The organism is Halorubellus litoreus, from assembly GCF_055378595.1.
This window is the reverse complement of sequence record NZ_AP043836.1, coordinates 1,231,285-1,287,254: the sequence shown is the minus strand read 5'-3', so window position 1 is coordinate 1,287,254 and position 55,970 is coordinate 1,231,285. Positions and strand designations below refer to the sequence as shown.

At 69.0% G+C, this 55,970-nt stretch carries 55 protein-coding genes and 2 tRNA genes (2 of these 57 only partly in view); 37 read left to right on the top strand and 20 right to left on the bottom strand.

Features of this window, described 5'->3' with window-relative positions:
• The 3 genes from ACZ48X_RS10630 to ACZ48X_RS10620 form a co-directional block, all read left to right on the top strand.
• Positions 1–19 carry the final stretch of a DoxX family protein gene (locus ACZ48X_RS10630; protein WP_336351013.1) on the top strand. It extends 425 nt beyond the left edge of the window, so 19 of the gene's 444 nt are visible here — the last part of the coding sequence; its start codon lies beyond the left edge, outside the window; the stop codon is at positions 17–19.
• Between the two features lie 77 nt (positions 20–96).
• Positions 97–1,056 (top strand): NAD(P)-dependent oxidoreductase, encoded by a 960-nt coding sequence (locus tag ACZ48X_RS10625; RefSeq protein ID WP_336351012.1) that lies wholly within the window; start codon positions 97–99, stop codon positions 1,054–1,056.
• Between the two features lie 65 nt (positions 1,057–1,121).
• Positions 1,122–1,514, top strand: coding sequence for a methylglyoxal synthase (locus tag ACZ48X_RS10620; protein ID WP_336351011.1), 393 nt, complete (start codon positions 1,122–1,124; stop codon positions 1,512–1,514).
• A 28-nt stretch (positions 1,515–1,542) separates the two neighbouring features.
• On the opposite strand, the gene ACZ48X_RS10615 is transcribed toward ACZ48X_RS10620, so the two are convergent.
• Together ACZ48X_RS10615 and ACZ48X_RS10610 are read right to left on the bottom strand one after the other, a co-directional pair.
• Positions 1,543–2,454: a DUF5995 family protein gene (locus tag ACZ48X_RS10615; RefSeq protein ID WP_336351010.1), complete on the bottom strand. Its 912-nt coding sequence runs from the start codon at positions 2,452–2,454 to the stop codon at positions 1,543–1,545.
• A 104-nt stretch (positions 2,455–2,558) separates the two neighbouring features.
• Complete coding sequence (locus ACZ48X_RS10610; RefSeq protein WP_336351009.1) at positions 2,559–6,266, bottom strand: efflux RND transporter permease subunit; 3,708 nt, start codon at positions 6,264–6,266, stop codon at positions 2,559–2,561.
• A gap of 135 nt (positions 6,267–6,401) precedes the next feature.
• Here ACZ48X_RS10610 and ACZ48X_RS10605 point away from each other — a divergent pair, with 135 nt between their 5' ends.
• The 3 genes from ACZ48X_RS10605 to ACZ48X_RS10595 all read left to right on the top strand — a co-directional run bounded on the left by ACZ48X_RS10605 (position 6,402) and on the right by ACZ48X_RS10595 (position 8,234).
• Entirely contained in the window at positions 6,402–7,025 is a 624-nt protein-coding gene (locus tag ACZ48X_RS10605; protein ID WP_336351008.1) for a TetR/AcrR family transcriptional regulator, read from the top strand.
• A gap of 99 nt (positions 7,026–7,124) precedes the next feature.
• Positions 7,125–7,913, top strand: a complete 789-nt coding sequence (locus tag ACZ48X_RS10600) for a hypothetical protein (protein ID WP_336351007.1) — start codon at positions 7,125–7,127, stop codon at positions 7,911–7,913.
• 75 nt (positions 7,914–7,988) lie between these two features.
• A complete protein-coding gene (locus ACZ48X_RS10595; RefSeq protein WP_336351006.1) occupies positions 7,989–8,234 on the top strand; it encodes a hypothetical protein in 246 nt (81 codons plus the stop codon).
• Positions 8,235–8,285: 51 nt separating this feature from the next.
• On the opposite strand, the gene ACZ48X_RS10590 is transcribed toward ACZ48X_RS10595, so the two are convergent.
• The 4 genes from ACZ48X_RS10590 to ACZ48X_RS10575 all read right to left on the bottom strand — a co-directional run bounded on the left by ACZ48X_RS10590 (position 8,286) and on the right by ACZ48X_RS10575 (position 11,125).
• Positions 8,286–8,798, bottom strand: a complete 513-nt coding sequence (locus ACZ48X_RS10590) for a hypothetical protein (RefSeq protein ID WP_336351005.1) — start codon at positions 8,796–8,798, stop codon at positions 8,286–8,288.
• 1 nt (position 8,799) lies between these two features.
• Positions 8,800–9,162 (bottom strand): hypothetical protein, encoded by a 363-nt coding sequence (locus ACZ48X_RS10585; protein ID WP_336351004.1) that lies wholly within the window; start codon positions 9,160–9,162, stop codon positions 8,800–8,802.
• 108 nt (positions 9,163–9,270) lie between these two features.
• Positions 9,271–10,470, bottom strand: a complete 1,200-nt coding sequence (locus ACZ48X_RS10580) for a glycosyltransferase family 2 protein (protein WP_336351003.1) — start codon at positions 10,468–10,470, stop codon at positions 9,271–9,273.
• A gap of 334 nt (positions 10,471–10,804) precedes the next feature.
• Positions 10,805–11,125 carry a hypothetical protein gene (locus tag ACZ48X_RS10575; RefSeq protein WP_336351002.1) on the bottom strand — a complete coding sequence of 107 codons (321 nt, stop codon included), beginning with the start codon at positions 11,123–11,125 and terminating at the stop codon, positions 10,805–10,807.
• 574 nt (positions 11,126–11,699) lie between these two features.
• Here ACZ48X_RS10575 and ACZ48X_RS10570 point away from each other — a divergent pair.
• From ACZ48X_RS10570 to ACZ48X_RS10560, 3 genes are all read left to right on the top strand, one after another.
• Positions 11,700–11,933 carry a TrmB family transcriptional regulator gene (locus ACZ48X_RS10570; protein WP_336351001.1) on the top strand — a complete coding sequence of 78 codons (234 nt, stop codon included), beginning with the start codon at positions 11,700–11,702 and terminating at the stop codon, positions 11,931–11,933.
• A 270-nt stretch (positions 11,934–12,203) separates the two neighbouring features.
• Positions 12,204–12,734 (top strand): 50S ribosomal protein L16, encoded by a 531-nt coding sequence (locus tag ACZ48X_RS10565; RefSeq protein ID WP_336351000.1) that lies wholly within the window; start codon positions 12,204–12,206, stop codon positions 12,732–12,734.
• A 181-nt stretch (positions 12,735–12,915) separates the two neighbouring features.
• Complete coding sequence (locus ACZ48X_RS10560) at positions 12,916–13,812, top strand: ATP-grasp domain-containing protein (protein ID WP_336350999.1); 897 nt, start codon at positions 12,916–12,918, stop codon at positions 13,810–13,812.
• A 111-nt stretch (positions 13,813–13,923) separates the two neighbouring features.
• Here ACZ48X_RS10560 and ACZ48X_RS10555 read toward each other — a convergent pair whose 3' ends face one another.
• Positions 13,924–14,313: an Hsp20/alpha crystallin family protein gene (locus ACZ48X_RS10555; RefSeq protein ID WP_336350998.1), complete on the bottom strand. Its 390-nt coding sequence runs from the start codon at positions 14,311–14,313 to the stop codon at positions 13,924–13,926.
• A gap of 194 nt (positions 14,314–14,507) precedes the next feature.
• Between ACZ48X_RS10555 and ACZ48X_RS10550 the strand changes: the two genes are divergently transcribed.
• Entirely contained in the window at positions 14,508–15,302 is a 795-nt protein-coding gene (locus ACZ48X_RS10550) for a helix-turn-helix transcriptional regulator (RefSeq protein ID WP_336350997.1), read from the top strand.
• A 189-nt stretch (positions 15,303–15,491) separates the two neighbouring features.
• Positions 15,492–18,449 carry a PKD domain-containing protein gene (locus ACZ48X_RS10545; protein WP_336350996.1) on the top strand — a complete coding sequence of 986 codons (2,958 nt, stop codon included), beginning with the start codon at positions 15,492–15,494 and terminating at the stop codon, positions 18,447–18,449.
• Between the two features lie 163 nt (positions 18,450–18,612).
• Here the strand turns inward: ACZ48X_RS10545 and ACZ48X_RS10540 are convergent, their stop codons facing one another.
• Positions 18,613–19,626 (bottom strand): type II glyceraldehyde-3-phosphate dehydrogenase, encoded by a 1,014-nt coding sequence (locus ACZ48X_RS10540; RefSeq protein WP_336350995.1) that lies wholly within the window; start codon positions 19,624–19,626, stop codon positions 18,613–18,615.
• 199 nt (positions 19,627–19,825) lie between these two features.
• Here ACZ48X_RS10540 and ACZ48X_RS10535 point away from each other — a divergent pair, with 199 nt between their 5' ends.
• The 6 genes from ACZ48X_RS10535 (at position 19,826) to ACZ48X_RS10510 (ending at position 23,547) form a co-directional block, all read left to right on the top strand.
• Positions 19,826–20,032, top strand: a complete 207-nt coding sequence (locus ACZ48X_RS10535; protein ID WP_336350994.1) for a hypothetical protein — start codon at positions 19,826–19,828, stop codon at positions 20,030–20,032.
• A gap of 2 nt (positions 20,033–20,034) precedes the next feature.
• On the top strand, positions 20,035–20,271 hold the full coding sequence (locus ACZ48X_RS10530) for a hypothetical protein (RefSeq protein WP_336350993.1): 237 nt from the start codon (positions 20,035–20,037) through the stop codon (positions 20,269–20,271).
• A 78-nt stretch (positions 20,272–20,349) separates the two neighbouring features.
• Positions 20,350–21,297 (top strand): aminopeptidase, encoded by a 948-nt coding sequence (locus ACZ48X_RS10525; RefSeq protein ID WP_336350992.1) that lies wholly within the window; start codon positions 20,350–20,352, stop codon positions 21,295–21,297.
• Between the two features lie 183 nt (positions 21,298–21,480).
• Positions 21,481–22,542, top strand: a complete 1,062-nt coding sequence (locus tag ACZ48X_RS10520) for an extracellular catalytic domain type 1 short-chain-length polyhydroxyalkanoate depolymerase (RefSeq protein ID WP_464379850.1) — start codon at positions 21,481–21,483, stop codon at positions 22,540–22,542.
• A gap of 91 nt (positions 22,543–22,633) precedes the next feature.
• Positions 22,634–23,002 (top strand): universal stress protein, encoded by a 369-nt coding sequence (locus ACZ48X_RS10515; RefSeq protein ID WP_336350990.1) that lies wholly within the window; start codon positions 22,634–22,636, stop codon positions 23,000–23,002.
• Positions 22,999–23,547, top strand: coding sequence for a GNAT family N-acetyltransferase (locus ACZ48X_RS10510; RefSeq protein ID WP_336350989.1), 549 nt, complete (start codon positions 22,999–23,001; stop codon positions 23,545–23,547). Before ACZ48X_RS10515 ends, ACZ48X_RS10510 begins: the two co-directional genes overlap by 4 nt.
• Positions 23,548–23,714: 167 nt before the next feature.
• Here ACZ48X_RS10510 and ACZ48X_RS10505 read toward each other — a convergent pair whose 3' ends face one another.
• On the bottom strand, positions 23,715–24,179 hold the full coding sequence (locus tag ACZ48X_RS10505) for a universal stress protein (RefSeq protein ID WP_336350988.1): 465 nt from the start codon (positions 24,177–24,179) through the stop codon (positions 23,715–23,717).
• Positions 24,180–24,293: 114 nt separating this feature from the next.
• Between ACZ48X_RS10505 and ACZ48X_RS10500 the strand changes: the two genes are divergently transcribed.
• The 3 genes from ACZ48X_RS10500 (at position 24,294) to ACZ48X_RS10490 (ending at position 26,386) form a co-directional block, all read left to right on the top strand.
• Positions 24,294–24,722 carry a universal stress protein gene (locus ACZ48X_RS10500; protein WP_336350987.1) on the top strand — a complete coding sequence of 143 codons (429 nt, stop codon included), beginning with the start codon at positions 24,294–24,296 and terminating at the stop codon, positions 24,720–24,722.
• Between the two features lie 4 nt (positions 24,723–24,726).
• Complete coding sequence (locus ACZ48X_RS10495; protein ID WP_336350986.1) at positions 24,727–25,158, top strand: hypothetical protein; 432 nt, start codon at positions 24,727–24,729, stop codon at positions 25,156–25,158.
• Between the two features lie 61 nt (positions 25,159–25,219).
• Positions 25,220–26,386, top strand: coding sequence for a DHH family phosphoesterase (locus ACZ48X_RS10490; protein ID WP_336350985.1), 1,167 nt, complete (start codon positions 25,220–25,222; stop codon positions 26,384–26,386).
• A gap of 39 nt (positions 26,387–26,425) precedes the next feature.
• On the opposite strand, the gene ACZ48X_RS10485 is transcribed toward ACZ48X_RS10490, so the two are convergent.
• On the bottom strand, positions 26,426–27,346 hold the full coding sequence (locus ACZ48X_RS10485; protein WP_336350984.1) for a DUF8155 domain-containing protein: 921 nt from the start codon (positions 27,344–27,346) through the stop codon (positions 26,426–26,428).
• 54 nt (positions 27,347–27,400) lie between these two features.
• Between ACZ48X_RS10485 and ACZ48X_RS10480 the strand changes: the two genes are divergently transcribed.
• On the top strand, positions 27,401–28,111 hold the full coding sequence (locus ACZ48X_RS10480) for a lipoate--protein ligase family protein (protein WP_336350983.1): 711 nt from the start codon (positions 27,401–27,403) through the stop codon (positions 28,109–28,111).
• Between the two features lie 45 nt (positions 28,112–28,156).
• Positions 28,157–29,527 (top strand): dihydroorotase, encoded by a 1,371-nt coding sequence (locus tag ACZ48X_RS10475; protein ID WP_336350982.1) that lies wholly within the window; start codon positions 28,157–28,159, stop codon positions 29,525–29,527.
• Between the two features lie 18 nt (positions 29,528–29,545).
• Here ACZ48X_RS10475 and ACZ48X_RS10470 read toward each other — a convergent pair whose 3' ends face one another.
• The 5 genes from ACZ48X_RS10470 to ACZ48X_RS10450 all read right to left on the bottom strand — a co-directional run bounded on the left by ACZ48X_RS10470 (position 29,546) and on the right by ACZ48X_RS10450 (position 36,528).
• Complete coding sequence (locus ACZ48X_RS10470; protein WP_336350981.1) at positions 29,546–29,926, bottom strand: DUF7268 family protein; 381 nt, start codon at positions 29,924–29,926, stop codon at positions 29,546–29,548.
• 5 nt (positions 29,927–29,931) lie between these two features.
• A complete protein-coding gene (locus ACZ48X_RS10465) occupies positions 29,932–30,879 on the bottom strand; it encodes an ABC transporter permease (RefSeq protein WP_336350980.1) in 948 nt (315 codons plus the stop codon).
• A 1-nt stretch (position 30,880) separates the two neighbouring features.
• Positions 30,881–31,924: an ABC transporter permease gene (locus tag ACZ48X_RS10460; protein ID WP_336350979.1), complete on the bottom strand. Its 1,044-nt coding sequence runs from the start codon at positions 31,922–31,924 to the stop codon at positions 30,881–30,883.
• Between the two features lie 205 nt (positions 31,925–32,129).
• A complete protein-coding gene (locus ACZ48X_RS10455; protein WP_336350978.1) occupies positions 32,130–33,812 on the bottom strand; it encodes an ABC transporter substrate-binding protein in 1,683 nt (560 codons plus the stop codon).
• 151 nt (positions 33,813–33,963) lie between these two features.
• Positions 33,964–36,528 carry an ABC transporter ATP-binding protein gene (locus tag ACZ48X_RS10450; protein WP_336350977.1) on the bottom strand — a complete coding sequence of 855 codons (2,565 nt, stop codon included), beginning with the start codon at positions 36,526–36,528 and terminating at the stop codon, positions 33,964–33,966.
• Between the two features lie 163 nt (positions 36,529–36,691).
• Between ACZ48X_RS10450 and ACZ48X_RS10445 the strand changes: the two genes are divergently transcribed.
• Positions 36,692–37,216: a DUF7529 family protein gene (locus tag ACZ48X_RS10445; protein ID WP_336350976.1), complete on the top strand. Its 525-nt coding sequence runs from the start codon at positions 36,692–36,694 to the stop codon at positions 37,214–37,216.
• A 592-nt stretch (positions 37,217–37,808) separates the two neighbouring features.
• Here the strand turns inward: ACZ48X_RS10445 and ACZ48X_RS10440 are convergent.
• On the bottom strand, positions 37,809–38,555 hold the full coding sequence (locus tag ACZ48X_RS10440) for a DUF5806 family protein (protein ID WP_336350975.1): 747 nt from the start codon (positions 38,553–38,555) through the stop codon (positions 37,809–37,811).
• 113 nt (positions 38,556–38,668) lie between these two features.
• On the opposite strand from ACZ48X_RS10440, the gene ACZ48X_RS10435 reads away from it, so the two are divergent.
• From ACZ48X_RS10435 to ACZ48X_RS10420, 4 genes are all read left to right on the top strand, one after another.
• Complete coding sequence (locus ACZ48X_RS10435) at positions 38,669–39,322, top strand: HVO_0476 family zinc finger protein (protein WP_336350974.1); 654 nt, start codon at positions 38,669–38,671, stop codon at positions 39,320–39,322.
• A 163-nt stretch (positions 39,323–39,485) separates the two neighbouring features.
• Entirely contained in the window at positions 39,486–40,118 is a 633-nt protein-coding gene (pcm, locus tag ACZ48X_RS10430; protein WP_336350973.1) for a protein-L-isoaspartate O-methyltransferase, read from the top strand.
• Positions 40,119–40,187: 69 nt separating this feature from the next.
• Positions 40,188–41,183 (top strand): methyltransferase domain-containing protein, encoded by a 996-nt coding sequence (locus ACZ48X_RS10425; RefSeq protein WP_336350972.1) that lies wholly within the window; start codon positions 40,188–40,190, stop codon positions 41,181–41,183.
• A gap of 24 nt (positions 41,184–41,207) precedes the next feature.
• Positions 41,208–41,942 carry a protein-L-isoaspartate O-methyltransferase family protein gene (locus ACZ48X_RS10420; RefSeq protein WP_336350971.1) on the top strand — a complete coding sequence of 245 codons (735 nt, stop codon included), beginning with the start codon at positions 41,208–41,210 and terminating at the stop codon, positions 41,940–41,942.
• Positions 41,943–42,045: 103 nt separating this feature from the next.
• On the opposite strand, the gene ACZ48X_RS10415 is transcribed toward ACZ48X_RS10420, so the two are convergent.
• From ACZ48X_RS10415 to ACZ48X_RS10400, 4 genes are all read right to left on the bottom strand, one after another.
• Positions 42,046–42,495, bottom strand: a complete 450-nt coding sequence (locus ACZ48X_RS10415) for an Ig-like domain-containing protein (RefSeq protein WP_336350970.1) — start codon at positions 42,493–42,495, stop codon at positions 42,046–42,048.
• Between the two features lie 542 nt (positions 42,496–43,037).
• Positions 43,038–43,110, bottom strand: a tRNA-Asp gene (locus ACZ48X_RS10410).
• Between the two features lie 101 nt (positions 43,111–43,211).
• Entirely contained in the window at positions 43,212–43,625 is a 414-nt protein-coding gene (locus ACZ48X_RS10405; RefSeq protein WP_336350969.1) for a group I intron-associated PD-(D/E)XK endonuclease, read from the bottom strand.
• Positions 43,626–43,890: 265 nt separating this feature from the next.
• Positions 43,891–43,963 (bottom strand) — tRNA-Asp (locus ACZ48X_RS10400).
• A 264-nt stretch (positions 43,964–44,227) separates the two neighbouring features.
• On the opposite strand from ACZ48X_RS10400, the gene ACZ48X_RS10395 reads away from it, so the two are divergent.
• The 10 genes from ACZ48X_RS10395 to ACZ48X_RS10350 all read left to right on the top strand — a co-directional run.
• Complete coding sequence (locus ACZ48X_RS10395) at positions 44,228–44,455, top strand: DNA-directed RNA polymerase subunit H (protein ID WP_336350968.1); 228 nt, start codon at positions 44,228–44,230, stop codon at positions 44,453–44,455.
• 4 nt (positions 44,456–44,459) lie between these two features.
• Entirely contained in the window at positions 44,460–46,025 is a 1,566-nt protein-coding gene (locus tag ACZ48X_RS10390) for a DNA-directed RNA polymerase subunit B'' (protein ID WP_323675319.1), read from the top strand.
• Position 46,026: 1 nt separating this feature from the next.
• Complete coding sequence (gene rpoB / locus ACZ48X_RS10385; RefSeq protein ID WP_336350967.1) at positions 46,027–47,856, top strand: DNA-directed RNA polymerase subunit B; 1,830 nt, start codon at positions 46,027–46,029, stop codon at positions 47,854–47,856.
• Positions 47,857–47,859: 3 nt separating this feature from the next.
• Positions 47,860–50,793, top strand: coding sequence for a DNA-directed RNA polymerase subunit A' (locus ACZ48X_RS10380; protein ID WP_336350966.1), 2,934 nt, complete (start codon positions 47,860–47,862; stop codon positions 50,791–50,793).
• Positions 50,786–52,006: a DNA-directed RNA polymerase subunit A'' gene (rpoA2, locus tag ACZ48X_RS10375; protein WP_336350965.1), complete on the top strand. Its 1,221-nt coding sequence runs from the start codon at positions 50,786–50,788 to the stop codon at positions 52,004–52,006. Before ACZ48X_RS10380 ends, rpoA2 begins: the two co-directional genes overlap by 8 nt.
• A complete protein-coding gene (locus ACZ48X_RS10370; protein ID WP_336350964.1) occupies positions 52,006–52,425 on the top strand; it encodes a NusA-like transcription termination signal-binding factor in 420 nt (139 codons plus the stop codon). The genes rpoA2 and ACZ48X_RS10370 overlap by 1 nt, the downstream gene beginning before the upstream one ends.
• 122 nt (positions 52,426–52,547) lie before the next feature.
• The gene (locus tag ACZ48X_RS10365; RefSeq protein WP_336351117.1) at positions 52,548–53,711 is read left to right on the top strand and encodes a tubulin/FtsZ family protein; all 1,164 of its coding nucleotides are present in this window, start codon (positions 52,548–52,550) and stop codon (positions 53,709–53,711) included.
• Between the two features lie 102 nt (positions 53,712–53,813).
• The gene (locus tag ACZ48X_RS10360) at positions 53,814–55,295 is read left to right on the top strand and encodes a PAS domain S-box protein (protein WP_336350963.1); all 1,482 of its coding nucleotides are present in this window, start codon (positions 53,814–53,816) and stop codon (positions 55,293–55,295) included.
• Positions 55,296–55,526: 231 nt separating this feature from the next.
• Positions 55,527–55,955, top strand: a complete 429-nt coding sequence (locus ACZ48X_RS10355) for a 30S ribosomal protein S12 (protein ID WP_166038610.1) — start codon at positions 55,527–55,529, stop codon at positions 55,953–55,955.
• Between the two features lie 2 nt (positions 55,956–55,957).
• A protein-coding gene (locus tag ACZ48X_RS10350) for a 30S ribosomal protein S7 (protein WP_336350962.1) crosses the window boundary here: on the top strand, positions 55,958–55,970 show its start. 602 nt of this gene lie beyond the right edge of the window; 13 of the gene's 615 nt are visible here — the first part of the coding sequence; its start codon is at positions 55,958–55,960; the stop codon falls past the right edge of the window.

Sequence of the window (55,970 nt, the reverse complement as noted above, 5' to 3'; positions counted from 1 at the left end):
CGACGAGTCGGCCGCGTAGACGCGTCAGGTCGGCGCTGCCGACCCGGCCGCGCTGTGGGCCGTGCTTTCTCGGTGTCGGAGCGCGTACCGTCGCGTATGATTCGCGTGTTCGTGAGCGACGGCATGGGGATGCTGGAGGGACTGGAGTCGATGGTCGGCGAGCACTCGAGTGGCGACGTCGAGTTCGTCTGGGAGGTGGTCGACGAGGTGGATGCGCTGGCGTCGGCTGCGGCGGACGCGGACGTACTCGTGGTCGGCCCTGATGCGCCGGTGACCCGGGCGGTCCTCGAGGCGGTCGAGCCGGCGGTCGTGGTGCGCGCTGGCGTCGGCGTGGACAACGTGGACGTGTCGGCTGCCCAGGATTTGGGGGTGGTGGTGACGAACACGCCGTCGTACTGTCGCGAGGAGGTGGGCGAGCACGCGCTGGCGTTGACGCTCGCGGCGGCCCGCCGGCTCTCGACGTACGACCGGTCGACGCGGGCGGGCGAGTGGGACTGGGGAGCGGCTTCGCCGCCGCGACGGCTCGCGGCGTCGACGGTGGGGTTCGTCGGGTTCGGCGCGATCGCGCGGTCGGTCGCGTCGGCGTTCGTGGCGTTGTTCGACGAGGCGGTGGCGTACGACCCGTACGTGGACGCGGCGCTGGCGGCGGAGCACGGCGTCGAACTCGCGGACTTCGAGGGGGTGTGCGAGCGCGCGGACGCGCTCTGTGTGTTCGCGCCGTTGACCGAGGAGACGCGCGGGCTCGTCGACGCGGACGCGCTCGCCGCCCTCCCCGAGGATGCGGTCGTCGTGAACGTCGGCCGTGGCGCTATCGTCGACGATGCGGCGCTCGCGACCGCGCTCGACGACGGCCCGGTCGCGGCGGCGGCACTGGACGTCCTCCCGACGGAGCCACCGGTGGACTCGCCGCTCGTCGGCCGCGACGACGTCCTCGTCACGCCGCACGCGGCGTGGTACTCGACGGAGGCTGCGAGCGACCTCCTGGAGACGGTCGCCGCGACGGTCGCCGCCGTCGTCGACGGCGACGCGGTTCCGGAGCGCGTTCGCGTCGCCTGACCGCGACGCCGGCAGGTCGTCGAGGGCTGTCGAGGTTTTTGTCGCTGGCGAGCGTGTCCGTTCGCATGACGCGCATCGCGCTCATCGCGCACGACGACGAGAAGCCCGAGATGCTCGACTTCGCCGCTGCGCACGAGTCGTACCTCTCGACGATAGATATCGTGACGACGGGGACGACCGGGGAGCGCATCCGCGACGAGGTCGGGTTGGACGTCGACCGGAAGGCGTCGGGCCCGATGGGTGGCGACCTCCAGATCGGGGGGATGGTCGCGGAGGGCGCGCTCGACGCCATCGTCTTCCTCCGCGACCCGCTCACCGCCCAGCCGCACGAACCGGACATCTCCGCGCTCCTCCGCATCTGCGACGTGCACGACGTCCCGTTGGCGACGACGCGCACCGCGGCGGAGTACGTGCTCGCGGGCGTCGCCGCCGAGGACGACGTCACCCTGGACGCGTAACCGGATTCGGCCGGAGCCGTCGCCCGGTTCAGTCGGAGCCGTCGCCTGATTCGAGGTCGGCGAGCGCGTCGTGCAGGCGGTCGCTGGCGTGCGTGCCGTGGATGAGGTGCGCGGCGCCGGTGGCGGTGGCGGCGTTCCACCAGCGCGCGAACCGGCGGCGGGCGCGGAAGCGCGAGGTCATGGCGACGGCGGTCCGCCACGCGCTCGTCCGGCATTCGTCGATGGTGACGACGGTGAGCCACTCGTCGACGCGACCGAGGTGGTCGTCGACGGCGGCGATACCGGGGGCGTCGCGTGCGGCGAGCGCGTCCTGGGTGTCGTCGACGAGGCCGTGGATGACGTCGATGACGGCGTCGTGGTCGGCGCGGCGCGTCCGCCGGTCGGTTTCGATGCCGGCGTCGACGAGCGCGAGCGAGAGGTCGTAGTTGATGTGCGCGTTCACGCCGAGTGCGGCGTCCTGCGCGACGAGGCAGCGGTCGGCGCGCGCGGCGTCGAACGCGAGCACCCACGGCGCGGGAACCGTGTCGACGCGTCCGGTCTCGTAGCGGTGGACGGCGCGCCGGTAGTGGTTCGCGAACGCGACGAGGTACGCGCGCACCCACTCGGGGTCCTCGAACTCGCCGCGCTCGATTCGGTCGGCGACTGCACCCGTCATCCGCGCGTAGATGGAGAGGAACGTCGCCCGCCTGTCGCCGGTCGCCGCGAAGCGCTCGCGGAGCGCGACGAGGCGGTCGTGGGCGTCGTCGACGTCGACGTACGCGTCGGCGGTGAGCGCGAGCACCTCGGAGTCGGCGCCGACGGGTCGGTCGCCGTCGCCGGGCACGCCGTCGGCGTCGGTGGGTTCGAGGCGGTCGCCGGTCGGCGTGGGCGTGCGGACGTGCGTCGCGGCGGCGCGGAGCGCGCGCCGACGCCGCGACCTCGGTGTCGCGCTCGAGTACATACCACGTACAGACGCGCAGTCGGCATAACGATGCGTGTCGACGGCACCGCTGGGAGGGCTGGGAGCGCCCGGTCAGTCGTCGCCGGTTTGAGGTGGGCGCCCGGTCAGTCGTCGCTCGTTGGACGTGCGAGCGGCGGCGTCGGGGCGTCCGCGTCGGCGGCGAGCCAGGCGCGACAGAGCCGCCGGAATTCGGCGTCCGTGAGTGCGTCCGCCTCGAGCTGTCCGGCGGCGGCGTGGACGTCGCGGTCGGTCGCGCTGCCGCGTTCGAGGACGCGCTGGAAGACGTCCGCGACCACCGGGACCTCGCGGTCGCCGTCGACGTCGACCTCGCCGCTGGCGGTCGCGACGGTCCCGTCGAACGCGAGCGTGGCGCCGTCGCTCGCGTCCGCCGGGAGGTTTACATTATACGTAAACCTCCGGGGTTGCCGGTCGTCGCTGTCGGTCAGGTCGCTCTCGTCGCTGGTGGCGGACCGGCTCTCGTCGCTGGTGGTGGACTGGCTCTCGTCGCTGGCGGTGGACCGGCTCTCGCCGCTGGTGGCGGACTGGCTGGCGCGCCCCCAGAGGAGGTAGCACTCGTCGTCGGCGTCGACGACGCGGACGGGCGTCGGCGCGACCGCCTGCGGGGTGATGGGGCCGGGGGCGTGCTCGTGGAGGAGCACGCGGTCGGCGGTCTCGTGGACGGTGACGGTCACGGTGAGCGTCCCGTCGGGGGCGGCGACCACGTCGTCGACCCGTCGGACCGCGCCAGCGCGCCGGTCGCGCGACGCGGTCGGGGTCGCCTCGACGAACCCGCTCGCGGGGAACTCGCCGGATGCGGTCGCGTCGCCGGCGGTGCTGCGCGAGCCGGTGGCGTCGGTGGTGCTGCGCGAGCCGGTGGCGTCGGTGGTGCTGCGCGAGCCGGTGGCGTCGGTGGTGCCGCGCGAGCGGGTGTCGTCCGCGAGTGCGTCGCCGCGGCCCGTCCAGCGCGCCCAGAGCGCGAGGGCGCTCGGGAGGACGAACACGCTCGCGAGGAACGCGTACGCGATGGTGAGCGCGGTGATGACGCCGAACGCCTGGAGGAACGGGAGGAGCGCGACCGTGAGGACGCCGAACCCGCTCGCGGTCGTCGCCGCCGACGACAGGAGCGCGCCGCCGGTCCCCGTGACGCTCTCCTCGAGCGCCGCGTCCACGTCGCCGGACGCGTCGAGTTCCTGCACGAACCGCTCGCCGACGTGGATGCTGTAGTCGATACCGAGCCCGATGGTGAGGCTCGTGATGAGGCCCGTGACGATGTTGAACGGCACCTCCAGGAACCACATCGACCCGAGCACCCACGTCACGGTGAACGCGACCGGGAGGACGACGACCGCGCCGAGCGTCGCCGTCCCCTCGGTGAACGCGTACGCCGCGGTGAGGAAGACGAGCGCGGCGACGAGCGCCACCACGAGCCCCTGGACGACCGTGTCGAGCAGCTGGTCGGCGGTGACGGCGTTGATGACGACCGACCCGGTCGCCGTCGCCGTCACGTCGCCGTCGGTCGCGCCGCCCGCGCCGGCCGCCGCGGCGCCCTCGACGCCGTCCTCGACGTCCGCCGCGAACCACCGGAGCTGATCGGTGACGACGGCGTCCTCGGCGGCGCCGTCGACGGAGACGGTCGCGACGAGCGCGTCGTACTCGCCGCCGTCGGTCCGATGGAGGACGGTCGCGGCGTCGTCGGGCGCGACCCCGTAGAGCGCGTCGTAGACCGCGGTCACGTTCTCGTCGGGGACGCCGTCGTCGTCGGTGTCGGACGCGTGGAACGTCGCGTTGAACGACTCGTTCGCGGCCGCCGTCTCGCGCATCACCGTCAGGGGCGTGCGGACGGCCGTGTCGCCGTTCGGGTACGTCGCGACGACGGCCATCGTCGACGCGTTCTCGGTCGCCGCGTCCAACCGGTCGAGCGTGCCCGCGCTGGCGACGTCGCCCTCGACGAGCACCGTGCCCTCGGCGTCCTGGCGGACGAACCGGTCGTTCAGGACGTCCATCCCGGCCTTGGCGGTGTAGTCGCCGGGCGCGAACGGCTCGGGGAGGTCCTTCAGCCAGTCGGCGGGGTCGTCCGCGAGGAAGTCCTCCTGCGCGAAGCTCGTGTCCACCTGCGTCGCGCCGTACGCGCCACCGGCGCTGACGAGGACGGCGACGACGATGACGGCGACCGGTGCGCGCCGCGCGATGCCGGCGCTCGCCTGGAGCGCCCGGCGGACGACGCCGTCCGCGGCACCGATGGCGGCCCCGCCCGGTGCGTGGCCGCGCGATGCGAGGAACTCGTCGAGCTCGGTCTTCACCGCGGGGACGAGTGCGCCGAAGACGACGAGCGTCGCGACGATACCGATCGCGCTCACGACGCCGATCTGGCGGAACACCGACAGGGGGCTCGCGAGGTTCGACAGGAACCCGATGACGGTCGTCCCCGTGACGAGGACGAGCGCGACGCCGACGCTCCCGAGCGCGGTCGTCATCGCCTCGCGCGGCGACGACCGCTCGTCGCCCGTGCTTTCGGTGGTCTCGGTGCTGTCGGTGCGCTCCTCGCGGTACCGCATGACGACGTGGATGGCGTAGTCGATACTGAGGCCGATGAGGAGGACGACGACGATGATGAACGGCTGGTTGAACGCGATGCCGACCCAGCCCATGACGCCGAACGTCCACACGAGCACGAGGCCGACGCCGAGGACGCCGAGGACGACGTCGACGAGGTCGCGGTACGCGATGACGAGGACGACGACGACGAACAGGAGCGCGAGCGGGCCGACGAGCGTGAGGCTGTCGGTCATCGACGCGTCCGTCTCGTCGGCGACGACGCCGTTCCCGAACACGAGGTACGAGGTCGCGTCGTCGCCGTGGGCGTCGCCGATGCTCGCCATCGCGAGTTCCGCGTCGACGAGCGACTGCGGGGCGTCGCTCGGCGCGGTACCGGCGCCGTCGGTCGCGTGCACGGCGACGAGCAGCGTGGCGTTCGCCTCGGTGTCGCCGGTCTCGTAGTCGGTCGGCATCAGCGAGAGCGCGCCGCCGCGCTGGCTCGCGTCGCCGAGGACGCGCTCGAGGACGCCGTCGACCTCGGTCTCGTTCAGTGCGGCGAGCGCGTCGCGTTGCTCGGCGAGCGACGGGTCGACGCCGTCGCGGAGCGCCGCGGCGTCCGCCTGGAGTGCGGCGTACTCGGCGTCGAGCACGCCCTGGGTGCCCTGCTGGTAGGCGGTCTCGCGCGCGGACTCGCTCGCGGAGTCGTTCCGGAGGGTCGCGGCGGCGTCCGCGAACGTCGCGTAGTCGCCGGTGAGGTTCGCGCTCGCGTTCGCCGCGACGGCGTCGTACTCGGCGCGAACGCTCGCGTTCGGGTCCGCGTCGAGGGTCGCGAGCGCCTCGTGGAGCGCGCGACTCGTCTCGTTCAACTCGCGCTCGCGGGCGTCGAGTTCGGCGCGCCGGTCGTCCGCGTACGCGGTCGTCGCGGCGGCGGTCGCGACGCTCCGGGTCGCGTCCGCGCCGTCGAGCGACGCGTTCACGGTCTCGTTCGCCGCTATCGCGGCCTGGTAGTCGAGCGTGGCGAGCAGCGAGTCCCTCGAGAGGACGTTCTCGCCGCGGACGACGACCTGCGAGACGCTCCCGTTCCCGTTCTCGCGTTCGAAGTTCGTGTCGACGTAGTCCTGCGCGTCGGCCTCGTCGGTGTCGGTCTGGAACTGGTCGAGCGACGTCTCCTGTTCGACGAGCGGGACGCCCGCGCCGACGACGAGCGTCGCGACGAGCAGGACGGCGACGACGAGGCGACTGTGCTCGGTGATCCCAGCGGCGAGCCCGCGGATCATTGCGGCCCCTCCGTCGCGGCGACCCCCGACTTGCTGAACGAACGTTCGGTAACCATGCACTGAACGAACGTTCGGTAGGTATTAGTTCTTTCGACCTCGTAACAGGTATGGCGCCCGAACGAATATTCGGTCAGCATGAGCGACTCGACGACCGACGACGCCCTCGACACCCGCGAACGCATGATGCTCGCCACCCTCCGCGTCCTCGGCGACCACGGCTACGCCGGCCTCTCCATCCAGCGCATCGCCGACGAAGCCGACCTCAGCAAGTCCTCGTTCTACCACTTCTTCGACGACAAGGACGACCTCCTCCTCTCCTTCCTCGACTTCATGCTCGCACGCTACGGCCTCCCCTTCGAGCAGGAATCACCCGACGGCCCGAAAGCGGAACTCGACGCCTACCTCGCGTTCGCGCTCGACGGCGTCACCGGCGACATCGTCATCCCGCTCGACGACTTCGACCCCGGAAGCGGCCGGCCCTACGTCGCACTCCGCTCGCAGGCCACGTTCGACGACGACTACCGCGGGCGCTTCACCGACATCGACGCGAACATCCACGACCGCCTCGCCGACGTCATCGAACGCGGCATCGACCAGGGCGTCTTCCGCGACGTCGACGTCCACGCCACCACCGAACTCATCATGAGCGTCATGCTCGGCTCGCTCTTCCGGCGCGCCACCAGCGACCAGGTCGACGTCGACGCCGTCCGCACCCAACTCGACACCGTCCTCGAATCGCACCTCTACGCCGACGACTGACGCGGACTCGTCGCCACACCGAGAATCGACACAGACTCGTCGCTACCCGAACGAGCCGTAGCGCTCTTGTCGACGACGAGCGTCCTCACGGGTCCGCCCATGGACCTCGACACCTTCCGGTACTACACGCGCTGGCACCACGCCGCCAACCGCCGCCGGTACCGCGCGCCAGCCGACCCCTGGCGACTCGTCCACGTCGACCCCGCCGACGTGGACGCCTACACCGGCGCACTCCCGCTCAACTACGGCCTCGGGCGCGTCCGCGGCGGCGACTGGGACCGCGACGCCGAACGCGACCCCGTCCGCGAGACCCCGAACTACCGCGGCCTCCGCGAGCGCTTCGTCGACGGCCGCGCGTGGGAGGACACCACGCTCTACGAGTACATCGCCGAGCAGTTCGAGGACCGCGAGCACGTCCGCGGCTACGACTCCCTCGACGCGTTCCGCGAGACTCGTCTCCACTACCTCGATGACCTCCACGAGTCCATCGCGACCGACGGCTACCGCGCGAACGCCCACGCCGCCGGCGAAGCAGCCTCCGTCGACGACGACGCAGCCCCGGGCGACGACGACGCAGGCCCCGTCGACGCCGCGGCCGGACACGACCCCGCGGACGCCGACAACGCCTTCGAGACGGCGTACGCGAGCAAGCTCGAACCGCTCGTCGTCCTCGCCCGCGACGGCGACGTCGTCTGGACGGAGGGCTACCACCGATTCGGTATCGCCGACCTCCTCGACCTCGACGCCGTCCCGGTCCAGGTGCTCTGCCGACACGAGGACTGGCAGCGCGTCCGCGACGCCGTCGCTCGCGAGGGTCTCGACGCCGTCGACCTCCCCGCGGGCGTCGACGCGACCCATCCCGACCTCGTCGACGTCCGCGACGACTGACCGACCCCGTCGAACCGCGATTTCGCTCGCGCCCCACCGATTAATTCATAACCCACCGCTCGGCACGTTGATACGATGGCGGTACTCTCAACCGAAGACGAGGGGAAGTTCCTCATGGACGTCGAAGGCGAACAGATCGGTATCGTGACCGAGGTCGACCCCGACGCGCAGGTCGCGTACGTCGAACCCGAACCCGGGATGGCCGAAGCCATCGTGCAGGGCCTCGGGTACGGCGACAAGGACGACGACGACATCGAGGTGCCCGCCGACAGCATCGAGACCGTCACGGACAGCGAACTCCGCGTCGCGACCGACCTCTAGCGGCCGCGAACCCGACCTCGTTCCGTCGACACCGACCCGGGCAGCCACCGGCTAGTACTGGACGACGGCGTTCAGGATACCCGCGGTCTGCCCGACGCCCGCGAGCGCGATGGCGGGGAGCGCGAGCGCGACGCCGCCGACGCTCCCGTAGAGGAACGCGAGCGCGCCGACGCCCGAGAGCACGCCACCGACGGTGTACACCCAGTCCGCCTCCTCGCGCGGGAGCACCCGGCCCGTGTAGCCGAGTGCGACCGCCGGCACCACCATCCAGGCGAACACGGTCGCGCGCAGCAGCGTCTCGCCGCCGTCCGTCGCGAGCGCGTACGTCCCGACGAGCGTGACGCCCGCACCGACGACGATGACCGCGAGCCACGCCCGCAGGACCGGATGCGTCTGCATGTCCCGCCACGAGAGCGCGGCGAACGCGACCAGGACGACGTCCATCACGACGTGCGCGACCAGCGCCGTGTGCGGCGACGCCACCTCCAGATGCGCGAGCGCCGCGAACGTCCACGCGAGCGGCACCAGGCCCGCCGGCGCGGTCTCGCGGACGCGACGGAGCATCCTACGCTCGCTCGCGGACGACCTCGACGGCGTCCACGAGCGCCGCGTCGTCCTCGAGCGCCGAGAGCACCTCGCTCGCCGACGCCTCGAGCGCGAACGCCGGCCGGCCCTTCCCGACCGCCGACGACTCCCCGTCGTCGACGCGCACGACCGGCCCCTCGACCTCCAGCACGTTCAGGCCGCGCGCGACCGCCGCCTCGTCGAGCGACCCGACGACCGCGTCCGCGAGCGCGTCCGTACAGTCACCGCACGCCGCCCGGACCGCCGGCGCGTGCGCCGGCGTCTCCTCGACGGCTTCGAGCGATGCGAGCCCCAGCAGGACGACCCGGTTCGACAACGACAACGACGAGACCTCGGAATCCATACCCGAACGTGCACGCGGCGGACCCAAAGGGATACTGGTGGTTCGCGGCCGGCGAGAAGCAGGGACGGGACCGCGGCGAGCGATACCCGACTCGCCGTCGCGGTCGCCTCAGCCGTCCGGCCCGGCCTTCTCCGTCACGCGGAAGTCCGCCGGCGGCGCGAGGATGCCCGCGACCGTCCCCATCGAGTGCACGACCGTCACCACGGGCGCGAGCGGGAGCGCGAGCGCGAGCGGCACCTGGTCGGCGTCGTCGTAGTACAGGACCCCGCGGAGGTACCAGAACGCCGTGAACGCCGCGAGCACGACGGAGACCGCGACGAACAGCGTCGCGTACACGACGGTCGCGCCGAGCAGCGACAGCGGGACGACGACGAGCGTCACGACCGGCGACAGCGCCCACGCGTAGTTCCGGACGCGCGTCAGCACGCGGTATCGCGTCGGCAGGAGACTCGTCGCGTCGAGGTTCCCCGCCGCCCACCGCCGGCGCTGCTGGAGGATCTCCGTGAGGTTCGGCGGCGCCTCGTTCCGACACACCGACTCCGAGAGCGCGAAGTCGACGTCGAACTCTCGGGCGGCCGCCCACACGAACGCGGTGTCCTCCACGAGCGTCTCGCGGTCCCACGTCACCGCGTCCTCGACCGACGACCGGACCGCGATGCCGCCGCCCCACGCGAACAGCGGGACGGAGAGCCGCGCGAACGCACGTTGCTCGATCTGGACGCCCATCCGGTAGACGTCCGCGAGGTACGACAGCGCCGACCCCGTGTGCCGGGGGCGTTCGCGGAGCTGGACGACGTCCGCGTCCGGGAGGCCCCGCCAGTCCGTGAGGAGGCTGTCCTCGTCGAGGTACAGGACGTACTCGCGGTCCGTGTCGAGCGTTCGGCGCGCCCACTCGATGGCCCGACCCTTCCGGACGGCGTCGCACTCGAAGTCCTCGGGGACGCTGTGGACGTCCGCGCCCGCGACGTCGATGGCGTCCTCGGCGACGACGTGGACGTCGTCGAGGTCGTCGGGGAGGCTGTCGACGGTCGCCTGCACGACGTCCGCGGCGTCGATGGTGAGGACCCGCACCTGGACGTCGTCGCCGTCGTACTCGGGGGGCGGGGACTCGTAGCCCGCGCCGACGACGTACGCGAGCGCGAACCAGACGACGGCGGTCCCGGCGAACAGCGCGGCGGTCGTCCACAGCGTCAGTTCGAAGAGCGATGCGACCGTGCCGGCGGCCAGGGGTGTGACGCCCGCCGTCGCTGCACCCGTGAGTACGAGCACGGCGGCGACGACGGCGAGCGCGACGCGTTCGACCTTCATCGTGGTCGACGCGTGGCACTCGCGGCCCTTCAACGGGCGACGCCGTTCGGCCCGGTTCGGCGTCGTTCGACGGGGTTCATTCCGTTCAATCGCCCGCAGGCATCGGGGCGAGTCACGAACCAGTCCCGGACGACGACCGTCGAACCGACCGTCGAACGCGCCGCCGATACCGATGCCTTGAAGTTCTGGACGGTTCCACGATAGCGTCCGCAGTTCCCGACCCGTCTCGGGTCGATGCCACGCGCACTCCTCGCCGCACGGCTCCGTTTCGACTGCACGCTCGCTAGCCTGCCCGCTGTCGGTCTCGACGAGAAATCAGGGGGTCTGGGCGGCTTCACTCCCCGGCGGCTTCGACGTCCGCGCGCCGGTAGGCGTTCCCGTCGGCGTCGTACACGACGTACTCCGCCATCGGCGCCGGGTCCGGGAGCTCGACGTCCCCGAGGCGGCCATAGTGCGCGACCTCGGTCAACGCCTCCCCCGGCGGTTCCTGGTACTCGATGCGCACGAGCGCGTACCCCGTCATCGGGTACATCGATTCGCGCTCCTCGCGCGCCGTCTCGAAGCCGTCCGGGCCGTCGTCCTCGTCCACCGCGTCGCCGGTCGTTGCGCCCTCCTCGTCCCAGCTCGCGTACTCGTCGGTCTCGTCATCGACCATACCCCACCCACGGACGCCCGCCACGAGAACGCACCGGTCTACCCAGTCCCTCCCCGTTCCCGCTTCGATCGCCGTCGCCGCCCCACCCTGGTCGTCGTCGCCGTCCTGGTTCCCATTCCCGTCGCCGTCCCGTGGTCGACGTTCGTCCGACTCCACCCCACAGAACAACAAATAACTGGCCAAAACACTCAGAAAAACTGCTGTATCTGGCTGTCTGATGGGTTTTTAGAAGAATCTGTTCCAGATGTTGTGATAGCCGGTATACTTATGGACTTATGTCCACAAGCAGTAGTCGCGGCGACAGGCCGCGTCGGTATCGTCAGGATGGCATCGCACGCCGTCTCTGTGAGCACGCGCAACTCATGCTAGACGGTCGTGAGTGGCTGCACGACCGTCATCCACGATTCTACACCCGCAAGCCGCCGCTGCGGCGACCCACGTGACCACACCACGAGACTATACCCCACACGACCCGTCCTGTGCAATGCACTGTCTATCCATATAATGCCATTCTAGGAGTTTCAACACTCCCAGGCATACGCTTATATCCGATGTCGTCGACGTTCCAATCGTCATGAGCATCCAACAGACCGCCGCCATCGCAAAGCCCCAGACCCTCCCCGAGGACATCACGTCGCCGCGCGCGAAGCTCGTCTACCTGTACCTCGACGTCACCGAGGCCGGGACCGTCGAGGACCTCCAGCAGTGCCTCGACATGAAGAAGATCGACCTCCTGAGCGTCCTCAACAGCCTCACGAGCGCCGGGCACGTCGCCAACGACGACGGCACGTACGTCGTCGCCGCCTGACGAGGCTCGCCAGACGCCCACTCGACGGCGTCCAGCACGCGTTCGCGGGACGCGAATCTCCACCACCGCCGCGAACGCCGACCACCGCCGCGCACGCGGACCTCTCTCCGCGTGCCCCGACCTCCCTCCTCGGATGCTCTCTCGACCACACCGAGTCACTCGCTCGCACGTCTCACGAGCCGGTCGCTCGCCGGCCCAGCGAGCCGAGCACCGCGGCAGTTCGCTTCGAAGCGCTTAACTGCGCGCTCGGCGGACGTTGCCGTAATAACCATGAGCGACAAGCCGGCGTCGATGTACCGAGAGATCTCGAAGCCGCCGTACACGCGGCGCGAGTACATCACGGGCATCCCTGGGTCGAAGATCGCACAGCACAAGATGGGTGACGCGGGCGCGGAGCCCGAGGACTACCCCGTCCAGATCAGTCTCCGCGTCGACGAGGAACTCCAGATCCGCCACGGCTCGCTTGAGGCGGCGCGCCTCTCGGCGAACCGGCACATGATCAAGACGCAGGGCGAGGGGAACTACAAGATGATCCTGCGGAAGTTCCCGCATCACGTCATCCGGGAGAACAAGCAGGCGACGGGCGCGGGCGCGGACCGCGTCTCCGACGGGATGCGTCAGGCGTTCGGGAAGGTCGTCGGGACGGCGGCGCGCATCCAGAAGGGCGAGCGCCTGTTCACGCTGTACTGCGACGTCGACCAGGCCGACGCCGGCAAGGAAGCGTTCCGTCGCGCGTACAACAAAATCTCGCCGCCGTGTCGCATCGACGTCGAGCGCGGCGAAGAACTCCTCATCTCGTAACGACGCTCTCCGCTTCTCGCGTCGCGACCGTCGCGAACCGGAGAGCGTCGGCTTCTCGCGTCGCACGCGTCCCGAACCGTGAGCGCGAGCGCTCGCCCGCGTCGCTCGCGTTCCCCGCCGGACGCCGGCAGTCGCGTCGTCGACCGCGGGCTTTTGTAGCGCGCCGCCCGAACGAGCGGGCATGCTCCGGCTCGCCGCCGCGAACCGCCAGGAGACGTTCGAGCGCATCCGCGAGCCGCTGCGCGACCGCGGCATCCACGTCGAGCACGTCCCGGTCAGCGAACGCACCGTCGACCTCACCGGCGACGGTAGCATCTCGGGCGTCGACGTCGCGCTCGAGGAGTTCGACGCCGGGTTCGTCTACCCGGGTCGCATGATGGAGGGCGCGGTCGCGGACGCGCTGCTCGGGGTGCCGTGGGTGAACGGCCGCGACGCCGTGCTCGCGTCGCGGAACAAAGCCGGCGTGCTCGCGACGCTCGCCCGCGAAGACGTCCCCGTGCCCGAGACGACGCTGGTGTCGAACCCCGTGGACGAGGCCGACCTCGTGGCGGCGTACGAGCGCTTCGAGCCGCCCGTCGTCCTCAAGCCGAACTCGACGACGCGCGGCATCGGCGTCGCGAAGGTCGGCGACGCGGACTCGTTCCTCGGCGTCACCGACTACCTCGACCTCGTCCACGACTACCGCGCGACCGGCGACAAGGCGTTCCTCGTCCAGGAGTACCTCGCGGACGCGACGGACTATCGCGTGATGGTCGTCGACGGCGAGTACGTCGGCGCCGTCGAGCGGTCGCTCCCCGACCGCGAGCGCGCTCGCGGCCGCTGGAAGCACAACGTCCACCGCGGTGCCGAAGCGACCGGCGTCGACCTCGACCCCGAGTACCGCCGGCTCGCCGAACGCGTCGCCGACGTCCTCGGCATCGATTTCCTCGGCGTCGACCTCCTCGTCACGCCCGAGCGCGCGGTCGTCAACGAGACGAACGCTCGCCCGACCGTCGACGCCGCCACCAAGTACGAGGACGGCTTCTACGACCGACTCGCCGCGCTCGTCGAACGCACCGCTCGCGGCGAGTCGGACTGAACGGAGTCGAACGCACCGCTCGCGGCGAGTACGAGTGAGAACGGGTTCTCACGAGCGCGAACGCGGCGCGTCTCGAGTCGGGGGCGCGAAAGAAACCGGCGTAGCAGGTGGTTACTGGAGGTCGATTCCCGCGGAGGAGTCCGCGTGGTCGAAGACGACCTCGAGGACGCCGTTGTTGTACGTCGCGGTCGCGGAGTGCTCGTCGACGCGCACCGGGAGCGACACGCGTTCGTCGTACTGTCGGTGCTCGGTGTGCGCGCTGATGGTGAGCGTCTCACCGTCGCACTCGAGTTTGATGTCGTCCTTCTCCACCCCGGGAAGGTCGCCGACGACCCGGATCTCGTCGTCGGTCTCGTGGACGTCGACGTGCGTGTCGGCACCGAATCCGGCGTCCCCACCGTCGAAGTGCACGTCCGAGCCGTCCCCCATCATGTCGTTCATCATCCGCTCTATCTCTTTGAAGAAGTCGTCGAACGGCTCGTCGTTGTCGTCACGCCGCATGCCTCCCAGTAACGTTAGCGTACTCAAAAGCCTTCTGTCCGCGGGAATCCGTGTCATGGTTCCCGACGTATCGAGGTGACTGCTGGTGAAGGGCGCGTGGCGTGGCCGGGCCGTCGCGCACGTCAAGAGTGGGTTGATGACGGCCACGGTCGCGTCAGGGGTAGGTTGATGACGGCCGCGCTCGCGGTTGTGGCATGGACGACCCGTTCGACGCGATGTCGTACGTGCTGCGGTCCCGGAACCGCCTCGGTATCCTCGAGGCGGTCGCGGACCGGCCGTGCGAGCGGTCGGCGCTCGTGGCGGCGACCGGGAGTTCGCGCGTGACGGTCGGTCGCATCCTCCGGGAGCTCGAGGAGCGAGCGTGGGTGACGACCGACGGCCGCGAGTACGTCGCGACCGTCGAGGGGCGAGCGCTCGCGAACGCCATCCGGGCGGCGCTCGACGAACTCGAGGGCGTCGGGCGCGTCGCGCCGCTGCTCCCCGAGTTCCCGCTGGAGGACGTCGTCCTTCCGCGGGGTGCGCTCACGGCCGCGTCCGTGACGACACCGAACGCCGCGCAACCGCTGCTGCCGACGCAACGACTGACGGAACTCGGGACGAACGCGGACGTGGCTCGCATGTACGCGGTCGGCATCACGGTCGAGGCGACCGAAGCGCACCTCGACCTGGTGCGGGACGCCAATCAGAACCTCGAACTGTTCGTCACGGAGGGCGCACTTGCAGTGGCCAAGGAGACGCCGGCGGTCCGCGAACCGCTCGCGGCGCTCGTGCGGACGGACGCGGTCGTCGCGGTCTGCGACCCGGACCCGACGTTCCCGTTCGTCGCGCGGTTCGACGACCACGCGGTGCTCGCGGCGACGACCGACAACGGGACGATCGCTGGCATCGTCGAGTGGGAGAGCGACGAGATGCGGGCGTGGGTCGACGACCGACTCGACGACCACCTCGCGGCGAGCGAGCCGCTGACGCCAGCGGACTTCTCTTCCTGACGGCGTCGTGCCGCGGCTCGCGGGGTGCGTTCTGTGGGGTTCGTTCACGGCGTGAACGAGCGGTCACGTCGTGACGCCGTGACCATCAGGTAAGGTCTTGACGTCGATGCTCGTGGGTGTTGTATGTATCCGGTGGGAAGTCGTAACCAAAGGGCACGGACCTGGGTTACACTCGCTGTGGTTGTTGCGGTGGTCGCGAGCACGGTCGTCGTCGGACTCGCGCCGGCGACGACGGCGGGCGCGGCGTCGTCGACGATCGTCGTCGCCGCCGACGGCTCGGGCGACTACGAGAACTTCTGGTTCGCCGTCGACAACGCGTCCGCTGGCGATACGGTCGAGGTCGAGAGCGGGACGTACGACGCTGGCGGCGGAACCGACCTGAACGTCCTCGACAAGCCGTTGACGATTCGCGGCGACCCGGACCCGAACGCGGTCGGCGCTGGTGCGAACGCGCCCGTCATCGGTGACTACGACTACGGGCCCGCGCTGGTCCTCACCGCGAACGCTTCCGGGACGACCATCGAGGGCGTCGTCTTCGAACCGCGGTTCGCGTACGGCGGCGTCGAGCTGTCGCTCGCCGCGGACGAGACGCTCTCGGGCGTCACGATACGGGACAGCGAGTTCCGCGGTATCGACCGGAACAGCGTGGTCGGTATCGACGGGACCGAGATCGACGGGAACCTCGACTCGTTCGTCGTCGAGCGCGTGCGGTTCGTCGGGTCGGGGGCCGACGGCGACCGGGCCGGCGTTCACGTCGTCGACGACGACGACGACAGCTCGACGGCGACCGGGACGACGTACGCGAACGTCGCGTTCCTCGACAACGAGTTCGAGGACGTCGGGACCGCGGTCGAGATCCAGCACGGGACCGACGAGGGCGGGATGGCGGACGTCGTGTTCCGCGGGAACGTCGTCGCGGGAGAGCCGGACTCGATGGATTACGGGTTCGTGCTCGACACGTACGCGCGGAACGCGAGCATCTCGGGGCTCACCGTCGCGGACAACGACGTGAACGTCTCGTACAACCCGTTCGACGTGTCGACGCGCGACGAGGGCCACGACGTCACGGACGTGCTCGTGACCGGGAACGACTTCGAGACGCGCAACGAGCAGGCGATACTGTCGGTCGCCGGGGAGCCGGCGACGCCGGGGACGATGGCGCGCGTCGCCGTCGAGAACAACACGTTCACGTCCAGCGGCGACGTCCGGAACGTCCTCCTGGTGACCGCGAACGACGGCGTCGCGGTGTCGGACCTCGTCATCTGCGACAACACCATCAACTCGACGGGCCAGGCTGACGCGCTGAGCGTCGCGTTCTCGGAGGCGTCCGGCGTGGACATCAGCGGGAACGACATGAACGGCCCCGATAGCGGGTCGAGCGGTCTCGCGGTGTTCGTCGATGCGCCCGACCAGTACACGGGTCTCGTCGTCGAGGACGTCAGTATCGACGGGAACGACGTCGAGACGGGCGGGGAGGGAATCACGTTCCACACGCAGACGGAGGCGGGCGTCCTCCGGAACGCCTCGATCTCGGGGAACGTCGTCACGGGCTACAACCAGGTCGGGATCTCGCTCGACGGGCCGATGGCGAACGGGACGTTCCAGGACGTCGCTATCGACCGGAACCGCGTGACGGTTCCGACGTCGAACAGCGCGGGCCTTCGCCTCTCGGGGTCGGGTGAGGCGGAGACGCGGTACTTCCCGGCGAAGCCGTTCACGTTCGCGAACGTCTCGGTGACGCGCAACGACGTGCAGGCGGCGGAGCAGGCGTTCTCGTTCACGGGGCGGATGGCGCGGTCGACGGACGCGGTCCGCGTGGACGGGAACCGGTTCGCGATGACGGCGACCGGCACCGACCTCGCGGGTGACGCCAACGGGATGACGGTGGAGCTGTTCGGGACGGATGCGGTCGACGACTTCGACCTGAACGTGACGAACAACACGGTTACGGGCGCGCCGACGTACGGCGCGTCGGTGGCGGCGACCGTGGGGCAGACGACGCGGTCGAGCGCGACGGTTCGGTTCGTCGGGAATCACCTGAACGACAGCGGGGTCGCGGCGCTGTACCTGGCGCGCCCGGACTCGCAGTACCGGACGCAGGCGGGGAACGTCACGGTGACGGGGAACAACGTGACGAACAACGCGGTCGCGTTCTACAGCGACGCGTGGGGGACGCTCGCGACGTCGGGGAACTACCTCGCGGGGAACGTGGTGACGGCTGACGGACAGGGCGCGGTCGGCACGGACCCGGCGTCGGGTTCGAACGCGCTCGACGTCTACGACCCGGCGACGGACGGCCCGGACGGCGTCGAGGTGTCGTGTCCGACGGTGACGTCGGGTGCGGACGAGTCGTTCCTCGAGACCGACGACACGCCACCTGTCGCGGTGTTCGACCGGTCGCCGGCGACGGTCGCGGTCGGCGAGGACGTGTCGGTGAACGCGAGCGCGTCGACCGACGACGTCGGTATCGCCGGCTACGTCTGGACGTTCGGTGACGGGACGACGACGTCCGGCGAGAACGCGACGCACCAGTACGCTGCCGCTGGCGACTACACGATAACGCTCTCCGTGACGGACGAGGCCGGGAACGTGAACTCGACGACGCGGTCGGTCACGGTGGAAGCAGCGACGACGACGACGACTCCGCCGCCGACGACGACGACTCCGCCGACGACGACGACTCCGCCGACGACGACGACTCCGCCGACGACGACGAGCCCGCCGCCGACGACGACGAGCCCGCCGCCGACGACGACGAGCCCGCCGACGACGACGACGACGTCGAGCCCGCCGCCGAAGACGAGTCCACCGCCGACGGAGCAACCAACCGAGCGCCCGACGACGGAGCGCCCGACGACGGAGCGCCCGACGACGACGGAGCCGACCACGACCGCGGCCCCGCCGACTGCGACGGCCACCGCGGCGCCGACGACCACCGACGCGGCGACGACGACCGCGCCGCCGACCGCGACCGGTACCGACGACGCGACGAGCGCGCCGACGACCGCGGCGTCCGCGGCACCGACCACGAACGCCTCCGCCGGGACGACCACCGAGACGCCCGACGAGGGCAGCCCCGGGTTCGGCGTCGCCGTCGCCGTCCTGGCGGTCCTCGCGACGCTCGCGGTCGGCGTCAGGCGTCGCTGACGGTCGACGAACCGGCGCGGCGACTGACCGACCGCGTTTCGCTCTGCGCGGCGACTCGATTCTATCTGCGAGCGACGAACGGATAGCCGACGCTCGCGGTCGGCGTCCGGAGAAGCGAGCGATGCCTGCGGGAACGCGGTGGGTGTCGGGCGCGTCGCGCCGCCTACAGGCCCATGCCCATCGCGTCGTTCGTCGTCTCGATGCTCGCGGTCTGGTCGTCGGTGCCGAGGACGGCGCGGATGGCGTCGACGTTCTCCGGGACGACGTCGGACTCCTGGTGGATGGCCTGGAAGAGGTAGAGGTCGTCGTCCTCCATCGTGACGGACTCGCCCCAGATGCAGTTCTCCCAGACGTCCGCGCGCGGTCGACCGCGGTCCATCGCGTACTCCTTGATAGCGCCGGCGCCGTCGAGGTCGAGGTGCTCGGGGATGACGAACGTCCGCGATTCGCCCTCCAGCAGTTCGCGGACGGCGTCCGCGCTCGGGCGGTCCGCGAGGGTGACGTTGATCGAGTGCATGTGCATGAGGGTCGCAGGGACCTTCAGGCCGAGCGTGTCGATGTCGAGGTCCGGGAAGATCGTCTCGACGTCCGGGCCGTGGTGGCTCGGGAGGCCGACCGGGTTCGGGAGGATGTCGTTGATGGGGCCGCGCCCGGTCTGGGCGGGGTCGCCGCCGCGGCGGACGAGCGTCGCGCGCACCTTCTCGACGCCGTAGGCCTCTTCGAGGGGCTTGATGAGGCGACTGAGGCCGGTGGTGTTACAGGAGACGACGCGGACGACGTCCAGTCCTTCGACGGTGTCGTAGTTCGAGCGCGCGTTGAAACTGGCGTCCGCGGCGTCGGCGTCCTCGCCGCCCTGGAGGAGCGCGGGCGTGTCGTGCTCGCGGTACATCGCGACGTTGTCCGCGCCGATACCCGACGGGCACGCGTCGACGACGATATCGGCTTCGGCGACGAGTTCGTCGACGGTCCCGGCGAGGTCGATGCCGGCGTCGTCGAACAGCTCGATGCGGTCCTCGATGGCGGCGTACAGCGGGTAGCCCTTGTCGACGGCCGTTTCGGCCTCGAAGTTCGGGCTGGTCTTCGCGACGCCGACGACCTCCATGTCGGGCTGTGCGCGGACGGCGTCCGCGACGCGCTTGCCGATCGTTCCGTACCCGTTGACCGCGACCTGTATCATACGCGAGGCTGCGCCGGCCAGCGTCCTAATAGTTCCGAGTGCGGTCGCGTCGACGCCCGGAGAGCCCCGAAGAAGGACTCGCGAGCGAGTACCTTTCGAGCGTCGGTCGAGTCGCGGGTCGTGGGTGGGTCGCTCCCCGACGCGCCTTAATTACGCAAGGTACATGTTTATTATCTATGCTGTTCTATCAAAATCCAACGTGCTCGCAGCTGCCACCTTCGTCGCCGGACTCGTGCTGTTCGTCGGCGGCGTGAACGCCGTCCGTCCGCCCGCCGACTACAACGAACGGCCGGCGCGGTTGTTCGCCGTCGGCGGCCGACGCTCCGCGCTCAGCTACGTGCAGACCGACGGCGCCATTCTCGGCGTCGTCGGGCTGTTCGCGATGCTCGCGTCCACGCTCGTGTGACCGTGACGGGACCCATCGGGCTCGGCGCGTTCCTCGCCGGGGCCGGCGTCGTCGCGCTCCTCACCGGCGTCGTCCAGTTGCGCTCGCCGACGTTCTGGCTCGCGTTCGCCTGGGGCATCCCGTCCACGCCGGAGCCCGGCTGGCCGGAGTACGCGGTGCGCGTGCTCGGCGGCGCCTTCGTGTGTCTCGGGCTCGCGGCGACCGTCGGCGGTGCGTTCGTCGTCTCCACCGCGCTCTAGCTGGGGATTCGACGGTCGGTCCCGCGGGGTCGCGTCGAGACGACAAGACCTAATCCGGTTCCGGTCGGACTCCTCGCCATGAGCGACCTTTCGGCGCCGGCGCGAACCGCCATCGAGCAGTGCATGGCCGTCAGCGAGGACGAGAGCGTGGTCGTCGTGACCGACGACGAGCGCCGCCCCATCGGCGAGGCGCTGTACGACGCGGCGCTCGACGCGACCGACGACGCGACCATCCTCCAGTACCCGCCGGGCGAGAACCACGGCGAGGAGCCGCCGGAGGCGGTCGCGGCCGCGATGGCGGCGGCGGACGTGTTCCTCGCGCCGACGTCGAAGAGCCTGAGTCACACGCGAGCGCGGTCGGCGGCGACCGACGCCGGCGCGCGCGGCGCGACGCTCCCCGGTATCACCGAGGACGTGTTCACGACCGGACTGGACGCGGACTACGAGCGTATCGCGGCCCACTGCGAGGACGTGCTCGCGCAGGTCGCGGACGCCGACGAGGTCCGGGTGACGACCGAACTCGGGACGGACATCACGTTCGAGGCCGGCGAGCGCGAGTGGCTCGCGGACACCGGGATGGTCCACGAGGACGGCCAGTTCTCGAACCTCCCCGCTGGCGAGGTGTTCGTCGCGCCCGAGACCGCGAACGGCCGGTTCGTCGTCGACGGGACGATGATGCCGTACGAGCGTCTCGACGACGACCAGACGCTCGCGTTCGACGTCGAGGACGGCCAGGTCGTGAACATCGAGGACGACCGCATCGCCGAGCAGTTCGCGGACCTCGCCGCGGACGCCGGCGACGTCGTCTACAACCTCGCGGAGCTCGGTATCGGGACGAACGTCGCCGTCACGGACCTCGTCGGCTCGGTGCTGCTCGACGAGAAGGCCGCCGGAACGGTCCACATCGCCATCGGCGACAACGCCGGTATCGGCGGCGACACCGACGCGCCCATCCACTCCGACGGCGTCATCCAGGACCCGACGGTGTACGCGGACGGCGAGGAAGTGGAACTTCCTCGACCGTAGTCGAGCGGCGAAGCCGCGAGACGGGGAGGTCGTGGACCTCCCGCAGCCGTAGCCGACGCGGCCGACACCGGCGTGAACCGACGCTGCTGTCGTCCGCCCACGTGAATTATCTGTCACTTGCTGCCGCTTTCGCTGCGGTTGGTTAACCAGTTAACCCGTCCGTTGACTGGCACGCCGCGTGGCATGTCTTCGCGTAGCATGAAGCGACGTGCGTTCCTCCGGGCGAGCGCGACCGCGGCGGCCGTCGGGGCCGCCGGGGCGACCGCGAGCGCGGACACGGCGGCGGGTGCGTCGAGCGGCGAGTCCACCGACAGGATTGTATCGAGCGGCGAGTCCACCGACAGGATTGTACCGAGCGGCGAGTACACGGACGAGTACCACGACGGCGTCCACTACACGCGGTACGTCCCCGACGGCGGCGGCGCGGACCGGCCGCTCGTCGTGATGCTCCACGGCTGCAGTCAGGAGCCCGACGAGTTCGCGTACGCGACCGGGATGAACGCACTCGCCGCCGCCGAAGGGTTCTCCGTCGTCTATCCGGATCAGTCGTCGTTCTCGAACTCGTTCGACTGCTGGAACTGGTATTACGACTACAACACCGCCCGCGGGAGCGGGGAGGGCGCGGACATCACGAGCATCGCGCTCCACGAGGTCGACCGGCTCGGCGCGGACGCCTCGCGCGTGTACGTCGCGGGGTTCTCCGCGGGCGCGGCGATGGTCCCGAACCTCCTCGTCGCGTACCCGGACGTGTACGCCGCCGGCGCCGTCCACTCCGGCCTGGAGTACGACGCCGCCGAGACCGCGACGGGCGCGACGTGGTCGATGACGTACGGCGGCCCCGACCCCGAAGCCCAAGCGCTCGACGCGTACGAGGCGATGGTCGGCAACGACGTCGTCGGCCGCACGCCGACCGCGGTCTTCCACGGGACTGACGACTACACGGTCGACCCCGTGAACGGCTATCAGGCCGCGGTGCAGGCCGCGGGGACGAGCGACTACGTGGGCGACGGCGCGGCCGACGGGGACGTCTCCTGGTCGCCCAGCGAGACCGCGACCGGGTCCACGGGCGGGTTCGACTGGCAGCGGGAACGGCACGTCGACGCACAGGGCCGGGTGGCGGTCGAACGCTGGACGGTCGACGGCCTCGGGCACGACTGGAGTGGCGGTGCGAGCGGCGCGACGTACGCCGAACCGGACGCACCCAGTGCGACCGACGCCATCTGGCGGTTCTTCGAGCGCTGGTAGCGGGCCGTGCGCGCTCGCGGTCTGCTCCGCGGCGGCGAAGCCACTCCACGGCGGCGAAACCACTTTGACGTCTCCGCGGATGGATGCGAGTATGCGAGTACTGCTGGGAGTGGCCGGCGGCGAGGAGTCGATGCGCGCGCTCGAGTCGACGGTCGAGCGCGCGGTCGAGGCCGGTGACGACCTCACCATCGCGGTCATCGAGAAGGACGACATGGAGCAGTCCCCCGAGGACGTCGCGGACGAGGCGCGCACGGTCGCCGAGCGTCACGGGCTCGACGTCGACGTGCGATTCCTCGACGGTGACCCGGGCGCGTCGCTCGTCGACACCGCCGAACGCGAGGGGTTCGACGAGCTCGCGATCGGCGGCGGTACCGAGAGCCCGATGGGGAAGATCCGCCTCGGGCCCGTCACCGAGTTCGTGCTCTTGAACGCTACCACGTCCGTTCGACTCGTGCGATGACCGGGAATCGTGCGTACCCCGACGACGCGACGAGCGGGTTCCCGACGCCACCGCGGTCGTTCGCGGACCGCGAGGACCGCGAGATCCGTATCGACGCGATCGACGACGCCCAGATGGACGCGGTCGCGGAGATGTACGTCGCGTTCGACCCCGCGGACCGCGCGCAGGGCATCCCGCCGGCGGGCGAGGACCGCGTGTACGACTGGCTGGACGCCATCTTCGACGAGGGCTTGAACGTCGCGGCGTTCCACGGCGACGACGTCGCCGGGCACGCGACGCTCGTCCCGGACGCAGCGCACGGCGAACCCGGCGAGCACGCGTACGAGCTCGCGATCTTCGTCCTCCAGAAGTACCAGCGCGCCGGTATCGGCCGCGAACTCTTGGAGACGCTGCTCGGGCACGGCGCGAGCGAGGGCGTCGACCGCGTGTGGCTCACGGTCGAACGCTGGAACAGCGCCGCGGTCGCACTCTACCGCGACGTCGGGTTCGAGACCTGTGGGTCCGAGAGCTTCGAACTCGAGATGAGTCTCAGGCTCACGGACTGACCAAGCGTCCGGCGGCCTCCCGGCCGCCGGTTCTGTGGTGTGGTCGCGGACTGACCAAGCGTCCGGCGGCCTCCCGGCCGCCGGTTCTGTGGTGTGGTCGCGGACTGACCAAGCGTCCGGCGGCCGCCAGGCCGCCGGTTCTGGGAGTCGACGGTTCTCGCGGTCGCTTACACGGACAGCAGCGGTTGGCTGGCGTAGAGGAGGACGTATTCGGCGGCTTTGGCGAGGACGTCGCCGCCTTCGCCCATGGGTTCGCGGGGGACGACGAGGAAGTCGGCGTCGACCTCGTCGGCGGTGTCGAGGACGACGCTCCCGGGGTGCTGGGTCTTGCGTGTGGTCGAGAAGCCGTACGCGGTGGAGTGCCGGAGTTCGACGTCGTGTTCGGCGGCGATGGGTGCGACGTCGTCCATGAACGACTGGCTGTCGCTGGAGACGTCGTCCGCTTCGACCGCTCCTTCTTCGACGGCGCGCACGACGTCCTGGCCGACGACGTAGACGGCGTACACGCTGGCGTCGTACTCGTCGGCGATGGCGACGGCGTACTCGACGGCGGTCACCGATTCGTCGCTGCCGTCGACGGGAACGAGGACGGTGTCGACCTCGAGCGCCTCGGCTGGCGCGGGCGTACTCATGGCGGGCAGTGCGACGGCGGGCACCAAAAAGGTGCGTGCGTTCGCCTCGTGGTTCCGGGGTTGGGTCGTGGTGCGTCGGGTGGCTTTAAGCCGCGGCCGGTCGTTCCCTCGGGTATGTTCGATTCGGTCGTCGTCGCGACGGACGGCTCCGAGAGCGTGCAGCGCGCGGTCGACGTGTCGCTCGACTTCGCCGAGCGGTTCGACGCGACGGTGCACGCGCTGTACGTCGTGGACGCCTCCGAGGTGGAGTCCTCGCCGGAGTCGGTGCGCGACGAACTACGGAGTGCGCTCGAGGCGGACGGTGAGGCGGCGCTGTCGACGGTCGCGGAGCGCGCGAACGTCGACGTGACGACGGCGGTTCGCGAGGGCCGTCCGGCGGCGGAGATCACGGCGTACGCGCGCGAGGTGGACGCGGACGTGGTCGCCACCGGCACCCGGGGGCGGCACGGCGAGAACCGGTTCCTCATCGGGAGCGTCGCCGAGCGCGTCGTGCGGACGTGCGACCGCCCGGTGTTGACGGTGCGTCAGCTCCAAGAGGAGTAGCGCGATGGCGGTCTCGATGGCGGTGCTCCGCGAGCACGTGCTCGGTCGCGACGCGCGGACGACGGGTGGGTTCGTCGCTGCTGCACTCGCGCTCGCCGTGCTCGTCGTCGGCGTGTTCTTCGCGCCGTCGGTCGACTGGTTCCCTGCGTACGTCGTGTCCCTCGTCGGGGCGGGCGCGGTCGGGTTCTCGCTCGCGGCGGCGAACGCGTACCTGAACCGGGGAATCGCCGCGAGCGTCCTGCTGGCCTGGAGCGGCCTGCTCCCGTTCTGGGTGCCGTACGCGTTCACCGACGCACCTATCGGCCGGGAACCGACCGTCGAGAGCGCGACGTCGACCCTGCTCGTGGGGCCCGCCATCCCCGCGCTCGTCCTCGGTGCGGTCGCGTACGGTGTTGGTATCGGCGTGCACGCGCTCCAGCGGCGGGCAAGCGAGTAGCTGCGCGCCGCTACCACTCGCGAACCGCCGCCTACTTGCCGCGCGCTCGCGTCCTCGGGGTATGGACGAGTCTCTCATCGAGCAGGACGACATGTCGCTCGCGCGGAAGTCGGTACTTCCTGGGACAGGGTTCTTCGTGCCGGACGAGGTCGACGAGGAGCGACGGGAGCGCGAGGCCGCCGAGGCGCTCGCGGGGCAGTCGGTCGCCGTCGTCGCCGACCCGGACGCGGACGGACTGGCGTGCGTCGCGCTGCTGCGCGAGGTCTACGGCGACGCCGGCCTCGTGCCGGCGGGCCCGCACGACCTCGAGGAGGGCATGGAGCTCGTCGCGGAGTACGGCGAACCCGGCTTGGACGTGTTCGTCTGCGACCTCTGCCCGGACAAGTTCGAGTACGTCGACGAGGAACTCTCGGCGCTCGTCGAGACCGCGGGGTCGGTGCGGTGGTTCGACCACCACCAGTGGGACGACGACGTCGCCGCGAAGGTCCGCGACGCCGGTGTGGACCTCGTCGTCGGGAACAGCGACGAGGAGTGCACCGCGGACGTCGCGGTCCGCTCGCTCGAGTACGACTTCGACGAGCAGTACGTCGACCTCGCCGCGGTGACCCGGGACCACGACCTCTGGCTGCGCGAGGACCCGCGGAGCGACGACCTCGCGGACCTCGCGTACTGGCTGGACCCCGAGGAGTACATCGATATCGTCCGCGAGGGCGGCGCGGACCTCCCCGCGGACGCCCAGGAACTCCTCGCGGAGCGTCGCGTGGAGAAGGAGGCGCTCATCGAGAAGGCCGTGGACCGCGGCGAGATACGCGAGGTGAACGGGTGGACGGTCGGCGTGACGTACGGGCGGTGCTCGCAGAACGAGGTCGCCGAAGCGTTCCGCGAGCAGGGCGCGGACGCGAGCGTCGTCGTGAAACCCGCGGGGTCCGCGAGCATCCGCGGCACCGACCGATTCGAGCGCTGCCACGAGGTCGCCGGCCAGGTGAACGGCGGCGGGCACCCGAAGGCGGCGGGCTGCAAGCCCGACATCTACGACGACATGCTCGACTACGCGCACCATTGGACGACGCGCGGCGCCACGGCGAAGCAGGTCATCCTCGACGGCTTCCGGCACCTCGAACGAGAGGACGAGGCCGGAGCGGACGAGGGCGGAGCGGATGACGCCGGAGCGGACGAGGCCGGCGACGACGACGGCGACGACGACGACGCGTCCGCGGCCGCCGAGTGACGCGGAGGTTTACGTCTCGCGTAAACCCCTCGGCGGGGTTCACCCGGTAAGGGGGTCGAGTTCGACCGCGACGTGCTCGCCGACCTCGAACGCGAGGTTCTCGCCGACGAGCTTCACCGCGTAGTCGCCGCGCTGCCCGCAGAACAGCGAGATGCCGTGGACGGGGTCGTCGTTCGCGCGCACCGCGACGGGCCGCCACGCGACGTCGTTCGCGCTCCCGGGGCTCGCGACGGCGTCGCCGACGTGCTCGCCGAGGAGCTCGACGCGGCCGGTCGCGTCCGAATGCACTCCGCCACCGTCGTAGTGCTGGAAGCCGCCGTCGAGCACGACCCGCTCGCCGGCGACGCTGGCGGCGAGCCCGGCGAACGCACCGGGTTCGAGGTGACTGGAGTCGGGCGCGTCCAGGAGCGCGTACGTCTCGCCAGTGTCGACGACCGTGCCGGTGCCGTCCCAGTCGAGCGGGACCGGGTCGACGTCGACGTCCAGGGGGAGGGAGCCGCCGGCGCGCAGGTGGTTCTGGTCGTGCCGGCGGAAGCCGACGTGGAGGTGGTTCGGGACCCAGCGCGCGAAGAACCCCGCGCGCACGAGGTCGCCGAGGTCGTCGCCGCGCTCGACCGTGTCGCCGACCGCGACGCGCGGCTTCACGTGCATGATCCGCGCGACGACGGGCCCGCAGTCGACGACGACGAGGTGATCGTCGGCGGGCGCGTACGGCTTCGGCGGCGCGCGCACCGTCTCGGTCGCGACGACCTCGCCGCTGACGGGACTGGGCGCGGTGCCGTCGAGCGGGTACAGGTCCACCGCGCACCCGGCGTCGTGGGCGGCGTACGGCGAGTTGTACAGCGTGTACCGCCGGTACTGCGCGAGCGCCGCCCGCGGGAGGTGGACGACGCCGCCGTCGTCGTCGACCGACACCCCGCGCTTCTCCGTCGCCGCGTCCTTCGCTTCGTCTGTCCGCATCGGTCGCGGGTTAGGGGCGACGTGCCTAAACCGGCGCGGTCCGACCCCTCTGGTATGGAAGCGAACTCGCCGACGCTCGTCGTCCGCGGCCGACTCGACGACGCGCTCGCGGACGGCGACGCGACCGCGCGACTCCGGGACCGCGTCGCCGACACCGGCCAGCCGGCGGTCCGCGTGTGGGCGCCGGCGCGCATCGTCGCGTTCGGTCGCCGCGACACCCGCAGCGAGGGGTACGACGCCGCCGCGGCCGCGGCGCGCGAGCACGGGTTCGAGCCGGTCGAGCGCTCGGTCGGCGGGCGCGCGGTCGCGTACGACGGCGCGACGACGCTCGCGTTCGCCCGCATCACGCCCGTCGACGGCGTGCGCGGCGGGCTCGACGAGCGCTACGACGCCCTCAGTCGGGACGTCCGCGACGCCCTCTCCGCGCTCGGCGTCGACGCCGTCGACGGCGAACCCCCCGACTCGTTCTGTCCTGGCCAACACTCGCTCCGCGCTGCGGGGAACGGAAAGCTCGCGGGGCTCGCCCAGCGCGTCACGCAGGGCGCCGCCATCACGAGCGGCGTGCTCACCGTCGCGAACCGCGACGAACTCGCCGCCGTCCTCGCTCCCGTCTACCGCGCGCTCGACGTCCCCTTCGACCCCGCGAGCGTCGGCAGCGTCGCGAGCGCCGGCGGCCCGAGCGACCCCGACCGCGTCCGCCGAGCGCTCGAGGACGCGCTCGTCGACGGCAGCGAGCGCGAGGTCGTCTCGGTCGACGCGCTCTGACGCTGGACCGGAGCCTTCAGGGCGCTCGCCGGTGACGCGTCGCGTATGCTCTTCCGGAACGCGACGCTCGCGGACGGCGAGACGGCCGACGTCCGCGTCGAGGACGGCGAGATAACGGCGGTGGGTGACGTCGCCGCGGCGACGGGCGACGAGACGGTGGTGGACGCGTCGGGCAAGCACCTCCTGCCTGGTGCCATCGACGCGCACGTGCACTTCCGACAGCCGGGGTACGGGCACAAGGAGACGTGGGAGACGGGGTCGCGGTCGGCGGTCGCGGGCGGCGTCACGACCGTCGTCGACCAGCCGAACACGAGTCCGCCCACGACGACGGGTGCGGCGTTCGACGAGAAGGCCGCGTTCGCCGACCAGTCGTACGTCGACTGGGGCATCAACGGCGGCGTCACCGCCGACTGGGACCCCGAGTCGCTGCTGGAGCGCGACGTGTTCGCGCTCGGCGAGGTGTTCCTCGCGGACTCGACTGGGAACATGGGTATCGACGCGGACCTGTTCGCGGACGCGGTCGCGAAGGCCGGCGACGCCGACGTGACCGTGACGGTGCACGCCGAGGACGCGACGCTGTTCGACGAGGCCGCGCTCGACGACGCGGGCGACGGCGAGGGGCGCGCGGCGAACGCGGACGCGTGGAGCGCGTACCGGACCGCCGACGCCGAGGCCGCCGCCGTCGAGCGCGCGTGCGACGTCGCCGCGAACGCCGACGCCGCCCTCCACATCGCGCACACCTCGACGCCCGAGGGCGTCGACGCCGCCGCGGCGGCGGGCGCGACCTGCGAGGTCAGCCCGCACCACCTCCTGCTCTCCCGCGCGGACCTCACCGGCGCGGACGCGCCCGACCGCCCCGCGGACCGCCAGCCCGGCGACCCGCTCGGGACCTACGGCCGCATGAACCCGCCGCTCCGGAGCGAAGCCCGCCGCGAGGACGTCTACGAGCGCGTCGCCGACGGCACCGTCGACGTCGTCGCCACCGACCACGCCCCCCACACCATCGAAGAGAAGGAGGCGACCCTCACCGACGCCCCGAGTGGCGTCCCCGGCGTCGAGACCATGCTCCCGCTCCTCCTCGAGGAAGCACGCACGGGCCGCCTCGACCTCGAGCGCGTCCGCGACCTCGTCGCCGGGAATCCCGCCGACGTCTTCGACCTCCCGCGGAAGGGCGCCGTCGCCGAAGGGACGGACGCCGACCTCGTCCTCGTCGACCTCGACGACCCCACGACCATCGACGGCGACGCCCTGCACTCGAAGTGCGGGTGGACGCCGTTCGACGGCTGGCGGGGCGTGTTCCCCGAGCGCGTCTACCTCCGCGGCGACCTCGCGTACGACGCCGCCCGCGACACCGGCGGTCCAGCGGCCGACGACGCGTTCCCAGCGGGCGCTATCGGCGAGAACGTCAGAAGATAACCCGCGACGCGACCGCGCTCAGCCGGCGAGCGCGACGAACTCCACGACCCCCGTCGCGAGCATCGCACCGCCACCGAACCCGCCGATTCGCGCCATCGCGCGCCGCGAATCCGCCTCGGTCCAGTTCGTGTTCGTGTCCAGATGCTCCTGCATGTTCTCGAAGCCACGACCAGCCATCGCCGACCCCGACCACCCCAGCAGGCCGAGGCCGAACGCGAGCGTGCCGAGCGCGAACGCGAACTGCGAGGCCTCGACGACCGCCCACCCGAACGCGACGACGAGCGCGACGAGCAACGCCGCGCCGACGACCGCGCCGACCGCGAACGCCCCGCCGACCAGCCACAGGCGCGGCACCGCGTACGCCAGCACGCGCTCGCCCGCCGCGGCCTCCGCGTCCATCGCGATCAGTCGACCGCGTCCTGCATCCGCGGGTCCAGCGCGTCCCGCATCCCGTCACCGAGGAGGTTGAACCCGAGGACGGTCAACGCGAGGAAGAGCCCGGGGAAGAACGACATCCACCAGCGCCCGGACTGCAGGCCGAACTCCACGCCGTTCGCGAGCATCTTCCCCCACGACGGCGACCCCGGCGGCGCCCCGAACCCGAGGAACGACAGCGCGGCGATGTCGATGATGGCGAGCCCGAAGTTCAGCGTCGACTGGACCGTGATCGGCGCGAGCGTGTTCGGCATGATGTGCCGGAACAGGATGCGCGGGTCCTTCGCACCCAGCGCCTCGGTCGCGTCGATGTACTCGTCCTCCAGGACCTTCAGCGCCGCCCCGCGGACGACGCGCGCGAACCGCGGCGTGTACACGAGCGTCAACGCGATCACCGCCTTCCAGAGCCCAGCGCCGAAGATCGCGACGAGCGCGAGCGCCAGCAGGAGCGACGGGAACGCCAACAGGACGTCCATCGTCCGCATGATGACGTTGTCCGTCACGTCCCCGTAGTACGCCGCGAGGATACCGAGGGTCACGCCCAGGACCGTCGAGATGCCGACCGTGATCGTCCCGAACTTCAGCGCGATCCACGCGCCGTACATCGTCCGCCGGAAGATGTCCCGCGCGGCCTGATCCGACCCGAACAACAGCTCGTTCGCCGCCGCGGGTCCGCCAGCCCACCCGGGCGCCGCCCGGTCCGGGAACGACCCGCCGAGCCGCGAGGACTCGAGCGCGCCGAGGTCGTAGAACACCCTCGCGTAGACCGCTATCAGCAGCATCGAGAGGATGATGCCGATACCGATGAGCGCGAGGCGATTCGAGAGCAAGTCGCTGAGGAACGGCGAACTCAGGATGCGCTGGAGGCGCCCGCGTTCCTCGCGTTCCGCGCCGACGTCTGTGGTTTCGGTACTCATGTTATTGCTGGATTCTGGGGTCGAGGTAGCTGTACGTGATGTCGACGCCGAGGTTCACGAGCGTGAACAACAGCGCGAACGTCAGGACCGCGCCCTGCACGACCGGGTAGTCCGTCGCGTTGATCGCGGAGACGATGAGCGTCCCGATACCGCCGATACCGAACACGGTCTCCGTCAGGACCGCGCCACCCAGGAGCGTCCCGAACTGGATGCCGACGACCGTGATGACGGGAATCATCGCGTTCCGGAACCCGTGCTTCATGACCGTGATCTTCGCGCCCTGGCCTTTCGCGCGAGCGGTCCGCATGTAGTCCTGCCTGATGACCTCGAGCATCGACGACCGCATCATCCGCGAGACGAGCGCCATCGAGTACACGCCGATCGTGATCGCGGGCAGGAACAGGTGCGAGACCGCGGACAGCCACGCGACCGGTCGACCGAGCAGGAGGGTGTCGATGGTGACCATCCCCGTCAACGGCAACTCCATCCCGAGGAGCGTCCAGGAGTTGTCGAGGAAGATGGTCGACCCGATGCGGCCCGCGGCCGGGAAGATACCGAGGTAGCCCGAGAAGAACAGGATGAGGAGCGGCCCCGACCAGTAGATGGGCACGGAGATACCGGCGAGCGCGCCGATGCGCGTCGTGTGGTCGAGCAGCGAGTCCTGCTTGATCGCGGAGAGGATGCCGAGCGGGAGGCCGAGTGCGAGCCCGATGAACTGCCCGTAGAGCGCGAGCTCGATGGTGACGGGGAGGCGAGCGATGAGCACGTCCCGAACCGGGTTCCCCTTCGAGACCTGGTAGGAGTTCCCGAAGTCGAACTGGACGACGTCGACGAGGAATCGCCCGTACTGGACGAGTATCGGGTCGTTCAGCCCGAGGTCCTGGCGGACCTGCCGGACGACCTCCTCGGACGCGCGCTGGCCGGCGATGATGCGTGCCGGATCACCACCCGAGAGATGGAGGATGGCGAACACGAACGTCGACACGCCGAACAGCACCGGCACGAGCAACAGCAGCCGCTTCGCGATGAATCGCTTCGAGACCATTCCTGTGTTGGTTCGTCACACAGACCGTCCCAATAAAACGCTTGCCATCGACACCCGAGAGTCGACGCCATCACCCGATTCTTCCAGCCGCTATCCGCCTCGAAAACACTCCGAACGTTGACTCGAACGACGCAGTTCGAACCGACCGACGCACCGCCGACCGCGACCACGACGATAACGGCCGACGACCGACGCGACGAGCGGCTTACTGGAGTTCGACGAGCTCCAGGTACGGACCGCCGACGGAACTCACCGTGAACGAGTCCGAGACGACCGCCTCGTTGATCGCGCGGATCGTCTTCGCGTGATCCACGAAGATCCACGGCGCCTCGTCGTGCGCGAGCTTGCTCGCCTGCTGGTACTTCTGCTTGCGCGTCGCCTCGTCGTACGTCGACTGACCGTCACGCACCAGCTGCATGTACTCCGTGTTCGCCCAGCCACCGACGTTCAGGGTACTGTAGCCCTCCGTGTCGAAACTCACCCAGTCCTGGCCGTCCGGCACGGCGTCCATGTCGACCTTCGGGTCGAGCAGGACGTACAGGAAGTTGTCCGGGTCCGCGTTGTCGGTGTACCAGCCGAGGAAACACGCGTCGTGGTTCCCCGCGGACGTGTAATCGAGGTACGAGGAGAACGTCGAGAACTGGTTGATGTTCACGCTCAGACCGATCTCCTCGAGGTCGGACTTCACCTGGTTCGCCGTCTGGATCGGGCTCGGGTTGTACCCGCGCGGGTTACTGAACGTCGCGAGCTCGAACTCGATGTCCGTCTGCCCGGCCTCCTCGAGCAGCGACTGCGCCTGCTCCTTGTCCGTCGGGTACGGCTCGACGTTCGGGTTCCGTCCCATGACGCCCTCGGGGAGCGGCTGCCCGGTCTGCACCGCGAAGCCCTGGTAGATGTCGTTCACGATGGCTTCCGTGTTCACCGCGAGACTGATCGCGCGGCGGACGCGGCGGTCGCGGAACGCCTCCTTGCGCGCCATGTTGAACGCCATGTACCCCGTGTTGATGCCGGGCTTGGACTTGATCTGCGCCGTGTCGGCCTCCTCGATGGTCGTCGAGGACTCCGCGCCGAGGTTGTCCGTGATGTGCGAGTCGCCGTTCACGACGTCCTGCGCACGCGAGGAGTTCTGGCCGATCGTCTTGAAGATGACCTCGCCGACGTTCGGGCCGTCGCCGAAGTAGTCGTCGTTCGCCGCCAGGCGAACGCGCTGGTTCGAGTTGTCGAGCTCGTCGAACGAGAACGGCCCCGTCCCGATCGGGTCCGTACCGAGTGCGGTCTGGTCGTCGAGGCTCGTGATCTGGTCCTGCGAGAGGATCGCCGCGGCGAACATCGCGAGGTTCCGGAGGAACGGCGCGTACTTCTGCGTGAGCGTGAACTCGACGGTGTACTCCGAGGACGCGTCGATGCTGTCGACCCAGTTCCCGAACGTGAACCCGGCGTACCCGGAGGCGTTCTCCGTGCCGAGGTAGTACTGGTAGTTCTCGTCCGTGAACCGTCGGATGGTCGCCTTCACGTCCGCGGCGGTGAAGTCGCTACCGTCGTGGAACGTGACGTCCTCCTTCAGTTCGAGCGTCGCGGTGGTCCCGCTGAGAGTCCAGCCGTCGCTCTTCGCGAGCCCGTCGGAGAGCTGGCCGCCGCTCCCCGGCTGGAACTGGATGAGCTGGTCGAAGATCTGGTTCGTGACCTTCGCGACCTCCCCGCTCGTGGTCTGCTGGGGGTCGTAGTTCTCGGGGTGGTCGCCGCGTGCGTACACGAGCGAGCCACCGCCGCTGCCGCCGGTCAGACTCGAGATACAGCCAGCGGTCGCGGTGGTCGTCGCCGCCGCGGTCGCCGCACCGGCTGTCTTCAGGAAGTCACGTCTCTCCATGCCGTTGTCACCATCTGCCATACCCAACGCCACCAAGGCCACCTATATATAGGTTCGTGATGTGTTGTCAGGGGATTCCCCCGCCTGATAGCGAAAGCACGCGTTCTCCGGCCGCGACTCGTATATAAATTTACAACGACCGTAGTTCGTCCTTGGGGCCCGGGTCGTCGCGCTACGTATCGTCCGCGCCGAGCGTCGAGTCCGCTCCCGTCCCCGAGACCGCGTTCGCCGGCTGCTCGTAGAGGTGACACGCCGACGGATGCTCGTCGTCCTGCAGGACGGGATTACGCGTCTCACAGACGCTCTCGAAGTGGTCCGCGAGCGTCGCCGCCGCCCCCTCCCAGTCGTCGCGCGCCAGCTGCTCGAACGCCTCGTCGAGCAACGCACGCGAGCGCCCCTTCACGACGGACGGGTCCTCGAACAGCTCGCGCCACAGCACGTCGACGAACGCGTCCACCGACGACGGCATCTCACCACCGCCGTCGACGGTCGTCCCGCCGTCCGTCGCCGTCGCCTGCGACTTCTCCTTCGCCATATCCCACGCCAACGTCAGGTCGATGGACTCGTCCTCGATACGCTGACGGACGCTCATCACCTCCCGGTAGGCCTCCTGGGGCAGGTCGACGTCGTCCGGCGGGATAATCTGCGGGCACCGCGTCCGGAAGTGACAGCCCGACGGCGGGTCGATGGGGCTCGGCACGTCCCCTTCGAGGATGACGCGATCGTCCGTATCCACGGTCGGGTCGGGGACCGGAATCGACGACAGCAACGCCTGCGTGTACGGATGCTTCGGGTTCGCGAACAGCGACTGCGTGTCCGCGACCTCCACGACCTCGCCGAGGTACATCACCGCGACGCGGTCCGAGACGTGCCGGACCACGCTGAGGTCGTGCGCGATGAACAGGAACGTCAACCCGAACTCCTCCTGGAGGTCCTCCAGGAGGTTCAAGATCTGGGCCTGCACGGACACGTCCAGCGCGGACACGGGCTCGTCGCAGACGATGAAGTCCGGGTCGACCGCGAGCGCTCGCGCGATCCCGACGCGCTGGCGCTGCCCGCCGGACATCTCGTGGGGGTACCGGTCGACCTGGTCGCGCGACAGCCCGACCTCGTCGATGAGCTCCATGACGCGCTCGCGACGCTGCTCGCGTCGACTCTGGCCCTCGGGCGGCCGCTCCTCGGGCAGGTCGTGGATCTTCAGTGGCTCCATGAGGATCTGCCCGACGGTCATCCGCGGGTCCAGGCTCGACAGCGGGTCCTGGAAGATCATCTGCATGTCCCGGCGCTTCGCGCGCAAGTCCTGTCCCGAGAGGTCCGCGAGGTCCTCGCCCGCGAACACGACGCTCCCGTCGGTCGGCTCGAGCAGGCGGAGCACCGTCTCACCGGTCGTCGACTTCCCGCACCCGGACTCGCCGACGAGCCCGAGCGTCTCGCCCTCGCGGATGTCGAAACTCACGCCGTCGACCGCCTTCACGCTCTGTGGTTCCCGCGACAACCACTTGTCGAGGAGGTCGTCCGCTCGCGAGAAGTGCTTCTTCAGGTCCCGGACCTCGACGAGCGGCTCGCCGATCGCGGTCTCGTCGTCCGAACGGATGCCCTCCTGGTCGCTCGCGTACTCGCTCTCGTCGAACTCGTCGAGCACGCACTTCGAGACGTGGTCGACGCCCGCGCCGCCGTGCTGCTTGTAGGGGATCTCCTCGCCGACGCACGCCTCGTGCGCCCACGGACACCGATCCGCGAAGTGACACCCTTCGTCCATGTCGATGAGGTCCGGGACGTTCCCCTCGATGGGCGTCAACCGCTCCTTGTCCTCCTGCGGAATGGACTCCAGGAGCGCGTACGTGTACGGATGCGACGGGTTCGCGAAGATCTCCTCCACGGGGCCCTCCTCGACGACGTTCCCCGCGTACATCACCGCGACGCGGTCGCACGTCTCCGCGACCACGCCGAGGTCGTGCGTGATGAACAGGACGCTCATCCCGCGCTCGTCCTGGAGTTCGTTGATGAGGTCGAGGATCTGCGCCTGGATGGTGACGTCGAGCGCGGTCGTCGGCTCGTCCGCGATCAGGAGCTGGGGCTGGCACGCGAGCGCGATGGCGATGAGGACGCGCTGACGCATCCCCCCGGAGAACTCGTGGGGGTACTCGTCGAGCCTCGCGGTCGGCTCCGGGATGCCGACCTCCTCGAGGATGTCGACGGTGTCCTCGAGGACTTGCTCGTCCATCCCACCGTTCCCACCGAACTGCGGGAGGATCTCGCGGACCGCGTTCCACCACGTGTCCTTCGACCGGTTCCCGTACCGGTGCAGGCGCAGGCTCTCCGCGACCTGCTCGCCGACCGTGACCGCCGGGTTCAGCGACGTCATCGGGTCCTGGAAGATCATGCTCATCTCGCCGCCGCGCACCGACCGCATCGCCGGCTCGGGCGCCTGCGTCAGGTCGACGACGCCGCGGCTCTCGTCGACGAAGTTCGGCGCCTGCTTCGGGTACTCGTTCGCGAACCGTTCGGCGAGGTCGCGGTCCTGGAACTCGACGCTTCCCTCGGCGACGTACCCGGGGTCGTCGACGAGCCCCATCGCCGACAACGCCGTCACGGACTTCCCGGAGCCGGACTCGCCGACGAGTCCGACGGTCTTCCCCTCCGGGATGGTCAGGTCGAAGTCCTCGACCGCGCGAACCGTCCCTCGCTCGGTATCGAACCGGGTGTGCAGGCCGGAGATGGAGAGTAGATCAGTCACTATCCGCACGTGGCACGGCCACCCGTGAAAAGCGTTTCCACACGAACCCCGCGGGTTCGGCGATACGTTCGCCAACCCGGCGACTGCAAACTGACGGCTCCGGCCGCCGGGCTGCGCGCTCGCTTCCAAAACCCTCTTGGAGCGCGGTCACGCGGAGTCGAGCATGAACGAGGACCACGTCGACGTCGACCCGGAGAAGCACCTGCCGCCCGAGGGCGTCCTCGACCACTGGGACGCGGTCGTCGCGGACATGGAGGCGACGGTCGAAGAGTACCGCGAGGAGGGGTGGGACGTCGTCGAGGTGTTCCCCGGCGACATCGCGCCGACGTCCGGTCAGCACGCGACCGTCGACCGGTTCGGTCTCGACCTCGTCGTCCCCGGGGAGCTCGCGCGCGAACTCTCCGAGCTCGTGACCGCGGACGACGCCGCGTTCGACGCGTGCTCGGTGTTCCGCGCCGTCGAGACCGGCATCGTGTTCCTCGTCATCGTCGTCGAGGATACCGGGCGCGACATCGCGGTCATCGCACCGGCGTTCTACGACAGCGACGACGAGGTCGCCCAGGACATGATCGAGCGAGCGACTCGCGAGGGCGAGATGCGCACGCACGTCCGGGACCTCTCCTCGGAGCACGTCGCGACGTTCACGCACGACGACCCGTCGTTGTTCTTCCCACCCGCCGAGGAGTAACCTCGCACCGCGGCGCGCGCGAGTTCTGTGGCACGTCCGAACCCCGAGTCACCACGCAAAGCAGTTGGATAGCCAACCATACCCGGACACTGATTGGGGAGGTGACATCATTGCGGTTTTGCGGCGAAGATACCCCCGCCAGAAGCACCTCAACCGGGCCTTGAATCGACAGACGAAACCGGTTTCGACCGGTTCGCCGCCGACCCAGACCACGACCCGCTTCCACCCGTCGTTCAACCACCCACTGAGAACCAGCGAACCCCGCTTGAAACCGGGCAAGAAGCGCTATACTCCCAGAAACCGTCTCAAACGGTTCTCCCCCTTTATCTACGACGCTCCCATCCGGTAGGATAGCGTTCACCGCCGACGAGGCGTCGGCCGCGAACGCAGAGGCAGGCCAACCCGACACAACGGGCGGCTCGATTCCACGCACGTATCGCGGTGGACGGTCCTGTCGGCCATCACGGGGGTGGAGGCCGATTGCGGCGCACCGCACCATTACGCTCTCTCCGGATTCTCGACCTCGACGAAGAACCAGCCTACTCGCAGCCCACCGCACAGCGACCGACGTAACCGACGGCTACTCGCCGCGCTACTCGTCGCGCAACTCCTCGCTCGCCTGCCGGACCTCGCGCATCACCGACGAGATGCGTTCCTCGGCGTCCAACTCCTCCTCAACGGAGAGGTCAACGCCCTCGACCTCCAGCAGGAACTTCGCGACCTCCGTCGACTCGTACATCACGTCGTCCAGCTCCTCCGCCGTGAAGAAGTCACACATCGCGCCGTAGAGGAACGTCGCCCCCGCCTTCCGGACCTTCTCCTCGAACGACGCCCGCGCCTGATTCACCGCCTGCGGCGTGTACGTATCCGTCATGAACGGCACCAGCTCCGGGAGGTTCTCCCCGATCTTCGTCATCTCCACGCCCGTCTCCGTCCGGAAGTCAGCGCACAACCGCGCGATCGCCCACTCCCGAGCCGTCACGTACGTGCGCTCCCGGATGAAGTCGTTCACGCGCTCGTACTGCGCGCCGTCCATCTTCGTGAACCGCTCGTACTTCTGGACGTCCGCCGGCACCTCGTCGTCGCTCGGCAGGTTCGACTCGTCGGGTACCCCCGGCGACGGCCCGCCGTCACCCGCCGAGTCGCTGGCAGCCCCGGGGTCGTCGTCACCCGTCGAGTCGTCACCACCCGGTTCGTCACCACCCGTCGGTCCGCCACCATCCGCTGGCTCGACGTCGTCGGACGCCGCTCGCGACTCGCGTCCCTCGCCGTCGCTGCTCGCAGCCACCGGTTCACGTCCATCGTCGTCGTCCGCCGTCGCCGGCGGGTTCTCGGTCATACCCGGCCGTTGCCCGGCGCACGCCAAAAAGCGTTCGCCCCCACGGAGACGCACTCGAACGCCCCGCGAACGCAACTCGGACGGCTTTTAGGGCTGGACGCGGTATCCCGGATATGAGCGATACCGCCGAGCGCGTCGCGCTCGCGTGCCCCTCGTGCGCGCCAGCGACGCAGACGGTCCACGAGGTCCTCACCGCAACAGGTGCGCAGTACACCGTGCGCTGCACCGAGTGCGACCACACCCACAAGACCCGCATCGAGGAGGAGACGACCATCGACATCGACGTCGTCGTCAGTCAGGACGGCGAATCCTTCACTTCCAGCGCCGAGGTCCCCGCCGAGGAGACCCTCGCCGTCGGCGAGGAGTTCGTGCTCGACACGCCCGAAGCCCTCATGACCGTCCGCATCACGAGCCTCGAACTCAGCGAACAACGACGTCGCGAAGCAGCGACCGCCGAGGACGTCGAGACCATCTGGACGCGCGAGGTCGACAACGTCCCCGTGAACGTCACCGTGCACCCTCGAGACGGCACGCACGACGACTCGCGCTCCATCAAGGTGTACGTCCCCGGCGACTTCGAGTTCACCATCGGCGAGACCGAGAGCTTCGGCGAGGACGAGTTCACGATCAAGGGCCTGAACGTCCGCGAGGACGCCGTCGGCTACGACCGCGACAGCCTCGACCACGACGGCGACAGCGTCGTCGCAAAGGACCTCAAGCGCGTGTACGCCTGGGACGAGAACACTACTGCTTGGTCGGCCTGGTAGCGCGGTCCCGACCGCCTGGTCCGCCTGTAACGACAACGGTCGGCCGGTCCGCCCGGTAACGACAACGCTCGAACGGTCGGCCGGTCCGCCCGGACCCCTCTCGGCCGGTCGTCGCAGCGACCTGACGCGAACATTCTTCTCGACGCGAACCGACACCTAGACCGTGACTCCCGACTTCGCCGAGCGGCGCGACGCGCTCGTCGACCGGCTCGCCGAACGCCGGGACGTGTCGCGACCGTCGACGCTCGACGCGATGCGCGCCGTCCCCCGCGAGGCGTTCGTACGCGGCGGCGACCGGTCCGCCGCGTACGAGGACCGCCCGCTCCAGATCGCGGACGGACAGACCATCAGCGCGCCGCACATGGTCGCCATCATGACCGACGCGCTCGCGCTCGACCCCGGCGAGCGCGTCCTCGAGATCGGGACCGGGTGCGGGTATCACGCCGCCGTCACCGCCGCGGTCGTCGGCGCCGAGAACGTCTACAGCGTCGAATACAGCGACCGCCTCGCCGAGACGGCTCGCGAGACGCTCGCCGAGGTCGGGTACGGCGACGTCAGCGTCCGCGTCGGCGACGGGCGCGACGGCTGGACCGAGCACGCGCCGTACGACGCCGCGTACCTCACGTGCGCCGCGACCGACCTCCCCGACGCGGTCGTCGACCAGGTCCACGACGGCGGCCGGCTCCTCGCGCCCATCGGCGACGGCCGCCAGCGCCTCGTGTACGCCGAGAAACGAGACGGCGGCCTCGACCGCGAGGACCGCGGCGGCGTCCGGTTCGTCACCATGCGCGACTGACCACCAACCAGTGGAGCAGGGACGCCCGCGAGCGGCGGACTTACGGCGTCCGCGACCGACCGCCGTCGTATGAACGACGACGCACGCGACCGGCTCGCGACCGTCGCCGCGCTCCGCGCCGCCCGCGAGACCGGCGCGCTCGACGCGCTCCTCGACGACGCCGACACCCCGAGCGACGTCGCCGCCCGCACCGACCTCGACGACCGCGCCGCCAGCGTTCTCGTCGACGTCCTCGCCGACCGCGGGTTCTTCGACGTCGTCGACGGCGCGTACGAGCCCACGAACCGCGCGCTCGGCCTCCTCACGAAGACCGACCTCCGCTCCATCGGCACCACGCCCCAGGATATCGACCGGTTCGGCGCGTACGCCGCCCTCCCCGAGACGCTCACCGAAGACGACCCCGTCGCCGCCGCCCGCGACGCCCGTAGCGACGACCACGAACGAAACCGCCTCGGCGCCCGCCAGGCCACCCCCGACGCGGCCGTCAGCGCCGCCGTCAGCGCCGCACAACGAGCCGCACCCGGTGCCACCAGTGTCGTCGACGTCGGCGGCAGTCCAGGTAAGCACGCCACCGAGTTCGGCGCCCGCGGCCACGACGTCACGCTCCGCGACACCCCCGCCCGCATCGACGCCGCACGTCCACTCCTCGAGCCCCGAAACGTCGACCTCGACACCGGCCCACTCAGCGACCCCCTCCCCACCACCGACCTCGTCTTCGCCACCGACCTCACGCCACGCCTCGACGACGACGCCATCGACGCCTTCGCGTCCAGCGCCCACGACGCACTCGTTCCCAGCGCCGACCCCACTGACACCGACACCGACGCCACCGACCGGCCCCCAGCGTCCGAGCGCGCACTCGTCCTCGTCGAACACCTCCAGGACCGCTCCCCACGCACCCCCACGCGTCGCCTCGACGCCCTCGCAACCGGTCACCCTGGCAACCACCGCACCGAGGACGACCTCCAGACCGCGCTCGAAACCGCCGGGTTCCAGGCCGTCGACGTCCACGCCGTCCCCGGACTCGACGCGCACGCCGTCGTCGCAACCCCACGAAGGACTTAATCCCTCGCACCCGAACGTCGAGGTATGGAGCCCGCGGCGCTGCGAGAGGACATGGTCGACAGCCTGGAACACGACGCCAAGAGCGTCGTCGACACCGACGCGGTCGGTCTCGCCATGCGAACCGTCCCCCGCGAAGCGTTCGTCGACGACGAACGCCGAGCGTACGCTGACCAGTCCCTCGAACACCGCGGCACGCGCGTCCTCAGCCCCAGCACCGCCGCTCGCCTACTGGAAGTCCTCGAACCGGAACCCGGCGACGACGTCCTCGTCGTCGGCGCCGGCGTCGGCTACACCCCCGCAGTGCTCGCCGAGATCGTCGGCAGTCGAAGCGTCCACGCCGTCGACATCACTCGCCCGCTCGTCCACGACGCCCGCCGGAACCTCGCCGACGCCGGCTACCCCGAAGTCCTCGTCGACTGCCGCGACGGCGCCCGCGGCCTCCCCGAGTACGCGCCCTACGACCGCATCCTCGTGGAAGCCGCCGCCGTCGACCCACCGCGCGCCCTCCGCGACCAACTCGCACCCGACGGCCGACTCGTCCTCCCACGCGGCCACGGCCCCCGACAGACGCTCACCGCCGTCGCCGCCGACGGCACCGAGACCACGCACGGCCCCGTCGCCTTCCAGCCACTCCTCGCCGACGGCGAACAAGCTGGCGCCATCGAACGCAACCGTACCGCACGCGAAGACGCCGAACGCGCCGCCCGCGCCGCCCAATCCCAGACCGGCTGGGAGCAAGACTGGATCGAGTGGGACTGACTGACTCTCCGGGCATACGCCGACCGGCAGGTCGCCGTTTCTATGGCGGCGTGCTCGTGTGGGACTGACCGCCCCGCGCACCCACACGGACACCGACCCGCACCTAGTCGTCCTCGACCACCAACAGCATCTCGTTCTCCCGGTCGTCCACGAACCCACCGCTGGCCGGCGGCTTCACCGTCACTTCGACCGTTCCCTGGTCGCGATTCGCCGCCAACGACGCCGACACCGATACGGACACCCGGCCATCCTCGCCCGTCCGCCCCGTCACCACCCCGTCCAGGTCGGCCGACCCCGACGTCAACACCACCGTCGCGTTCTCCACCGGCTCCCCCGCATCGTCCACCACCCGCACCGTCACCGACGACTCGCCCTCCGCAACCACCGCCGGCGTCGGCCGCGCATCCACCTCGTGCACCGCCAACCCACCCACGCCAGCAAGCATGTTCATCATCACCGACAGACTCGCCACACCCACCACGAGCGCGATCACGAGCCGAACCGGTAACCCCTCGATAGCACGACCATCACGACCGAACAGGGCCAGACGCATACCCCACCCTCGCCGCCCCCTCCCACAAGAACCCACGTACCCACCCACCCATCCACCCCCGCAACGAACGCTCGAACGAGCACCGCACGGAGTATCAAACGACCACTTGAGTCTCCGGGAACACTAATACCACTCCACCAGAAGCCAAAGTCGTCGACGGGACTGCCTGTCATCCACCATGGAGACGCCTGTCGACGACCCCGAAACGGTGGCACCCTGGTGATGGAAGTGCCCCAACGCCACCGCCTCTGACACTTTCCCCGCACCTACTCGTCACAGTCACGACCCCACTCGCACACGCCCAGCAGCCACGCCTCCCGCGTCGCTCGAAAGCGTGCTCCCTCCCGCAGATACCGTTCCGCGTCGCGACGACGACAGCCTCGTCGCTGCGCTCGGCAGTTAGTCGCTGGAAAAGCGCCCGAGGCGGGATTTGAACCACGGTCGCTCACGTTCGTTCGCTCGCTGCTCCAAACCCCGTTCGGCGTTTCTGCTTCCAGACTCACTCGTCGCTACGCTCCTCGTTCGTTGTTGGAAGCAGAAAGCGCCCGAGGCGGGATTTGAACCCGCGTCACAACCGTGACAGGGTTGTATGATGGGCCACTACACCACCCGGGCTTCCATCAGTACGAAGGAGGGTAGAGTTTTTATACCTTTTCAATTGCCTGGGCAGTGCGGGGTCGTGTCATGCTGTGGGTTCCGCAGCGCTCTCTGGCGAACTACCGGGGTTGAAATTCGTAATCAGTCGCCCAATTGATCGACGGATGCTCGATTGCAGCGTCGAACCGCAACTCCATCTTCTGCTCGGTCGCATCCTCGACGTCGATCCAGTAGAGTTGCCCGCTCTCCGGGAACCTGACGACGAATGCGTCTGCTCCTCCTTCATAGGTTGCCTCGTGATAGTCGCCATCCTTCGTCGTCTGCGAGTGGGTATCGAACCGGATGGTCTCCGGTTTGTTGCGCCAAGCGGTCTTGCACTGAATCCTGCACAACGCGTCGCCGTCGTCGACGACGAGATCGTACTTGTCGTTGTCACCGAACGGAATCGACACGCTCCACCCTGCCTCGACCAGTTGGTGCAAGATTGCCACCTCGGTCTCGTCTCCAAGCGCTTCCGTATTCTCGACCGACACGACGAGCGTTGCGCGCTCTTGGACTTAGAATACCGCCTCCGTCTGCCACGTCCTCCCGCCGTTCTGGGTCCTCCGAACGGGTGTGTTCGCGACGAATGAGCTCGTCGCTCACGGAATGGCGTTCTGAGAAGCGCCCGAGGCGGGATTTGAACCACGGTCGCTCACGTTCGTTCGCTCCCTGATTCAAATCTCATTCGTCCGTTCTTCGAACGCGTCTTGTTCGCGACGAGCAAGCTCATCGCTCACGGAGTAGCGTTCGAAGAAGCGCCCGAGGCGGGATTTGAACCCGCGTCACAACCGTGACAGGGTTGTATGATGGGCCACTACACCACCCGGGCTGCACTCTCACGTATCGCGGTTAGACGATTAAGGCTTTCTACTCGGGACGGGTGTGGGTGTGTTCATCGTGGCACAAACGCTTTATGTCGGTAGCGTTCTTAGGTAGGGTAAGGTCGGTGGCCCGCCGTTGCCGCCCTCTGCCTCCCGGCGGGTCGCGAGAGTGGCCACGCCGCGCGCGTACTTGGCAAGTGTTAAATGCCTCCCGTCTGTATGAGCCTGTAGTATCTCGTGACAGCAGTTTCTCCCGCCCGCCAGACACACTCATGGTAAATGTAAGCCACCACGAACTCGTGCCAGAGCACACGCTCCTCGAGGAGGACGAACTCGAGGGCGTGCTCGAAGAGTACGATATCGACCGTACCGACTTACCGAAGATCAAGCGCAAGGACCCGGCGCTCCCGGACGAGGCGAGCGTCGGTGACGTCGTGAAGATCGTTCGAGATTCGCGAACAACAGACACGGCCGTCGTGTACCGACTTGTTGTAGAGTAACATAATGGATAGAGCAAACAGACGCGTTATCTCGAAGGAGTATTTCGGGAAGGATCGCCTCGCAGAACATCACTTCCGGTCGTTCAACTCGTTCCTGAACCGGGGGATGCAGCAGGTCGTCGACGAGAAGGAGACGATCGAGACGGACATCGGCGACAAGGAAGGTGAGGAGCCGGTGTTCGTGGAACTGAGCGACGTTCGCGTCGTCACGCCGCGTGTGCGTGAGGCGGACGGTTCCGAGGAGCTCTTGTATCCGCAGGAAGCGCGCCTCCGGAACATCACGTACTCCGCGCCCGTGTTCATGGAGATGTCCATCGTGAAGGGCGAGGAGGGCGAGGAGCGCGTCGTCGACAAGACGGAGACGAAGGTCGGTCGGATGCCGATCATGGTCGGCTCCGACAAGTGTAACATCGCTGGGTTCAGCGACGAGGAACTCATCGAGATCGGCGAGGACCCCGCTGACCCCGGTGGGTACTTCATCGTGAACGGCAGCGAGCGCGTGCTGATGACGAGCGAGGACCTGGCGCCGAACAAGATCCTCGCGGAGTACGACACGAAGTACGGTGACGAGATCCAGGTGGCGAAGACGTTCAGTCAGCGTCGTGGCTACCGGGCGCTCGTCCTGACGGAGCGGACGCGCGACGGCCTGCTCGAGGTGTCGTTCCCGTCGGTGTCCGGGTCGATCAACTTCGTGACGCTCGTGCGTGCACTCGGCCTCGAGTCCGACGAGGAGATCGTGCATCGGGTCAGCGACGACCCGGAGGTCGTGAAGTACATGCTCGAGAACCTCGAGGCCGCCGAAGTCCAGACGGAGGAGGAGGCGATCGAGGCGCTCGGGAAGCGCGTCGCGAGCGGCCAGGGGAAGAACTACCAGCTGAAGCGCGCGAACTACGTCATCGACCGGTACCTGCTCCCGCACCTCCACGAGGAGGGCGTCGAGGAGGAGGAGACCCGCATCAACAAGGCGTACTACCTCTGCCGGATGGCGGAGGCGTGCTTCGAGCTGGCGCTCGGGCGCCGCGAGAGCGACGACAAGGACCACTACGCGAACAAGCGCCTGAAAGTCTCGGGGGACCTGATGAAGGACCTGTTCCGGACGGCGCTGAACAAGCTGGCGCGTGACGTGAAGTACCAGTTGGAGCGTGCGAACATGCGGAACCGGCAGCTTTCCGTGAACACTGTGGTTCGCTCGGACGTGTTGACGGAGCGCCTCGAGCACCCGATCGCGACGGGGAACTGGGTTGGCGGGCGGTCTGGGGTCTCCCAGCTCGTCGACCGCACGGACTTCATGGGTGTTCTCAGTCACTTGCGTCGGCTCCGTTCGCCGCTGTCGCGGTCGCAGCCGCACTTCGAGGCGCGAGACCTGCACGCGACCCAGTGGGGTCGTATCTGTCCGTCGGAGACGCCGGAGGGACCGAACTGTGGGCTCGTGAAGAACTTCGCGCAAGCGATGGAGCTCTCACAGAACATCGAGGACGAACAGGGACTGAAGCGACAACTCGACTCCATGGGCGTGGAGGGTATCCCGGGGCTGCAGGGCCAGGGGCACGATCAGCCCGCTGACGACTAACATGAGTAAACAGGAACGCGAAGCGAAGGTGTACGTGAACGGTAGTCTCGTCGGGACACATCCCGAACCGCATCAGCTTGCCGACCAAATCCGCGAGGAGCGGCGGTTCGGCGACATCTCGGAGATGGTGAACGTGTCCGTGAAGGACCGGACGCGCGAGGTCATCATCAACGCGGACGCGGGGCGTGCGCGTCGGCCGCTCATCGTCGTCGAGGAGGGCGAGCCGCTCATCGACGAGACGGAGATCGAGGCGCTCGAGGAGGGCGAGCTCGAGTTCCAGGACCTCGTCGACAACGGTCGCATCGAGTTCATCGACGCGGAGGAGGAGGAGGACATCCTCGTCGCCGTGGACCGCGAGGACGTGACGGCGGACCACACGCACCTCGAGGTCGACCCGCAGCTCATCTTCGGTATCGGTGCGGGGATGATTCCGTACCCCGAGCACAACGCGAGTCCGCGCATCACGATGGGTGCGGGGATGATCAAGCAGAGCCTGGGGCTGCCGAGCGCGAACTATCGGATTCGGCCGGACACGCGCCAGCACCTCCTGCATTACCCGCAGCTGTCGATGGTGAAGACGCAGACGACGGAGCAGATCGGGTACGACGACCGGCCGGCGGCCCAGAACTTCGTGGTTGCGGTGATGAGCTACGAGGGGTTCAACATCGAAGACGCGCTCGTGATGAACCAGGGGTCCGTGGACCGTGCGCTCGCGCGGTCGCACTTCTTCCGGACGTACGAGGGCGAGGAACGCCGGTATCCGGGTGGCCAGGAGGACCGTTTCGAGATTCCGAGTCAGGACGTGCGTGGCGCACGTGGTGAGGAGGCGTACACGCACCTGGACGAGGACGGTCTCGTGAATCCGGAGACGCGCGTCGGCGAGAACGACGTGCTCCTCGGGAAGACGAGTCCGCCGCGGTTCCTCGAGGAACCCGACGACATGGGTGGCCTCAGCCCCCAGAAGCGCCGCGAGACGTCCGTGACGATGCGTTCGGGCGAGTCCGGGGTCGTGGACACGGTGACGCTGATGGAGGGCGAGGACGGCTCGAAGCTCTCGAAGGTCTCGGTGCGCGACGAACGCATCCCCGAGCTCGGGGACAAGTTCGCGAGCCGGCACGGCCAGAAGGGCGTCGTCGGGCACATCGCACCCCAGGAGGACATGCCGTTCACGCAGGAAGGGGTCGTGCCGGACCTCGTCCTGAACCCGCACGCGCTTCCGTCGCGGATGACGGTCGGGCACGTTCTCGAGATGCTCGGCGGGAAGACGGGCGCGCTCGAGGGACGCCGCGTCGACGGGACGCCGTTCACGGGCGAGAACGAGGACGAGATCCGCGGTGGACTGGAGGACCGCGGGTTCCACTCCTCGGGGAAGGAGATCCTCTACTCGGGCGTGTCCGGGGAGAAGATCGAGGCGGAGATCTTCGTCGGGGTCATCTTCTACCAGAAGCTCTACCACATGGTGTCGAACAAGCTCCACGCGCGCTCGCGTGGTCCCGTGCAGGTGCTCACGCGACAGCCTACGGAGGGGCGTGCTCGCGAGGGCGGTCTGCGCGTCGGGGAGATGGAACGCGACGTCCTCATCGGGCACGGTGCGGCGATGGCGCTCAAGGAGCGCTTGCTCGACGAGTCCGACCGCGAGTTCATCAACGTCTGCGGGGAGTGCGGGATGAGTGCGGTGGAGAACGTCGACCAGCGGCGTGTCTACTGTCCGAACTGCGGCGAGGAGACGGACATCCACGAGATAGAGATGAGTTACGCCTTCAAGCTCCTGCTGGACGAGATGAAGGCGCTCGGTATCGCGCCGCGACTCGAACTGGAGGACGCAGTCTGAACCATGTCGACAGGACAATCACCCAAGGAGATCGGGGAGATCAGCTTCGGGCTGATGGACCCGGAGGAGTACCGCGAGATGAGTGCGACGAAGGTCATCACGGCCGACACGTACGACGACGACGGGTTCCCCATCGACATGGGGCTCATGGACCCGCGTCTCGGCGTGATCGACCCGGGCCTGGAGTGCAAGACCTGCGGGAAGCACAGCGGGTCGTGTAACGGGCACTTCGGGCACATCGAGCTGGCGGCGCCCGTCATCCACGTCGGGTTCACGAAGCTCATCCGACGCTTGCTGCGTGGGACGTGCCGCGAGTGCGCGCGCCTCTGTCTCACCGAGGACGAGCGCGAGGACTTCGCTCGCGACCTGAACAACGCGCGGAAGCTCGGGAACGACCTGAACGACGTGACGAAGGCCGCGATCCGGCAGGCGCGCAAGAAGGACCGCTGTCCGTTCTGTGGCGAGGTCCAGTTCGACATCCAGCACGAGAAGCCGACGACGTACTACGAGGTCCAGCAGGTTCTCACGTCGGAGTACTCGCAGGCGATCGCGAGCGCGATGCAGGGTGACGAGGAGGCGGACGTGGAACCGATGGGTCGCGAGGGGCTCGCCGAAGCCACCGAGATCGACCTGTCGCGTATCAACGAGATCCTCTCCGGTGAGTTCCGGCCGCGCGAATCCGACCGGAAGGCCATCGAGAAGGCGCTCGACGTGGACCTCACCGAGGAGGACATGAACAAGCTGATGCCGAGTGACATCCGGGACTGGTTCGAGGACATCCCGGACGAGGACCTCGAGGTGCTCGGCATCAACCCCGAGCGCAGTCGTCCGGAGTGGATGATCCTGACGGTGCTTCCGGTGCCGCCGGTGACGGCGCGGCCGTCCATCACGCTGGACAACGGTCAGCGGAGCGAGGACGACCTCACGCACAAGCTCGTCGACATCATCCGCATCAACCAGCGGTTCATGGAGAACCGCGAGGCGGGCGCACCTCAGCTGATCATCGAGGACCTCTGGGAACTCCTCCAGTATCACGTGACGACGTTCATGGACAACGAGATATCGGGGACGCCGCCCGCCCGTCACCGTTCGGGTCGCCCCCTGAAGACGCTCAGTCAGCGTCTCAAGGGCAAGGAGGGGCGTTTCCGCGGGAGTCTGTCCGGGAAGCGCGTGAACTTCAGTGCTCGTACCGTCATCAGTCCGGACCCGACGCTGTCGCTGAACGAGGTCGGCGTGCCGGACCGCGTGGCCAAGGAGATGACGCAGACGATGAACGTCACCGAGCGCAATCTCGCGGACGCGCGCCGGTACGTCTCGAATGGTCCCGAGGGCCATCCGGGTGCGAACTACGTGAAGCGACCGGACGGCCGTCGCCTGAAGGTCACGGAGAAGAACTGCGAGGAGCTCTCCGAGAAGGTCGAGGCCGGCTGGGAGGTCAACCGCCACCTCGTCGACGGCGACATCGTCGTGTTCAACCGGCAGCCGTCGCTGCACCGGATGTCCATCATGGCTCACGAGGTCGTGGTGATGCCGTCGAAGACGTTCCGCCTGAACACCGTCGTCTGTCCGCCGTACAACGCCGACTTCGACGGTGACGAGATGAACATGCACGCCCTCCAGAACGAGGAGGCGCGCGCCGAGGCGCGCGTCCTGATGCGCGTCCAGGAGCAGATCCTGTCGCCGCGGTTCGGTGAGAACATCATCGGCGCCATCCAGGACCACATCAGCGGGACGTACCTGTTGACGAACCAGAACCCGCACTTCAACGAGACGCAGGCGCTCGACCTGCTGCGTGCGACGCGTATCGACGAGCTCCCCGACCCGAGCGGCGAGGAAGACGGCGAGCCGTACTGGACGGGTCGCGACATCTTCTCGGAGCTGCTGCCGGACGACCTGAACCTCGAGTTCCGCGGGACCGTCGGCGACGACGTCGTCGTCGAGGACGGGACGCTCGTCGAGGGCACCATCGCGGAGGACGAGGTCGGCGAGTTCGGCGGGCAGATCGTCGACACCATCGTGAAGGTGTACGGGACGACGCGCGCTCGCATCTTCATCAACGAGGTTGCGGCGCTCGCGATGCGCTCGATCATGCACTTCGGGTTCTCGATCGGGATCGACGACGAGACGATCTCGACGGAAGCCCAGGAGCGCATCGACGAGACGATCGACGAGGCCTACGACCGCACGGAGGAACTCATCGCGACCTACGAGAAGGGCGAACTCGAGAGTCTCCCCGGTCGTACCGTCGACGAGACCCTCGAGATGAAGATCATGCAGACGCTCGGGAAGGCGCGTGACAACGCGGGGGACATCGCCGAGGAGCACTTCGACGAGGAGAACCCGGCGGTCGTCATGGCGAACTCCGGGGCGCGTGGGTCGATGCTGAACCTCACGCAGATGGCTGGCTGCGTCGGCCAGCAGGCAGTGCGTGGGAACCGCATCAACCGCGGGTACGAGGACCGCACCCTCAGCCACTACAAGAAGGACGACCTGAGCGCAGACGCGCACGGGTTCGTCGAGCACTCGTACACGGGCGGGTTGACGCCCCGGGAGTTCTTCTTCCACGCGATGGGTGGCCGCGAGGGCCTCGTGGACACGGCAGTCCGGACGTCGAAGTCCGGGTACCTCCAGCGGCGTCTCATCAACGCACTGAGCGAACTGGAGACGCAGTACGACGGCACGGTCCGGGACACCTCGGACACGATCGTCCAGTTCGAGTTCGGCGAGGACTCGACGAGTCCGGTCCAGGTCGCGCACGACGCCGAGAGCGGTGTGGACGTCGAGCAGATCGCGGACCGCATCCTCGACAACGAGTTCGCGGACGCGCAGTCGAAGGCGGAGTTCCTCGGCGACGAGGCCCGTCCGACGAACCTCAGCGAGCACGCGGAAGCGCGTCGTAATCCCGACCTGCTCACGGAGGTGGAGTCGGATGACTGACTTCGACGTGTCGGCGGACGTGGAAGCGGTCGTCGAGGACCGGTCGATTCCGGAGGACCTCCGCGCCGACGTGTACCGCGTCGTCGAGGAGCGGAGTCTGAGCGTGGAGGCGGCCGACGAGATCGCGAAGGCGGTCGAGAACCGCTATCAGGAGACGCGCGTGGAGCCGCTCGACCCGGTCGGGACGGTGTCCGCGCAGTCCATCGGTGAACCGGGGACGCAGCTGACGATGAACACGTTCCACTACGCGGGCGTCGCGGAGATCGACGTGACGCAGGGGCTGCCGCGGCTCATCGAACTCGTGGACGCGCGGAAGACGCCGGACACGCCGATGATGACGATCTACCTCGAGGACGAGTACGCGGAGAGCCGCGAGCGCGCCCACGAGGTCGTCTGGCAGCTCGAGGCGACGAAGATCCTCGCGCTCGGGGACGTGTCCACGAACGTCGCGGACATGAACGTCTCCATCGACCTGAACCCCGATACGTTGCAGGAGCGCTGGCCGACCGTGGGTGACACCGGCGAGATCGCCGGTGAGATCGCGGAGATCATCGAGGATTCGCTCGGCGTGACGACGATCCAGAAGGGGACGAACGTCCAGTTCGGGCCCGAGGAGCCGAGTTACCGCGACCTCCTCCAGCTCGTCGAGGAGCTCCGCGAGATCACGTTCAAGGGTATCGAGGAGATCTCGCGGGTCGTCATCCGGAAGGAGGACGTGGAGACGCCCGATGGCGAGGAACGCGAGGAGTTCGTGCTGTACACGGAGGGGTCGTCGTTCGGTGACGCCCTGGAGATCGAGGGCGTGGACGCGTCTCGGTCGTCGTGTAACAACATCCACGAGATCCATCGGACGCTCGGTATCGAGGCGGCTCGAGAGACCATCATCGAGGAGACCAACGACACGCTGAAAGAGCAGGGGTTGGACAACGTGAACGTCCGGCACCTGATGTTGGTCGCGGACATGATGACGAACCGCGGCGAGATCGAGTCCATCGGCCGGCACGGTATCAGTGGGTCGAAGGAGTCCGTCTTGGCGCGTGCGGCGTTCGAGGTCACGGTCAACCACTTGCTCGACGCCGCGATCCACGGCGAGGTCGACGACCTGAACGGTGTGACGGAGAACGTCATCGTCGGGAAGCCGATCAAGCTCGGGACGGGTGACGTCGACCTCCGGATGGGGTCGCTGTCGAAGTCGGGCGAGCAAGCTGACTGATGGCGCGGACGCTGTCGGACGAGGCGCGCCGTATCCTCGGGCTGTTCGAGGACGTGACGGGTGCGACCGGGCTGGATTGCCTGGTGTACGACGACCGCGTGGTCGTCCTGGTCGCCCGCGGCGACATGGGCGAGGCGATCGGGCCGGGCGGCGAGCACGTCGGCGAGTTCGAGGAGCGCCTCGGGACGGACGTGAAGCTCGTCGAGGACGCGACCACGCCCGGTGATTTCGTCGCGAACGCGCTCGCGCCGGCGGCGGTGTACAACGTCACGGTCAGCGAGAACGGTGACACGGTCGCGTACGTGGAGGTCGACGAGGCCGACACGGGCGTCGCCATCGGTGCGGACGGCCGGAACATCGAGGCGGCGAGAGCACTTGCGCGACGACACGTCGACGTGGACGACATCGAGTTGACGTAGCCGCCGCCCGGACTCGGGTGGCGGCGAGTGCTCGCGAACCCGTCGGCGTGCGTACCTATTTATCCTCGTCGCGCGTGGTTTCTACGTATGATTCACGTGGACAGTGCTCGGGGTGAATGCGAGTGAAGCTTGCGATTATCGGGTTCGGACAGGCTGGCGGGAAGGTCCTCGACGAGTTCATCGCGTTCGACCGACAGACGAAGGGGTCGGTCGTCCGTGGGGCTATCGCGGTGAACACGGCGAAGGCGGACCTCCGCGGGCTCGAGCACGTGCCCGAGGACCGGCGGGTGCTCGTCGGGCAGACGCGCGTGAAGGGACACGGCGTCGGTGCGGACAACGAGCTCGGCGCGGAGATCGCCGAGGAGGACATGGGTGAGATCCAGAGCGCGATCGACGACATCCCGACGCACGAGGTGGACGCGTTCCTCGTCGTCGCTGGGCTCGGCGGCGGGACCGGCTCGGGTGGGGCGCCGGTGCTCGCGAAGCACCTCAAGCGCATCTACAGCGAGCCAGTGTACGGTCTCGGTATCCTCCCGGGGAGCGACGAGGGCGGTATCTACACGCTGAACGCCGCGCGGTCGTTCCAGACGTTCGTCCGCGAGGCGGACAACCTCCTCGTGTTCGACAACGACGGCTGGCGCCACAGCGGCGAGAGCCTCGAAGGCGGGTACGATTCGATCAACAGGGAGATCGTGCGGCGACTGAACGTCCTGTTCTCGGCGGGCGAGGTCGGCGACGGGGATGCGGTCGCCGAGAGCGTCGTCGACGCGAGCGAGATAATCAACACGCTCGGGAACGGCGGCGTGTCCAGTATCGGGTACGCGGTCGACCACGTGGACCGCGGTGACTCCGGGTTGTTGTCGCGGTTCTCGAAGAAGCAACTGGACGACGTCGATACGACGAACCGCATCACGAGCCTCGTCCGGAAGGCGACGCTCGGTCGCCTCACCCTCCCCTGCGAGGTCCAGGGTGCCGAGCGCGCGTTGCTCGTGGTCGCTGGGCCGCCCGAGTACCTGAACCGGAAGGGTATCGAGCGCGGGCGGACGTGGCTCGAGGAGCAGACGGGGTCGATGGAGGTCCGCGGTGGCGACTTCCCGATGCCCAAGGAGTCCTCGGTCGCGTGCGTCGTCCTGCTGTCGGGCGTGACGAACGTCCCGCGCGTGAAGCAACTGCAGGCAGTCGCGGTCGAGGCGATGGACAACATCGACGACCTCCGCGAGCAGAGCGATGCGAACCTCGACGCGCTCCTGGATACGGGCGACGAGAAACTTCCGCCGCTGTTCTGACGCCGTCACGTCCTCGCGCCGGCGGTGGGTGTCGTTGTCACGTTCCGACGGACGGCTGCCAGTACGCTTAGGCCGGTCGACGACGAGTTGCTGACGACGAGGATGACTGACCTGCGCGTGCTCGCGGTCGCTGGGTCGACGAACGTCGCGAGCATGCTCGCCGCACGGGACGCGTTCGCGGTTGCGGTCGCGACCGACGACCGGGCGCTCGCGAGCGCGCTCGCGGCCGAACGATTCCACTGTATCGTCATCGAGCACGGCCCACCTGCGGTCGACGCCGTCGAGACGACTCGAACCGTCGTGGACGTCAGTGACGCGCCGGTCGTGGTCCGAGATTCGACGAGCGACGCGGCGGTCGCTGGCGAAGCCGTCGCCGTTGGCGCGGACGGCTACGTGCCGGCGAGCGCGGACTCCGGGACGCTCGTCGAGCGCGTTCGAGACCTCGCCGAGGCATCGAGTCGTCTCGATGGCGCGGCGAGGCGACGATACGAGGCCATCGTGGAGAGCCTCGCAGACCCCGTCTGGGTCGTCGACGAGGACGGCTACAGCGTGTTCGCGAACGAGGCGTACGAGGAGGCGTTCGGGTACTCGAAGGCGAGCGCGATGCGCGGCGACCTCCACTTCGAGGAGACGTTGACGGCGGCGAGCGCCGACCGCATCCGCGAGGCGACGCGAGCGATGGTCGAGGATGGCTTGGAGCGTGCGACCGTCTCGGTCGAGATGGTGACCGCGGACGGGTCGGTCGTTCCCGTGGAGGACCACTTCGCGCCGCTGCGGGACGCCGACGGCGAGTTCCGCGGTGCCGCCGGCGTCGCTCGCGACGTCAGCGACCGTGAACGCCGCGAACGACGCCTCCAGGTGTTGAACCGCGTCCTCCGGCACAACCTCGGGAACGACCTGACGACGATCACGGGGTACGCGTCGTTGCTCGCGGCGGACGCCACGACCGACGTCCAGCGCGAGCGCGCTCGCACCGTCCGGGACGTCGCCGAACGGCTCGCGGACGCCAGCCGGAAGGTCCGACAGCTCGGCGCCGTCGTCGACCACGACCCACGCGACCGGACTGTCGTCGACGTCGTCGCCGCCGTCGACTCCGCGGTCGCGAACGTCCGCGGTCGCCACGGCGATGCGGACGTGACCGTAGACGCGCCCGAGGTCGCGCACGTGCACGCTCACCGCCACCTCGAACGCGCCATCGAACAGCTCGTCGAGAACTCGGTCGAGCATGGCTCTCCCAGCTCTCAGCCGTCGGCTGAGAACAGTGTGGAACACGGCACTTCCGACGGCCAGGGCACGGGTGAGGCGCCGTCGACCGTGCGGGTGTCGGTCGAGGACGACGCCGACAGCGGGACGGTCACGGTTCTCGTGGCCGACGACGGCCCGGGACTCCCCGAGGACGAGCGCGCGGTCGTCCTGGACGACGGCGAGATAACGCCGACCAGGCACGGGACCGGCCTCGGCCTCTGGATCGCGAAGTGGGCGGTCGATTCCGGCGGTGGCGAACTCTTCGTCCCCGAACCCGCCGACGGCGATGGTGGGGTCGTCGCCATTCGACTCGACCGAGCGCGAGACGACTCGACGTAGGACCAGGATGGGGGACGACCCGACGCTACGAGCGAGAGTCCGCACCGCCCCACAGAACGCTCTCGCGTGGCCTGAAGCCGGCTGCGGCGCTACGGCGCGCGCAGAACGCGTCAACGCGCGAACCGAAACGGGCTGAGAGAGCGTTATCGGGGTCGCTAGAGCGACCTCAGGCCGTCACACCGTCTCCAAAAGGGTGGGCTTAAGTGCCTCCGTAAGATAGCGACTGGTACTATGGCGAACGGCAAGTACGCCGCGCGCAAGCTCAAGAAGGACCGCCAGCAGCAGCGGTGGTCCGACTCGGACTACGCGCGACGCGAGCGTGGACTTCGCAAGAAGTCCGACCCGCTCGAGGGCGCGCCGCAGGGTCGCGGCATCGTCCTCGAGAAGGTAGGTATCGAAGCGAAACAGCCGAACTCCGCGATCCGGAAGTGCGTCCGGGTCCAGCTCATCAAGAACGGGAAGCAGGTCACCGCGTTCTGTCCCGGTGACGGCGCCATCTCGTTCATCGACGAGCACGACGAGGTCACCATCGCCGGTATCGGTGGGGCGAAGGGTCGTGCGATGGGCGACCTCTCGGGTGTCAACTACAAGGTCGAGAAGGTCAACGGCGTGTCGATGATCGAACTCGTCCGCGGGAACGCAGAGAAACCGGTTCGATAATCATGTCGGAAGAAG

What these genes read in the sequence shown, in the direction of transcription:
- rpoB (WP_336350967.1), top strand. Translation starts at nt 46,027, where the DNA reads ATGAGTAAACAGGAACGCGAAGCGAAGGTGTACGTGAACGGTAGTCTC.
- ACZ48X_RS10555 (WP_336350998.1), bottom strand. Translation starts at nt 14,313, where the DNA reads ATGCGGCGTGACGACAACGACGAGCCGTTCGACGACTTCTTCAAAGAG.
- ACZ48X_RS10470 (WP_336350981.1), bottom strand. Translation starts at nt 29,926, where the DNA reads ATGGACGCGGAGGCCGCGGCGGGCGAGCGCGTGCTGGCGTACGCGGTG.
- ACZ48X_RS10360 (WP_336350963.1), top strand. Translation starts at nt 53,814, where the DNA reads ATGACTGACCTGCGCGTGCTCGCGGTCGCTGGGTCGACGAACGTCGCG.
- ACZ48X_RS10460 (WP_336350979.1), bottom strand. Translation starts at nt 31,924, where the DNA reads ATGGTCTCGAAGCGATTCATCGCGAAGCGGCTGCTGTTGCTCGTGCCG.
- ACZ48X_RS10510 (WP_336350989.1), top strand. Translation starts at nt 22,999, where the DNA reads ATGACCGGGAATCGTGCGTACCCCGACGACGCGACGAGCGGGTTCCCG.
- ACZ48X_RS10590 (WP_336351005.1), bottom strand. Translation starts at nt 8,798, where the DNA reads ATGCTCCGTCGCGTCCGCGAGACCGCGCCGGCGGGCCTGGTGCCGCTC.
- ACZ48X_RS10595 (WP_336351006.1), top strand. Translation starts at nt 7,989, where the DNA reads ATGGCGGTACTCTCAACCGAAGACGAGGGGAAGTTCCTCATGGACGTC.
- ACZ48X_RS10525 (WP_336350992.1), top strand. Translation starts at nt 20,350, where the DNA reads ATGAGCGACCTTTCGGCGCCGGCGCGAACCGCCATCGAGCAGTGCATG.
- ACZ48X_RS10495 (WP_336350986.1), top strand. Translation starts at nt 24,727, where the DNA reads ATGGCGGTCTCGATGGCGGTGCTCCGCGAGCACGTGCTCGGTCGCGAC.
- ACZ48X_RS10490 (WP_336350985.1), top strand. Translation starts at nt 25,220, where the DNA reads ATGGACGAGTCTCTCATCGAGCAGGACGACATGTCGCTCGCGCGGAAG.
- ACZ48X_RS10515 (WP_336350990.1), top strand. Translation starts at nt 22,634, where the DNA reads ATGCGAGTACTGCTGGGAGTGGCCGGCGGCGAGGAGTCGATGCGCGCG.
- ACZ48X_RS10475 (WP_336350982.1), top strand. Translation starts at nt 28,157, where the DNA reads ATGCTCTTCCGGAACGCGACGCTCGCGGACGGCGAGACGGCCGACGTC.
- ACZ48X_RS10435 (WP_336350974.1), top strand. Translation starts at nt 38,669, where the DNA reads ATGAGCGATACCGCCGAGCGCGTCGCGCTCGCGTGCCCCTCGTGCGCG.
- ACZ48X_RS10480 (WP_336350983.1), top strand. Translation starts at nt 27,401, where the DNA reads ATGGAAGCGAACTCGCCGACGCTCGTCGTCCGCGGCCGACTCGACGAC.
- ACZ48X_RS10505 (WP_336350988.1), bottom strand. Translation starts at nt 24,179, where the DNA reads ATGAGTACGCCCGCGCCAGCCGAGGCGCTCGAGGTCGACACCGTCCTC.
- ACZ48X_RS10355 (WP_166038610.1), top strand. Translation starts at nt 55,527, where the DNA reads ATGGCGAACGGCAAGTACGCCGCGCGCAAGCTCAAGAAGGACCGCCAG.
- ACZ48X_RS10560 (WP_336350999.1), top strand. Translation starts at nt 12,916, where the DNA reads ATGCTCCGGCTCGCCGCCGCGAACCGCCAGGAGACGTTCGAGCGCATC.
- rpoA2 (WP_336350965.1), top strand. Translation starts at nt 50,786, where the DNA reads ATGACTGACTTCGACGTGTCGGCGGACGTGGAAGCGGTCGTCGAGGAC.
- ACZ48X_RS10440 (WP_336350975.1), bottom strand. Translation starts at nt 38,555, where the DNA reads ATGACCGAGAACCCGCCGGCGACGGCGGACGACGACGATGGACGTGAA.
- ACZ48X_RS10390 (WP_323675319.1), top strand. Translation starts at nt 44,460, where the DNA reads ATGGATAGAGCAAACAGACGCGTTATCTCGAAGGAGTATTTCGGGAAG.
- ACZ48X_RS10620 (WP_336351011.1), top strand. Translation starts at nt 1,122, where the DNA reads ATGACGCGCATCGCGCTCATCGCGCACGACGACGAGAAGCCCGAGATG.
- ACZ48X_RS10540 (WP_336350995.1), bottom strand. Translation starts at nt 19,626, where the DNA reads ATGATACAGGTCGCGGTCAACGGGTACGGAACGATCGGCAAGCGCGTC.
- ACZ48X_RS10520 (WP_464379850.1), top strand. Translation starts at nt 21,481, where the DNA reads ATGTCTTCGCGTAGCATGAAGCGACGTGCGTTCCTCCGGGCGAGCGCG.
- ACZ48X_RS10610 (WP_336351009.1), bottom strand. Translation starts at nt 6,266, where the DNA reads ATGATCCGCGGGCTCGCCGCTGGGATCACCGAGCACAGTCGCCTCGTC.
- ACZ48X_RS10565 (WP_336351000.1), top strand. Translation starts at nt 12,204, where the DNA reads ATGAGCGACAAGCCGGCGTCGATGTACCGAGAGATCTCGAAGCCGCCG.
- ACZ48X_RS10600 (WP_336351007.1), top strand. Translation starts at nt 7,125, where the DNA reads ATGGACCTCGACACCTTCCGGTACTACACGCGCTGGCACCACGCCGCC.
- ACZ48X_RS10395 (WP_336350968.1), top strand. Translation starts at nt 44,228, where the DNA reads ATGGTAAATGTAAGCCACCACGAACTCGTGCCAGAGCACACGCTCCTC.
- ACZ48X_RS10585 (WP_336351004.1), bottom strand. Translation starts at nt 9,162, where the DNA reads ATGGATTCCGAGGTCTCGTCGTTGTCGTTGTCGAACCGGGTCGTCCTG.
- ACZ48X_RS10455 (WP_336350978.1), bottom strand. Translation starts at nt 33,812, where the DNA reads ATGGCAGATGGTGACAACGGCATGGAGAGACGTGACTTCCTGAAGACA.
- ACZ48X_RS10500 (WP_336350987.1), top strand. Translation starts at nt 24,294, where the DNA reads ATGTTCGATTCGGTCGTCGTCGCGACGGACGGCTCCGAGAGCGTGCAG.
- ACZ48X_RS10485 (WP_336350984.1), bottom strand. Translation starts at nt 27,346, where the DNA reads ATGCGGACAGACGAAGCGAAGGACGCGGCGACGGAGAAGCGCGGGGTG.
- ACZ48X_RS10425 (WP_336350972.1), top strand. Translation starts at nt 40,188, where the DNA reads ATGAACGACGACGCACGCGACCGGCTCGCGACCGTCGCCGCGCTCCGC.
- ACZ48X_RS10445 (WP_336350976.1), top strand. Translation starts at nt 36,692, where the DNA reads ATGAACGAGGACCACGTCGACGTCGACCCGGAGAAGCACCTGCCGCCC.
- ACZ48X_RS10580 (WP_336351003.1), bottom strand. Translation starts at nt 10,470, where the DNA reads ATGAAGGTCGAACGCGTCGCGCTCGCCGTCGTCGCCGCCGTGCTCGTA.
- ACZ48X_RS10420 (WP_336350971.1), top strand. Translation starts at nt 41,208, where the DNA reads ATGGAGCCCGCGGCGCTGCGAGAGGACATGGTCGACAGCCTGGAACAC.
- ACZ48X_RS10550 (WP_336350997.1), top strand. Translation starts at nt 14,508, where the DNA reads ATGGACGACCCGTTCGACGCGATGTCGTACGTGCTGCGGTCCCGGAAC.
- ACZ48X_RS10370 (WP_336350964.1), top strand. Translation starts at nt 52,006, where the DNA reads ATGGCGCGGACGCTGTCGGACGAGGCGCGCCGTATCCTCGGGCTGTTC.
- ACZ48X_RS10605 (WP_336351008.1), top strand. Translation starts at nt 6,402, where the DNA reads ATGAGCGACTCGACGACCGACGACGCCCTCGACACCCGCGAACGCATG.
- ACZ48X_RS10575 (WP_336351002.1), bottom strand. Translation starts at nt 11,125, where the DNA reads ATGGTCGATGACGAGACCGACGAGTACGCGAGCTGGGACGAGGAGGGC.
- ACZ48X_RS10615 (WP_336351010.1), bottom strand. Translation starts at nt 2,454, where the DNA reads ATGTACTCGAGCGCGACACCGAGGTCGCGGCGTCGGCGCGCGCTCCGC.
- ACZ48X_RS10415 (WP_336350970.1), bottom strand. Translation starts at nt 42,495, where the DNA reads ATGCGTCTGGCCCTGTTCGGTCGTGATGGTCGTGCTATCGAGGGGTTA.
- ACZ48X_RS10625 (WP_336351012.1), top strand. Translation starts at nt 97, where the DNA reads ATGATTCGCGTGTTCGTGAGCGACGGCATGGGGATGCTGGAGGGACTG.
- ACZ48X_RS10380 (WP_336350966.1), top strand. Translation starts at nt 47,860, where the DNA reads ATGTCGACAGGACAATCACCCAAGGAGATCGGGGAGATCAGCTTCGGG.
- ACZ48X_RS10465 (WP_336350980.1), bottom strand. Translation starts at nt 30,879, where the DNA reads ATGAGTACCGAAACCACAGACGTCGGCGCGGAACGCGAGGAACGCGGG.
- ACZ48X_RS10570 (WP_336351001.1), top strand. Translation starts at nt 11,700, where the DNA reads ATGAGCATCCAACAGACCGCCGCCATCGCAAAGCCCCAGACCCTCCCC.